This window comes from Streptomyces sp. NPDC057617 (genome assembly GCF_042800555.1).
Taxonomy (GTDB): Bacteria; Actinomycetota; Actinomycetes; order Streptomycetales; family Streptomycetaceae; genus Streptomyces.
Genome location: NZ_JBHVGV010000011.1, coordinates 148,400 through 199,637 on the forward strand (window position 1 = coordinate 148,400; position 51,238 = coordinate 199,637).

A 51,238-nucleotide genomic window follows, 5' to 3' on the forward strand; every position below is an offset into this window, starting at 1 on the left:
CGGCGGGGACGGGCAGCAGCGGCGCGTACCGCCAGATGTTGTCCGGTCCTTCGGCGATGCGCTTCTTCAGCTCTTCGGGGGTGCCGCTCGGCAGGTCGTACGCGACTTCGAGCGGCCCGAAACAGCTCGCACAGGCGAAGATCGGCCCGAGTTGGAAGCGCTCTCCGCACTCGCGGCACGAGAGGGCGGCGGCGGGTCCGAGATCGACAGAGGCGTCGGCGTGGCGGACGGTCTGCACAGCCATGATGGCGAGGCCCTTTCTCCTCATCTTCCTTACGACGCATTTCGCCGCAAGACGGAATTGGCACCTTCCCCACCGTGACCTCGCGGTCGGCGGGAGGGTTGCCGGGACTTCAACGGGCCGTTCCCTCAGTCCCTCTGGATGAGCGCTATGGCGTCGGACCCCTGGTCCGGCGCGTTTTTTCACGAAACGACCCCGGCATGCGGTGGCCACTCGTGTTGTTCAAGACTGTAACCGAAGGAGCGGACGGTTGAGATAGTGGTCCGCACCGCGAGATGGATCACGTCGGCACGCGTGACCATGCATGAGCACGCGTGAAACGTATGGGCACGCGTGAGCATGCATGGGCGGGCATCGCACGACACTCACGACACGCACGACACGTCAGGGAGAGTACCGACCGTGCTGGAAGAGGTGGAACGCTGGCTGACCAGGCGCTCCTGGTCGGCGGCCGACCGTACGCTCGACCGGCTCCTGCTGGCGAAGGCCGCGCGCGGCACCACGGTGAGCGTGGTGCTGCCGGCGCTCGACGAAGAGGCGACGGTCGGCGGGATCGTGTCGGTGATCCGGCGTGAGCTGATGGAGCGGGCGCCGCTGGTCGACGAGCTGGTGGTGATCGACTCCGGCTCCACGGACCGTACGGCCGAGGTCGCGGCGGCGGCGGGCGCGCGGGTGGTGCACCGGGACGCGATCCTGCCGCGGCTGACCGCGCTGCCCGGCAAGGGCGAGGTGCTGTGGCGGTCGCTGCTGGTGACGAGCGGCGATGTGGTGTGTTTCGTGGACGCGGATCTGCGCCGGTTCTCGGCGGAGTTCGTGTCCGGGACGGTGGGGCCGCTGCTGACGGACACGGATGTGCAGTTCGTGAAGGCGATGTACGACCGTCCGCTGGATGAGAGCGCTCTCACCGGCAGCCGGGGCGGCCCGGCCGGTCAGGGCGGGCGGGTGACCGAGCTGGTGGCGCGCCCGCTGCTCAATCTGCACTGGCCCCGGCTGGCCGGGTTCGTCCAGCCGCTGGGCGGGGAGTACGCGGCGCGGCGCTCGCTGCTGGAGCGGCTGCCGTTCCCGGTCGGGTACGGCGTGGAGCTGGGGCTGCTGGTCGACGCGCTGCACACGGTGGGCCTGGACGCGCTGGGCCAGGTCGATGTGGGCGTACGGCTGCACCGCCACCAGGACGACCGGGCGCTGGGGCGGATGGCCGCGGCGATCTACCGTACGGCCCAACTGCGGCTGTCCCGCGCGCATTTGGTACGTCCGGAGCTGACGCAGTTCGACCGGGGCGAGGACGGGTTCGTACCGCGCACCTACTCCGTGGACACGGAGGAGCGGCCGCCGATGCGGGAGATCGCGGAGTACACGGCCGGACGCGCGGCGTAACCGCGCATCATCACATCAGTTGCTTACATTGCACCCTTATGAGGGCAAAAGATGTGATTATCAGCCGGGCAATCGGGGTGCTGGCCGGGACACTGGTCGCGCTCACACCGCTTGCGTCCGGACAGGCGCTGGCCGCGGACCAGCCGCCGGCGGACCGGGCAGGGGTATACGGCCCGGCACGGGAGGCCGTGGAGGGCGCGGTGCACGAACCGCTGGAAGGCCATCTCGCGGACACCGGCGGCGTGGCGGAGCGGCTGTGGCTGCTCGGCGGGGTGGCACTGGCGCTGACGGGCGCGGGGGCGGTGGCACTGGCGGCGACCCGCGGCCGCCGCTGAGCTTCGACGGGGCGGGGCCGGGCGGACCGGGCTCGACGGCAGCAGGCGCCTGACCTGGCTGCCTCTCCGACGGGGCGCACGCCACACCGTCCGTACGTTTGAGCGTTTACGGGACGGGCTAGGTTCGGCACATGGTTACCGAGCCGCCCCCCCGGCCCCAGGTCCACCCCGCCCAGATCCTCGTCGCGTCCAACCGCGGCCCCGTCTCGTACACCCTGCGCGACGACGGCACGCTGGCGCCGAAGCGCGGCGGCGGCGGTCTGGTGTCCGGCCTCTCGGCCATCGGGTCCGACGACGGCGCGGTGTGGGTGTGCGCGGCGCTCGGCGACGGCGACCGCGAGGCGGTACGGCGTACGGACGGACGGCTCGACCCGGCCGACACCGGCGGCCAGCGGGTCCGGATGCTGGGGATCGCGCCCGAGGTGTACGCGGACGCGTACAACGGCGTCGCCAACTCCACGCTCTGGTTCCTGCACCACCTGCTCTACCAGACACCGCTGGAGCCGTCCTTCGGCCCGGAGTTCCGCGCGCAGTGGGCGTCGTACGAGACGTACAACCGCGCCTTCGCGGAGGCGCTCGCGGACGAGGCGGCGGAGGGCGCGGCGGTCCTGGTGCAGGACTACCACCTGGCGCTGGTGCCCGGGATGCTGCGCGCGCTCCGCCCCGACCTGCGGATCGGGCACTTCTCGCACACCCCGTGGGCGCCGGTCGACTACTTCCGGCTGCTGCCCGACGACATCGCCCGCCAGTTGCTGCGCGGCATCCTCGGCGCGGACCGCGCGGCCTTCCTGACCCACCGTTGGGCGGACGCCTTCCGCGCCTGCTGTACGGAACTGCTGGGCGGTACGGGCAACACCGGGATCGGTGTGCACGGCCTCGGCGCGGACGGCGACTTCCTGCGCGAGCGCGCGCACCGCCCGGACGTGGAGGACCGGATCGCGACCCTGCGCGAACAGATCGGCCGTACAGGAGACTCAGGTCCGGGCTCCGGCGAGCCGCGGAAGACGATCGTCCGGGTGGACCGTACGGAACTGTCCAAGAACATCGTCCGCGGTCTGCTCGCCTACCGGCAGCTCCTCGTCGACCACCCCGAATGGCGCGAACGCGTCGTCCATGTCGCCTTCGCCTACCCCTCCCGGCAGGATCTGGCGGTCTACCGCGACTACACCGCCGAGGTCCAGCGCGTGGCCGAGGCGATCAACGACGAGTTCGGCACGGACGGCTGGACCCCGGTCGTCCTCCACGTCCGCGACGACTTCGCCCGCTCCCTGGCCGCCTACCGCCTCGCGGACGTGGCCCTGGTCAACCCGATCCGGGACGGCATGAACCTGGTCGCGAAGGAGATCCCCGTCGTCTCCGAGCGCGGCTGCGCACTGGTGCTGTCACGGGAGGCGGGAGCGTACGAGGAGATGGGCGAGGCCGCGCTGACGGTGAACCCGTACGACATCACCGCCACCGCCAAGGCCCTCCACCAGGCCCTGACCCTCCCACCCGAAGACCGCGCGGAACGCGCCAAACGCCTCTCCGCAGCCGCCACGGCCCTCCCCCCACAACAATGGTTCCTGGACCAACTGACCGCCCTCCGAGCCTGACCCCCTGAGGGGGCCAGGCCCAGCCGGTCAGGCGGGGCCGGGTCGGTCCATGGCCCGGGCGAGGGAGGCGAGGTAGTCGGCGAGGGCGGCGGGGCCGGGGAGGTGGAGGTCGGCTCGGGCGGACAGTTCGGGGACTTCGGAGCCGCTGCAGATCAGCAGGCCGGGGTGGCCGTCGGAGCGGAGTTTCTCGACGGCCGCGTAGGCGGGGAGGTCGCCCAGGTCGTCGCCCGCGTAGAGGACGGTTCCGGCGCCCGTCTCGCGGACGTACTCCAGCAGCGCCACGCCCTTGTCCATGCCGGGCGGGCGCAGTTCGAGGACCAGGCGGCCCGGTTCGACGATCAGGCCGTGGCGGGCCGCCAGTTCGGCCAGGGGGTCGCGCAGGGCCTCGAAGGCGGCCTGGGGGTCGGTGGCGCGGCGGGTGTGGACCGCGACCGCCTGGCCCTTCTCCTCTATCCAGGTGCCGCGCCAGGCGCCGAACCGCTCCAGGAATCCGGGGAGTTCGGCGCGGACGGCGGCGACGCCCTCGTGCGGGGCGGGGGTACGGACGGTGCCGCTGACGGCGTCCCAGCGTTCGGCGCCGTAGTGGCCGAGGACGACGAGGTGTTCCAGGCCGGGCACTCCGGCGAAGCCGCCGTACCGTACCGCGACCCCGGCCGGACGGCCGGTGATCACCGCGACGGACGCGACATGCGGGGCGAGGGCGGCCAGCGCGGGGACGGCGCGCGGGTGGGCGCGGGCCTGTTCGGGGTCGGGGACGATGTCGGCGAGGGTGCCGTCGAAGTCGAGGGCGACGACCGCGTTGCCGGGGCGGTCGAGAAGCGCGGCGAGGCCGGCTGTGCCGGCGGGGGTGGTGGGTTGCGGCAGGTATGGGGTACCCATGCGTTTGATCGTATCGGCGGGGGTGGTGCGGGCGCGGCGGAACGGGGGGCCTGGCCCGGCCCGGGGGCCTTGTCCTCAATCGCCAGACAGGCTTGATTTGGCCGGGCTGGTCCGTACAGCCGGGCACGGACGGGCTGGATTGCGGCGGGCTCGGGCCGGAGGCCTGCTGGCGTCAGCCCTCTCGGCTTTCTCGTTTCTCCGCTCTGATTCTGCGCAGTCTGTTGACCGTCACCGGGTCGTGTTCCGCCGCCCTCGGGTCGTCCAGCAGCGCGCCGAGGAGCTGGTAGTAGCGGGTCGGGGAGATGCCCAGGTCCTCCCTGATCGCACGCTCCTTGGCGCCCGGGCCCGGCCAGCCGCGCCGTTCCACCGCGAGAACGGCGCGGTCCCGCGCGGACAGCCCAGAAGGATCAGGAACCGGATCAGGGGCGGGATCAGGCGTCGCGGTCGTCATATCCCCGGCACGCTACTCCGGCCGTCACTCCGACGTCTCCGCCGCCGTCGCGTCCCGCGCTATCCGCCCCAGGATCGCCGCCGGATTCCCGCCCGGCTCGACCGCCTGCCCGATGTTGTCCTTGATGTCCTGGCTGACGCCGCCCCAGGACCTCTTGCCGGACGGATACAGCTCCGAGGTCGGCAGCACCTTCTGGAACGTGGCCAGGTCCTTGTACTGCGTGTCCGCCGCCATCGCCTCGTTCGCGCTGTACGTGACCGGCAGCAGGTCGTACTGCCCGACGAAGTCGAGCACGTTCTTGTCCTCGAACACGAAGTCCAGGAAAGAACCGATCTCCTGGCCGTGCTTGTTCTGCTTGAAGGCCATCATCCAGTCGGCCACACCCATCGCCGGCTTGGGCTTGCCGTCAAAGCCCGGCAGCGGCAGGATCCCGACGTCGATGCCCTCCTTCTCCGCGTCGAGCAGCAGTGTCGGATGCCCGTTCAGCATCCCGACCTGACCGCTGGTGAACGCCTTGAACGCGGTGGTCCTGTCGAGTTTCGACGGGGCGACCGGGCCGGTCAGCTTCTCCTCGACGAGGTTCTTCTTGAGCCACTCGAACGTCTTGACGTTCTGGTCCGAGTCGATGTCGTACGAGTCGTCGACATTGTTCGTGTAGCCGCCCCCGCCGCTCAGCAGCCAGATCATCGTCTCGCCCTGCGCCTCCTCCGAGCCGAGGGGAAGCGCGATGGGGGTCGTCACACCGTTCGCCTTGAGCGCCTCGGCGTCGGTCTTGATGTCGTCCCAGTTCTTGGGCGCCTCGATCCCGGCCGACTCGAACAGCTTCTTGTTGTAGAAGAGCAGCCGGGCGGAGGCTATGAAGGGCAGCCCGTACTGGATGCGGTTGACCTTTCCGGCGTCCGAGAGCTGGGTGAGGAAGTTCGCCTGCGTGGGTACGGAGAGCACCTCGTCGGCGGTGTAGAGCAGATCGTCCTTGGCGTAGTCGGCGTACGAGCCGATCTGTGCGATGTCGGGAGCGCGGCCCTGCTTCACCATCTCGGCGACATCCCGGTCGACGGTCTTCCACGAGCGGACATCGACGTCGATCTTGATACCCGGGTGCGTGGACTCGAATTCCCTGGCCACGGTGGCCCAGTATTTGTCGGACCTGTCCGACGGACCGTTGCCGTAGTCGGCGGCCACGAGCTTCAGAGTGACGTCCCCCGAGCCTCCCGTGCTGCCACAGCCGGCCAGCGCCATTGTCAAACCAAGTGCGGCCATGGCCGCCGTCGCTCCCCGAAAGCGCTGCTGCACAGCTCTGTTCCGCCTCTGTTCTTCGATGGTCCCTCATGAAGTCCTGCTATGGATCAGTGATTTTCCCCTATCCGGAGGTTTACGGTCCACGCAGTGCCGGTTTCGCTTCGGCAACGTCTGTGCCAAGAGCGGACGAGCATCCGGGTCAAGAGCGGACGGGCATCCGAGAGGCAACCGCGTTTGTACGGGCGTTTGTATGCGCGTTTGTATGGGCGGGCAACAATCCAGGACAGTGGACTAGACCTTTCATGGGTCCACACGCGAGACTGTCCACGTGAGACACGTCATCGCCCTGGATGTGGGCGGCACCGGAATGAAAGCCGCCCTGGTCGGGGCGGACGGCGCGCTGCTGTACGAGGTGCGGCGCGCGACCGGCAGGGAGCGCGGCCCCGACGCCGTCGTCGAGACCATCCTCGGTTTCGCGGCCGAGCTGCGCGCGTACGGCGCCGAGCACTTCGGCGAGAGCGCTCTCGCGGCGGGCGTCGCGGTCCCCGGGATCGTGGACGCGGAGCGCGGTGTCGCGGTGTACGCGGCGAACCTCGGCTGGCGCGACGTACCGATGCGCGATCTGCTCGCCGCCCGGCTCGGGGGCGTACCGGTCGCGCTCGGGCACGACGTACGGACCGGAGGTCTCGCGGAAGGGCGGCTCGGCGCGGGCCGGGGCGCCGACCGGTTCATGTTCGTACCGCTGGGCACCGGGATCGCCGGGGCCATCGGCATCGGCGGCGCGATAGAGGCCGGGGCGCACGGGTACGCGGGCGAGATCGGGCATGTCGTGGTGCGCCCGGACGGGCCGCTGTGCGGCTGCGGGCAGCGGGGCTGTCTGGAGACGCTCGCCTCGGCGGCGGCGGTGAGCCGTGCCTGGGCGGCGGCGAGCGGCGATCCGGCGGCGGACGCGGCCGACTGCGCGAAGGCGGTGGAGTCGGGCGACCCCGAGGCGGTACGGGTCTGGCTCGACGCGGTCGACGCGCTGGCGGCGGGGCTGGTCACCGCGCTCACCCTGCTCGACCCGCGCACGCTGATCATCGGTGGCGGTCTGGCCGAGGCAGGAGAAACATTGTTCACACCGCTGCGGGCGGCGGTCGAGGAGCGGGTGACGTTCCAGAAACTGCCCGAAATCGTCCCCGCGGCCCTGGGCGATACGGCGGGCTGCCTGGGCGCGGGCCTGCTGGCCTGGGACCTGCTGGGACCGCAGGATCAGGCTCCGGCAGATCAGGCCCCGACGAACGAGGCCGAGGCCCGGGCGGACCGGGCTCCGATGGACGAGATCCGGGCGGACCGGGCCGGCGCGGCCGGGTCGCCTGCGGCGGAGGCCCTGTCCGTAGTGGACGGCCGGCCCGTAACGGACAGCCGGTCCACGGCCGGGACCGGGCCTGCGGCGGACAGCCAGTCCGCAGCGGGCAGTCGACCCGCGGCCACCGACCGGTCCGCGGCCAACGCGGCTCCGGCTGACGCGGCCCGCGCCGCCGGAGCATCCGCGGCCGAGGCCCGGCCCGTAGCCGACGACCTGGCCGCGGCCGGACCACCCCGCGCCGACGGCGGTCCTTCCGCCGCCAGCGCATCCACCCCCCATCCCCCCACCGATCCACTCGTCCCGGAGGTGAGCGCCTGATGGCCGCTCGTGCCGAAAGCACCGTTCTCGCCGGCGCCCGGGTGGTGCTGCCCACCGGGATCGTGGAGGGCGGGCGGGTGATCGTCGAGGGGCGCCGGATCGCGGGTGCCGCGCCGGACGGCGCCGCCACCCTGGACCTGTCGGGCCACTGGCTGGTCCCCGGCTTCGTCGACATGCACAACCACGGCGGCGGCGGCGCCTCCTTCACCTCCGGCTCCGTGGACGACGTCCTCACCGGCATCCGTACGCACCGCGAGCACGGCACCACCACGCTCGTCGCGTCCACCGTCACCGGCGAGACGGCCTTCCTCGCCCAGCGCGCGGGCATCCTCTCCGAGCTGGTCGAGCAGGGCGATCTCGCGGGCATCCACTTCGAAGGCCCCTTCATCTCCCCCTGCCGCAAGGGCGCCCACAGCGAGGCGCTGCTGCGCGACCCCGACCCGGCCGAGGTGCGCAAACTGCTCGACGCGGCGCGCGGTACGGCGCGGATGGTGACCCTCGCCACCGAACTCCCCGGCGGCATCGACTCCGTACGCCTGCTCGCCGAACACGGCGTGATCGCCGCGATCGGGCACACGGACGCGACGTACGAGCAGACCGTCGAGGCCATCGACGCCGGGGCGACCGTCGCGACGCACCTCTTCAACGCCATGCCGCCGCTCGGACACCGCGCGCCCGGGCCGATCGCCGCGCTGCTGGAGGACGAGCGGGTGACCGTCGAGCTGATCAACGACGGTACGCATCTGCACCCCGCGGCCCTGGAACTGGCCTTCCACCGCGCGGGCGGCAGCCGGGTCGCCTTCATCACGGACGCGATGGACGCGGCCGGTTTCGGCGACGGGCTCTACCAGCTCGGGCCGCTGGCCGTGGAGGTCAAGGACGGGGTGGCGCGGCTCGTGGAGGGCGGCTCGATCGCGGGCTCCACACTGACGCTGGACACGGCGTTCAAGCGGGCCGCGACGGTCGACCGGCTGCCGGTCGAGGACATCGTCCAGGCGATCTCCGCCAACCCGGCGAAGCTGCTGGGCGTGGACGACCGGGTCGGCTCGCTGGAGCCGGGCAAGGACGCGGATCTGGTGGTGCTGGACGCGGACTTCTCGGTCAAGGGCGTGCTGTACAAGGGCGATTGGATCGTCGAACCCCGGCTGGGCTGATTCCGGCCGCCCGCCGTCCCCGGACCGGCTTCCGACCGGGGACGGCGGCTGCCCGGGGTCTGGGCCAACCGCTTTCTTTTTGACATGATCGCTCCGGTAACTCCGGTAATAGGCAATCGGCAACAGGCCGAGCAAGTCGAGCAAGCGCATTCCCCGGGGGTGTGACGGTGATCCTGACGGTGACGCTCAACACCGCGCTGGACATCACGTACCGCACCGCCGTGCTCGTCCCGCACACCACCCACCGCGTCAGCGAGGTCGTCGAACGCCCCGGCGGCAAGGGCCTGAACGTCGCGCGGGTGCTGGCGGCACTGGGCCACGAGACCGTGGTGACGGGGTTCGCGGGCGGCCGTACGGGCGATGTCCTGCGGGAACTGCTGGCGGGCGCGCACCACGGCGCGGGCTCCGGTTACAGCGCGGGGCGCGGACCGGCGTACGGCTCCGGATACGGCTCGGCGCACGGCCCTGGCGTGGACGGACGGCGCGGCGGCGCGGGCTACGGTCCCCGCCGCGCAGACGCCCGCCACGCCCCCGGAACCGGCACCGGCACGGGCACCGGCTCCCGGCACGGTACGGGCCCCCGCACGCGACGCGGCCCGGCGGCAGGTCCGAGCACGGGTCCGCTCGCCGGTACAGGCACCGGTACGGGCGCCGACGGCCGGCACGGCCCGAGCACGGACCCGGACCACATCGGCAGTACGGAAAGCCCGGGCCCGGCCACCACGGGCACAAACACCGGCCACGAGGGCACCGGCCTGGAGGGCACCACCCCGCCGCCGCCCGCCGAAAGCCCGACCGCCGAGCCCGGCAACCCCGGCCGCACCCCCAACCCCCGCACCGCCCGCGCCTCCAGCGCCGGCACCGGCCACCCCCGCCGCCCCGGCACCGCGCCCGCCCGCGCCACCACTCGCCCCGTGGACGCCCTCGTACCCATCGCCGGATCCACTCGCCGCACCATCGCCGTCGTCGACGAGACCAGCGGCGACACCACCCAGCTCAACGAGCCCGGGCCGACCGTCTCCGCCGCCGAGTGGAACGCCTTCCTCAGCGGTTACGAACGGCTGCTCGCCGGCGCGGAAGCCGTCGCCCTCTGCGGCAGCCTGCCACCCGGCATCCATGTCGGCGCGTACGCAGAGCTGATCCGCCGGGCCCGGGGAGCGGGCGTGCCCGTACTGCTCGACACCAGCGGCGAACCCCTGCGCCGCGGTGTCGCCGCCCGCCCCGATCTGGTCAAGCCGAACGCCGACGAACTCGCCGGGCTCACCGGCTCCCGCGAACCCCTGCGCGCCGCCCGGGACGCCCGCCGCCGCGGCGCCCACGCGGTCATCGCCTCCCTCGGCCCGGACGGCATACTCGCGGCCACCCCGGACGGCGTCTGGCAGGCGGCCCCGCCCGCCCCGGCCAAGGGCAATCCGACGGGCGCGGGCGACTCGGCCGTGGCCGGACTGCTGTCGGGCCTGGTCGAACAACTCCCCTGGCCCGCCCGGCTCAGCCGCGCGGTCGCCCTCGCCACGGCGACGGTCCTGGCCCCGGTGGCGGGCGAGTTCGACCCCGAGGCGTACGAGGAACTCCTCCCGCGCGTCACCGTCACCGAACACCCGCCGCTCTGAAACCCAGCCCCCGCAGCGGGCCCGTACCGCAGTACAACCGCACACAAGCACAACGGAACTGGCACAACGGAACTGAGGGCCCATGCCACTTGCCGGCACCGGAGAACTCGTCACGGCCGCCGCTGCCGCCGGCCATGGCATCGCCGCGTTCAATGTCATCACCCTGGAGCACGCCGAGGCCATCGCGACCGGCGCCGAGCGGGCCGGCCGCCCCGCGATCCTCCAACTCTCCGAGAACGCGGTGAGGTTCCACGGCGGCGAGCCGCGCGCCATCGCCGCCGCCGCGGTGGCGATCGCCCGCGCCTCCGCCGTACCGCTCGCACTCCACCTCGACCATGTCGAGTCGGTGGACCTGCTGCGGGCCGCACCCGGCGCGGGCTTCAGCTCGGTGATGTTCGACGCCTCGAAACTGCCGTACGCGGAGAACGTCAAGGCCACCGCCGACGCGGTGCGCTGGGGCCACGACCAGGGCATCTGGGTCGAGGCCGAACTCGGCGCGGTCGGCGGCAAGGACGGTAGTGCCCATACCCCCGGTGTCCGTACGGATCCGGCGGAGGCCGCCGCCTACACCGCCGCGACCGGGGTGGACGCGCTGGCGGTCGCGGTGGGCTCCTCGCACGCGATGACCCGCCGCACCGCCACCCTCGACCACTCGCTGATCGCCGCCCTGCGCGAGGCCGTCCCCGTACCGCTCGTCCTGCACGGCTCCTCCGGCGTCCCCGACGAGGAGATCCACCGGGCGGTCGCCGCCGGCATGGTCAAGATCAATGTCGGTACGGCCCTGAACACGGCCTTCACCGGTGCCGTACGGGAGTACCTCGCGGCCCGTCCCTCGGTCGTCGACCCCCGGAAATACCTCGTCCCGGCTCGCGAGGCGATGGCCGGGACGGTGGCGGGTTTCCTACGGGTGGTCGGCTCGCGGGTTCCCCAGGGTCGGGCGGTCAGTTCTTCGGAGGCGTGACTTCCAGCCAGTCAAGGATGGCGTCGCACTGGTTGCCCGCCTCGCAGGAGATCTTGATGGTGTTCTTGCCCGCCTGGAGGTCGACCGGCGCCCAGGTGGTCTGCCAGTTCTTCTCCCAGTTCGGGTCATTCGAATGGATGAAGTTCTTCAGCCCGATGGGGTTGGAATTAGCCTTGCCATTGACGGTCAGCGTCGCGTTCGCGTCCTTGGCCGGGATGGCGTAGCGCACGGACAGGGCGTACGAACCGGCCTTCTCGATGTCCGCGGTCCAGGTCACCGACGCGCCGACGGCGTTGAAGCCCGTCACATACGAGCCGTTCGTGCCCTCGGCGCCCTTGATGTCCGTCGCGAGGGCGGCCGGCGGTCCCAGCTTCAGGGTCGCCGCGTCCTGCTTGGGAAGCTGGATGCCCTCGTCGGCCTTGTCGGACGCGCCGTCGCTCGGCTTGTTGTTGCCGTCGGCCGGCTGGGACACGGGGGCCGAGGGGCCGTCGGTCGGGGCCGCGTCGTTGTTCTCCTTGTCACTGCCGCTGGAGAGCACCGCGGCCGTGATACCGATCACGACCACCACGACGACCGCGATCGCGCCGATCAGCAGGCCCCTGGTGTTGGGACCGCCACGGCCACCGCCGCGCTGGGCCGGCACCTGGCGGGTGGTGGCACCGCCGGGGTGGGTCTCGGGGGCCGCGTAGTGCGCGTTCGGCTGCTGGCCGTACGGCGCCTGGCCCTGACCGTACGGGGCCTGCTGCCCGTACGGAGCCGTCGGCTGCCCGTACTGCGCCTGCTGCGGCGGGACCTGCTGCTGTCCGTACTGGCGCTCGCCGACCGTCCTGACCTGGTTGTACGACGTCCTGGGCACGCCGGGCTGCGCGGTCGGCCCGGGGTAGCCGTAGCCGCCCTGGCGCCGCTGACTGCCGCCCTGCGCCTGACCGTCCTCGTACAGATAGCCGAACGGGTCTTCGTCCTCGGGCGTGCTCGCGCCGTTGTTCCCGGCCGTCATCCCTGGGTCACTCCTTACCATCTCGCCAGCGTCGCCGACCGGCCGAGCCTACCTCGAATGAGTAAGCCCATGGACGGGCGTTGACTGAGGGCAGCCACTGTGCCGCCCCTGGGTGAACAACGCGTCGCGGGCATGTCGCAGCCCTGTCCCGGATACGTACCGGACGGCCCGCGAACGCCGGAAAAGGACGCCTGAAAATGACGTCCGGAAAGACCGTGCCCCGGCTGGGAGTCCGTGCCCCGGCCCGGGTTCCTGCCCGTACTTCCTGCCCCGCGCTTCCTGTCCTGCCCTGCATTTCCTGCCTTGCGCTTCGTACCCTGCACGGACTATCCGGCCCTCCGGTGGACCGTCTTGCGCGACCGCTTCTCCACGTACATCCGCTGGTCGGCCGACTGCAGGACCTCCTCCACGGACATCCCGCACGCCGCCCAACTGATGCCGAAGCTCGCGCCGACCCTGACCGCGCGCCCGTCGACCCTGATCGGCGGGATGATCGCGTTCCGCAGCCGTACGGCGAGATCCGCCGCGTCCGCCGCGCCCAGGCCGTCCGCGAGGACGACGAATTCGTCACCGCCGAGCCGGGCCACCGTATCGCCGTCCCGTACCCCGGTGGTCAGCCTGCGCGCGACCTCGATCAGGACCGCGTCGCCGGTGTTGTGGCCGAACCGGTCGTTGATGGACTTGAAACCGTCGAGGTCGCAGAAGAGGACCGCGAGGCCCTTCGTGCCGTCGTCGGTCTCGCCGTCGCCGGTGGGCGCGACCATGTGCACATGGTGGTCGAAGCCTCCGCCGCCGGCCGCGCCGCCGGTGCCCGGGCCGAGGGCCGCCCGTGCCCCGCCACGCAGACCGGCCTGTTCCTCGTACCCGTCGTATCCGTCATAGCCGTCGTACGCGTCGTACCCCGGCTCGTACAGGACCGTGCCGTCGTACCCGCCGTACGCCGCGTCCAGGGCCTCAACCGCGGTCTCGCGCAGGGCGTGGGGGCGTGAACAGAGCCGGGAGCTGAGGCGGGAGCGCAGCTCGGCGCTGTTCGGCAGGCCGGTGAGGGAGTCGTGGGAGGCGCGGTGGGCGAGCTGGAGCTCGCGGCTCTTGCGCTCCTCGATGTCCTCGACATGGGTGAGCAGGAAGCGCGGGCCGTCGGTGGTGTCCGCGACCACGGAGTTACGGAGCGAGACCCAGATGTACGTGCCGTCGCGGCGGGCGAGGCGCAGCTCGGCCCGGCCGCCCTCGGCGGAGGTACGGAGCAGGGTGCCGATGTCCTCGGGATGGACCAGGTCGGAGAACGAGTAGCGGCGCATCGCGGAGGCCGGGCGGCCCAGCAGCCGGCACAGCGCGTCATTGGTCCGCAGCAGCCGCCCGTGCTGGTCCCCGCCCATCTCGGCGACGGCCATCCCGCTCGGCGCGTACTCGAACGCCTGACGGAAGGATTCCTCACTGGCCCGCAACGCCTGCTGTTCGCGTTCGAGCCGGACGAGAGCACGCTGCATATTTGCTCGGAGGCGAGCGTTACTGATCGCAATCGCTGCCTGGGACGCGTACATCTGGAGGGCCTCCTGCCCCCAGGGTCCGGGGCGGCGGCCACCGCGCGGGCGGTCGACGGATATGACCCCCAGCAACTCCTCCTCGCCGTTCGAGGCCGCCGCACGCCCGTACTTCGAGGCCGCCGCACGCGCGTACATCGGGGCGTAGAGGCGGTCCTGCGGGTGCCACTCGTCCTCGAAGCGGGGATCGGGACCCTCGGTGTACCACTGCGGGACGTCGTCCTCCAGCAGCACCCAGCCCTCGGTGTGGGGTATGAAGCGCAGCTCGCCCCAGCACTCACCCATGGAGAGGCGACGCTCCCAGGAGCCGCGGGAGCCGACCCGGCCGGTGATCAGCGCCTCGGCGGCTTCACTGCCGGAGAAGGCGGCGACGACCAGGTCACCGTCGGCCTGTACGACATTGACGCAGGCCAGTTCGTAGCCGAGGCCGTCCACGACGCCGTCGGCGACGGCCTGGAGAGTGTCCGCCAGGCTGCGGGCGACGTTCAGTTCGGCGACGGCCCGGTGCAACTGCCGCAGGGTCGCAAGACGGACATACGGCTCCGACTCGGTCTCCATTGTTCGCTCTCCCCGAGACCTCGACAGCAACTCCAGGATTCTCATCGGCTCTCGCGTTGCATTCTCATCGCCACTGAATCACAGCGAGCTGTTCGCCCGGTACACAGGGTCAACAAATACCCCACACTGTGACTCAAGTCACATGATCGGATGACCGGGAAGAGTGCATGTTGAGAGCGCTCCCCAGGTTTTCGGAAAGCAAATTCCGTGGGCGTGTCGCGCGTGCCGTGCGCGGGTGTCGTGCGTGTCGCCCGTGGGTGCCGTCCGGGGTGCGGTCCGGAGTTGCGGTTCCGGGTGCCGTCCGGGGTGCGGTTTCGGGTGTGGGGTCGGCGCCATTGCCGATGGGTGCGCCGGTGCCCGCGGACGCGTCCTGGGGAACCGGGCCGGTCCCGCTGGTCCTAGGACCGGTCCTGGTCCGGTGGGCCGATGCGGGGCGACGGCGGACAAGGTTAGCGTTCGGCCGTGTCCCAGTTCCGGGCGACCCCCGCTTCCCGTACCGAGGCCCCCGCTCCCAGCGCCGGGGCCGTCCCCCATGCTGAGGGGGTGAGCAACGACGAGTTCCGCGCCGCCCTGTCCCGGCTCGCCGCGGGCGTGGTGCTGGTGACCGCGTACGAACCGCCCCTGAGCGCGGAAGGACCGCGCGGCGAGAACGCCGGGATGACGGCGACGGCTTTCATGTCCGTGTCCCTGGACCCGCCGCTGGTGCTGGTGAGCGTACGGAACGGCTCCCGCATGGACGACCTGCTCGCCGAACAGCCCCTGTGGGCCGCCTCCCTGCTGACGGAGAGCCAGCGCCACATCGCGGGCCGGTTCGCGATGAAGGGCAGGATCAGCGACCGCCTGCTGTTCGAGGACATCCCGTACCGGCGCGGCGAGGCGAGCGGCGCCCCGCTGATCGGCGGCGCGCTGGCGACCCTGGAGTGCCGTACGGAACAACGGGTGGAGGCGGGCGACCACACCCTGGTCATCGGCCGCGTCCTGACGGCGGAACTCCCGAGCACGGAGGGCGGCCCGCTGATGTACTTCAAGGGCCGCTACCGGCAACTGGGCCAGGGATAGGCGAGCCCCCGCGCAGGGGCAGGAGAGCCCCCGCGCCGTTACGACCAGTCGCGGCCCGTGCGGCCGCGCTTCGTCTCCGCCCGCTGCTTCTTCTCGCGCAGCCGGCGCTCGTTGATACCGCGTGGGATCTTCGTCTTCCGGCGGGCCCGCGGCGGCGGGGCCGTCGCCTCGGCCAGCAGGGATGCCAGCCGTACCGCCGCCATCTCGCGGTTGCGCCACTGTGAGCGGTGCTCCGAAGCGCGTACGGCGATCACACCGCCCACCAGCCGGTTCGCGAGCCGCTCCAGCGCGCGGTCCTTCCAGACCTGCGGCAGCGCCTCCGTCTTCGCGAGGTCGAAGCGCAACTCGACCTGTGAGTCGCTGGTGTTGACGTGCTGTCCGCCCGGCCCCGACGAGCGCGAGAAACGCCACATCAGCTCGGCCTCCGGCAGGGAGACCGAACCGCGGATGACATACGGAGGCCCGGACATGCCCCCATGGTCGCGTGCCCGCGCCATTCCCGTCACCCCCTTTTCGCCGCGCCCCCGCTCCGTATCGACCCGCGCCTGCCGGTGCGTACGCGCGCTCTGTCCTCCCTCCGGGTAAAGAAAGTAAAGGGGCGCGGAACCTCCCGGTCCTCTGCCCGCGTTATGTCGGGTGACGGTAACTTCGGGACGACCCGAAGCCCGCACACGACAACGAAAGGGACATCCCCATGGCTGTAAGCCTGTCCAAGGGCGGCAACGTCTCCCTCACCAAGGAGGCACCGGGCCTGACCGCCGTCACGGTCGGCCTCGGCTGGGACGTCCGTACGACCACCGGCACCGACTTCGACCTCGACGCCTCGGCCATCGCGGTGAACGGAGGCGGGAAGGTCGTCTCCGACGGCCACTTCGTCTTCTTCAACAACAAGTCGACGCCCGACCAGACCATCGTCCACACCGGTGACAACCGCACGGGCGCGGGCGAGGGCGACGACGAGGCGATCAACGTCAATCTGGCGGGTCTGCCGGCCGATGTCGACAAGATCGTCTTCCCGGTCTCCATCTACGACGCCGAGACCCGCAGCCAGAACTTCGGCCAGGTGCGGAATGCGTACATCCGCATCGTGAACCAGGCCGGCGGCAGCGAGATCGCCCGTTACGACCTGAGCGAGGACGCCGCGACCGAGACCGCGATGGTCTTCGGTGAGCTGTACCGCAATGGAGCGGAGTGGAAGTTCCGCGCGGTCGGCCAGGGCTATGCCTCGGGCCTGGTGGGCATCGCGACGGACTTCGGCGTCAACCTCTGACGAGGGCTTCTGACGAGGGCTTCCGACGTCGGCTCTTGACGGCGTGACGAAGCTCTGAGCGCAGCTCGGCCGGCCGTCCGCAGGGGCGGTCGGCCGGGCTGCCGGGCTGCCGGCTGAATAGCCTCGCGGGCGGTCAGTCGAGCGGAGGCCTGTCGTCGCCGTCGCCGTACAGCCACGCGTCCCAGATCCCGCCCAGATCGCGGCCCGACTCCCGCTCCACATAGGCCGTGAAGTCATCGGTGTCGGCATTGCGGTGACGGTATGTCTCCAGCCAGCCCCGCACGATACGGAAGAAGGCCGCGTCGCCCACGGCCTCCCGTACCTGATGGACGACCATCGCGCCGCGCCCGTACACCGGAGCGTTGGAGATATGCGCGGCGGACGGCGGCTCGGCGGGCGGAAACGCCCAATTCTCGTCGTCGTCGTAGGCCTCTTCGAAACTCTGCCGCACCGGCACCTGTTCGGTGTGCTCGGCCCAGAGCCACTCGGTGTACTCCGCGAACCCCTCATTGAGCCACATGTCGCGCCAGGACTTCGGGGTCACCGAATTCCCGAACCACTGGTGGGCCATCTCATGTACGAGCGTCGCGACGCTGGTGGGACCGGGGAGGAAGGGCCGGTTCTGGGTCTCCAGGGCGTATTGGGAATCGCCCTTGCGCCCGATGATCACGCCGGTTGAGGAGAAGGGATACGGCCCGAAGGTCTTCTCCTCCCAGGTGACGATGGCGGGAAGCTCGGCGAGGAGCCGCGCGCTGTCGGCGGCGACGGAGGGATCGACGGCGTTGTAGATGGGCAGGGGGGTTGTGTCCTGGTCCGCGGTCCTGGCCGCCTTGCCGGTCTTCCCGGCGTCCGTCCCGCCTGTGTTCCCGGCCTTCTCGGCTTTCCCAGTCTTCCCGGCCTTCTCGGGCTTCTCGGTCCGTACCGAGGTCTCGGTCTTGTACGGACCGATCGCGACGGTCGCCAGATAGCTGGCCATCGGCTGCGCGGAGTGCCAGACGAAGGTGGTGCGCCCGTCCGTCGTACTCTCGCTCCTCAACTCACCGTTGGAGACGGCCTTCTGCCCCTCGGGCACGGTGATCCGGATGTCGTACGCCGCCTTGTCGCTGGGGTGGTGATTGCCCGGATACCAGGCCATCGAACCGGTCGGCTCCCCCAGCCCCACCGCCCGCTGCCCCGCCACCAGCCACCCCTCCTCCGACTTGTCGGGATCGACGATCCGCCGCGGCACGCCGGAGTAGCGGACGACCGTACGAAAGATGTCGCCCCGCGCCACATCGTCACGGGGCCGCAGAGTGAGCTCCGAACCGGCGCGGTGGAGCGCGGCACTTTCGCCATCCACGGTCACGGAATCGACCCGCATCCCCGCGAAGTCGAGATTGAAGGCGCTCAGAGCCTGGGTGGCGCGGGCGGTGATCTCGGCGGTGCCTTTGAGCCGACCGGTGGCGGGCACATAGTCGAGGGTCAGCCCATAGTGCTGAACGTCATAACCGCCATTGCCCAGCCGAGGAAAATAAGGATCCCGCACCCCCGCACTCCCCGGCCGCCCCCGCACAGCCCCCTCACCGGCACAGCCGCTGAGTACAAGAAGGGTGAGGGGAAGAAGAAATGTCAGAGGCACACCCAGCCGCTTGTCCACCCCCCGATCCTAGGCGCCCCCGATCCCAGCCGCCCGGCTCAGAACTCGCCGGTGTCCAGCTCGAACCCCAGCGGCTCAGGAAGCGGAACCGGCTCGGAGAGCTTGTACGGAACCTTGCGCTTGTAGTCCTCGCCGAAAGGAACTGTGCACAGCACAGCCTGATCGGCTTCCCGGTCGATGAGGAGGTAGACGGGAATACCGGCGCGGGCATACCCACGGATCTTCTTGACCCGGTCGTTGTCACCGGTCGAGCGCGATGTCACCTCGGCGATCAGAAGCACGGGAGCGGGATCGTGATACTCCAATGTGTCCGCGAAGCTCCCCTTCGGCGCGATCACCAGGTCGGGCACGATCTTTCCGGTGACCGACGCGCCTGGAACGTACAGCCCGATGCACGTGTAACGCCCCAGGTCTTTGCGGTGATCGCGGACCTGTCCGCTCAACTCCGAAACAATTTCTTCGTGTTCGCCATTGGCGGGAGGCGCCACGTGGATCTCCCCTTCGATCAATTCCACGCGCCACCCCGCTGGGGCAGCCGCACTGAACACGTCGAAGGCCGCTTCCACTGTCATGGCCGGGATCTTTCCCTTCATCTGTCGCAGCATCCGCATGTAATCGACTTCGCCGCCCTCGGTTTCGTACGGCTCATCCGGCTCGTACGAGTCCGAGTCATACGGCTCGTATTCGGAAACAGGCAGTGCCACGGCGGACCTCCTTCGTGCAAGCGACACTGCCAGCCTAGGCCGCACGGCAGGAAAGGAAACTGTAATCCTTCACTCGAACGTGCGAACGGTGACGTTTCTGCAGGCCAGAGACTTACGAGCCGATCCACACCGCGCGGCCGGGGGTAGTGAGCGGGCGCGCGGGGGTGGCAGGTGGGTGCGTGGGGTGGTGGGGGGTGGGCGTGGGAGCATTGGGGGGTGCTTGACATTGGGTATTCCCTCTCCCGGCGTTTTCCCGATCCGCCACAGACCGACTACCGGCTCGCGGATGTTCAGGCACTGCGGCACGACCTGTTCTGCGGGGATGTCTATCTCGCGGACACCAAGGCGGACCGTGAGGTGTCCACAGCCTGGGGATGGGTGCCGGTGCTCGACTTCGCGTGGGCGCTGTGCGACATCGTCGAGCGGCTCGACCGCGACCCGCGGGGCAGCCGCGCGGCCACGCCGCAGTACGCCGAGCTGGACTTCACCGAGTCGGCCGACCGGATGTTGTTCCAGCGGCGGTTCGGCTGGGTCGATGTGGAGGCCGACTGGATGGCGGGCGACGAGCCCCCGCTCACCTTCAGCCACCGGCTGCTCCGCCGCGAGGCGCGCGACTTCCTGCACGATCTGATCGCGGACCTGGCCGACATGCACGAAGGCCTGGCCGACAACCCGATCGTCTGGGACCTCCAGGCCCGCTTCCCCCGCGTCTGACCTGCGCTTGTACGGGCTGGTGGTACGAGGGTGGCGCGCCGCTCGTCACCCTCCCCCTACAGGCCCTCCACCGCGGGCACGCGACCGGCACACACCCCTTGCATCGTTTTCCGGATCGTCAGGCGTACATCCCCGGCCTCCGGGCAGACGAGGAGTGCCGGGGCAGCGCCGGGAGCGGGCAATCGCTCCTCCCCCCACACCAGGCGCGCCCCCGGAGCACCACGAAGGCCCCGGCCCATCCCCCCAGGCCGGGGCCTTCGGTCCGCCCGGCCCGGGCCCTGCGTACGAAGTACGAACCGCGGCACCGCCCGGCCGAGCGCAGCGACCCGCCCGGCCTCACTCCCGTACCCACTCCCCTCAGTCCTCCACCCGCACCCCGATCTGCGCCGCGAACGCCGGTGCCAGGTGCAGGAGTTGGGCTGAGCTGATCACCGCGCCCGCCAGCCGGTCCAGGCCCCGGGCGATGTCCAGCTCGGCGACCGTCCGCAGGTCGACGTCCTTCATCCGCACCCCCGTGAGATCGGCCCGCCTGAGCACACAGTCGCGGAACTCCACCCGCTCCAGCTCCCCGTCCCCGAAGTCCGGCTCCGAGAGCACACAGCTCTCGAACACCACATCCTTCAGCCGGGCCTTCCGCATATTCAGATAGTCGATCTTCCCGCCCCGGATCAGCACCCGCTCCAGCACCGCGCCATGGAGCTGCACTCCGCCCAGGCGCGCGTCCACCACCTCCACGTCCCGCAGCGACGCGCCCGCCAGATCCGTGCCCACACCCCGGACACCGCTCAGCACGGAATCGATGAACCGCGCCCGCCCCAGCGCTGTTTCGTCGAGAACGCACTCCCGCAGCGCGCAGTCGATGAACCGCGCGCCGACCCCCTCCTGCCCGGTCAGGTCGAGGTCCTTGAACTCCAGCCCGTCATAATCCCCGTCCGGCTCCAGCCCGCCGCCGTACGGACTCAGCGGTGGCAGCCGCACCTCCGCCCGACGCGCCTCGACCCGCCTCGCCGCGCCTCCGCCGCCCCCGCCCGCACCGCTCTTCGTCGTCGTCTTCCTCGCCATGTCCCCATGGTGACGTACACCACTGACAACGCGCCGATGTCACATCGAGCTGTCCGGTATCCGTCACACCGCCGGGAGCCCACGCACTGGGAGTGAGCGAAAGCAACAGCCAGCAGGCGAAAGCAACAGTCGGCAGGGGAGAGACGCACACCATGGACCGCAGCAATCGCAGTCACAGCAGCGACGGCAGTCGTCGCAGCGACAGCAGCCACCGCCGTAGTAGCAGCCACCGCACCACCCACACCACCCGCATCACCGTCATCGGCGGCGGCCTCGCCGGACTCACCGCCGCCATCACCGCCGCCGAGTCGGGCGCCGCGGTCACCCTCTACGAGGCCCATCACACCCTCGGTGGCCGCGCCCGTACCGCCGAAGGCCCGTACCTCACCAACGAAGGGCCGCACGCCCTCTACAGCCGCGGCCCCCACTGGGCCTGGCTGCGCCGCCGCGGGCTGCTCGGCCCCATGACGAGCCCGCCCGCGCGCGAGGCCGCCCGTTTCCGCTTCCACCGCGGCGGCGCGCTGCGCAGGACCCCGCCCCTCGGCGTGTTCCGGCTCGCCCGCCGTCCGGCCCAACAGGCCCCGGTGGACACCGACTTCATGACCTGGGCCACCGCGCTCGCCGGGCCGGACACCGCCCGCGCCGCCGCGCACTTCGCCGCCGTGGCCCTCTTCCACGACGACCCCGGCGCGCTCTCCGCCGCCTTCGTCCAGGAACGGCTCCGGCGCGCCGCCGCACTGCCTCCGGAGGCCCGCTACCCGGTCGGCGGCTGGGGTCAGCTCACCGACCGTATGGCCGGGCACGCCTGGAATCTGGGCGTACGGATCGAGACGGCGGTACGGATCGACTCACTCGACGCGCTCGACTCGCTCGCCGAGGACGGCCCCGTGATCGTCGCGACCTCCCTGAGCGCGGCCCGCCGGCTCCTCAAGGACGACGGTCTGCGCTGGACCGGCGGCCGTACGGCGCTGCTCGATCTGGCGGTACGGGCGCGCAGGGGCGACCCGTTCATCGTCTCGGACCTCGACGCGCCAGGCTGGCTGGAACGGTTCACCGCGCAGGATCCGTCCCTCGCCCCGGCCGGCCACGAACTGCTCCAGGGCCACTTCCCGGTCGGTCCTGGACAGTCCGCCGCCGACGGCATCGCCCGCGCCGAGCACCTGCTCGACCTGGGGTTTCCCGGCTGGCGCGAGCGTACGGTGTGGCGGCGCGAGTCCCTCGCGACCGGCCGGACCGGGGCCGTCGACCTGCCGGGCACCACCTGGCGGGACCGGCCACGGATCGACCGCGGCGACGGCGTGTACCTGGCGGGGGACGAGGTCGCCGCGCCCGGTGTGCTGTCGGAGGTGTCGTTCAACAGCGGGATCGCGGCGGCGTCGCTGGCGCTCCAGCGGGTGCAGTTCTTGCGGGATGCGGCCCGCCCGGCGGGGGTTGACCTCAAGCACGCTTGAGGTCGGAGGCTTGCTCCCAGAGCCCACATGGCCAGTCGGACAGGTCGCGTCCGGACACGCCGTATTCACCGGATACGCCGGATTCGCCGTACGAACCGTATTCGGACGCGACACGCCGTACGGACCGTACGGACGACCCACCGGACGACCCACCGGACGACCCACCGGACAGCCCTCGCGACCGGCCGCACAGACCGCCGCGCAGACCGGCCGCACAGACCGCTGCGCAGACCGCCGTACGGACCGGCCGCACAGACCTGGCCGCACAGACCTGGCCGCACAAGACAGCCGTACAAACAGGTCGCACAGACCGCCGCACAACCCCAGGGAGCCCGCCATGCACGCCATCCGCCTCCACGCCTTCGGCCCCGCCGAGAACCTCACGTACGAGCAGGTCGAGGACCCGCTTCCCGGCCCCGGCCAGGTCCGGATCACCGTCGCCGCGGCCGGGGTTCATCTCCTCGACACCGCGCTGCGCGAGGGCATGCGCGGCCCGTACCCCGCCGCCACCGAACTGCCGACCGTCCCGGGCCGCGAGGTCGCCGGTACGGTCGAGTCACTCGGCGCGGGCGCGGACCCCGGCTGGCTCGGCAAGCGCGTCGTCGCGCACCTGGGCATGGTGCCGGGCGGGTACGCGGAACTCGCCGTCACCGACACCGCCCGCCTGCACGAGATCCCGGCCGGGCTCGACGAGGCCGAGGCGGTCGCCATGATCGGGACGGGCCGTACGACCATGGGCATCCTGCTGTTCACCGACGGCCTCGGCCAGGGCGACATCGTCCTCGTACCGGCCGCCGCGGGCGGGATCGGCACCCTGCTCGTGCAGTACGCGAAGAACGCGGGCGCCGTGGTCATCGGCCTCGCGGGCGGACCCGCCAAGACCGCGCGGGTCGCCGCGAACGGCGCCGATCTGGCCGTCGACTACACCCTGCCCGACTGGCCCGTACAGGTACGCGACCACCTCCGCGAACACCACGGCGGCCGGGGCGCGACCATCGTCTTCGACTCGGTCGGCGGGGAGGCGGGCCGCGCGGCCGTGGACCTGCTCGCCAAGGGCGGCAAGCACCTCGTCTTCGGCTGGTCGGGCAGGGGCCTGCTCGACGGAGCGCCGCTGACCTTCACGGACGAGGAACTGGCGGAGCGCGGGATCACCTCTGAGAGCGTTCTCGGGCCGGTGATGCTCCAGAAGGCGGGCGGCGACATGCGCGTCCTGGAGGAGCGTTCCCTCACCGAAGCCGCAACCGGCCGCCTGCGCCCGGCCGTCCAGCGCTTCCCACTGGCGCAGGCGGCACGCGCCCACCAGGCACTGGAGACGCGCGGAACGGTGGGGAAGGTGGTCCTGGAGCCGTAAGGGCCGGGGGTGGAGGGGATGGGGTGGGGCCCCGGGCCGGGGGAGGTCGCTCGTACCGGCGCCTGGACGGGGGTCTGGCGCGGGTACGAGCGAGCCGCGGGCGGTACGGCGGGCGCGGAGCGGGTACGGGTGGGCCACTGCCCGTACGGGCAGTGGCGCGCCGGTACGGATCAGCCGCCACCAGTACGAGGGGTCCGCGCCGACACGGCATCCCGCTCCCGGACGCGTGGCACGCGGCGTACGCGCCACTCGGGGAGGCGAGGCCCGCAGGCGCCCGTACGGCACGGCCCGCCCCAGTTCGTATCACGACGCCCCACCCCACCCGGGCTCGCGCCCCGCACTCCCCGCAAGAAGCGAAATCACCCGATTCGTGGTCTTCTATCCAGGTGTTTCTTCGGCACACCCCACCACCGGCCCACACCCACACAAGGGAAGACCCCGGATGAGCGACCCGGCGAACTCGGGCGGCCGGCCCGGCCCGTACCCCGGCCAGGACCCAGGTCAACGCGGCTCCCGGGGCCCGTACCCCAGTCGGCACCCCCGCCCCGAGACCGGCGCCGAGACCGACACCCACCGCTGGTGGGCGCTCGCCGTCATCGCGACCGCCCAGCTCATGGTCGTTCTCGACGCCACCATCGTGAATATCGCCCTGCCCTCCGCCCAGCGCGAACTCGGCCTCACCAACGGCAACCGCCAGTGGGTCATCACCGCCTACACCCTCGCCTTCGGCGGTCTCCTGCTCCTCGGCGGCCGGATCGCCGACCTCGCCGGCCGCAAACGCACCTTCGTCATCGGCCTCATCGGCTTCGCCGCGGCCTCCGCGATCGGCGGCGCGTCCACCGGCCCGGAAATGCTGTTCCTCGCCCGTGCGCTCCAGGGCGCCTTCGCCGCGCTCCTCGCCCCGTCCGCGCTCTCGCTGCTCACCACCACCTTCACCAGAGGCGACGAACGCGCCAAGGCCTTCGGCGTGTTCAGCGCGCTCGCCGGCGCGGGATCAGCGATCGGGCTGCTCGTCGGCGGGGTCCTCACCGAGTTCCTGAGCTGGCGGTGGTGCCTCTACGTCAACGTGCCGATCGCCGCCATCGCCGTCGTCGGCGCGTACACCCTGCTCAGCGACCGGGCCGGCACCCGCGGCACCCACGGCGCGCACCTCGACATCCCCGGCGTGGTCCTCGGCTGCGGCGGGCTCGTCGCCCTGGTGTACGGGCTGAGCGAGGCCGAGATCCAGGGCTGGGGCGCCCCGCTCGTCCTGGGCCTGCTCGCCGGCGGCGCCGCGCTGCTGAGCGGATTCGCGTGGTGGCAGACCCGTACGCCGGGGCCGCTGCTGCCCCCGCACATCGTCCGCGACCGCAACCGCGGCGGCTCGATGCTCATCATGTGCCTGACGACCATCGGGCTGTTCGGGGCGTTCCTCTTCATGACGTACTTCCTGCAGACCGTCCTCGGCTACTCGCCCCTCAGAACCGGACTGGCCTTCCTGCCGCTGACCGCCTCGATCGTCATCGGATCCACCCAGATCTCCGCCCGGCTGCTGCCGCACGTACCGCCGCGCTACCTGCTCGGGCCCGGGCTGCTGCTCGGCGCGGCCGGGCTGTACTCGCTGACCTTCATCGACACCCACTCCAGCTACCCGGCGCACATCCTGCCCGGCACCGTACTGCTCGGCCTCGGACTCGGCCTCACCTTCATGCCCGCCATCGCCACCGGCACCTCGGGCGTGGCCGCCAGGGACTCCGGCGTCACCTCGGCAACCGTCAACACCGCACAACAGGTCGGCGGCTCCATCGGTACGGCCCTGCTCAACACCATCGCGATCACCACGACGAGTACGTATCTGGCGGCGGCGAAGACAACCGGCCTCACCCCGCCCGAGCGAACGGCTCTGGTGAACACGGCGACGGTCCACGGCTTCACGGTCGCCCTGGCCTGGGCGGCCGCCATCCTGATCGCCGCGGCGGTCGTAGCCGTACTCGTCATCACGGGCGCGTCCCCCCGCACCCGCGAATCAGCAACGGACGCCAGCCCTTGACGGGCCGGGCTACGCCCCCGCCGACGCCCCGCCCCATGGACGGCTACGCCTCCGCCACAGACCCGGCCACGCCCCGCCACCAGGCCCGGCTACGCCCCCGCACGTGCTCCCAGCGTGTGCAGTGGCTCGTCCGTCAGGCGGAAGACCGTCCATTCGTCCTGTGCCACCGCACCCAGTGATCGGTAGAAGCCGATCGACGGCTCGTTCCAGTCCAGGACGGACCACTCCAGCCGTTCGTAGCCGCGCGCTACGCAGATCCGGGCCAGCTCCGTCAGGAGTGCCTTGCCGTGGCCGCCGCCGCGGCTGGCGGGCCGTACGTACAGGTCCTCCAGGTAGATGCCGTGCACCCCGCGCCAGGTTGAGAAGTTCAGGAACCAGAGCGCGAAGCCGACCGGCTCGCCGTCCTCGTCCGACTCCGCGATGTGCGCGAAGGCCGCCGGGTGCTCGCCGAAGAGCGCGTCGTGGAGCTGCGCCTCGGTCGCCTTCGCCTCGTCCAGGCACTTCTCGTATTCCGCCAGCTCACGGATCATCGCGTGGATCACCGGAACATCGGCGGCAGTGGCAGTACGAATCATGACCGCAGCCTGCCCTCTCCCCCGCTCACCGTGCCAGCAGTGACCGAGCGATGGACACCTGGACCGGATCCAGCTCCTGGTCGCCCTCCCTCAGCCGCCACAGGGAGTTCTGCAGCACGCGGCCCAGGGTCCAGGCGCGCGCCCGGGACCGGTCCAGGGCCAGGACCTCCGTCATCAGGTCGAAGCGCCACAGGGTCTCCGAGCCGGCCGGCTCGGAGACAGCCGTCGTCCCGTCGTACGCGTCGGCAGCGCCGAACCGGTTCGCCAACGCCGGCAGCAGCTCGAACCCCGGATCCCCCGCCAGCGGCTTCGGGTCGATCGCCAGCCACGGTTCGCGCTCCGCGGCCAGCACGTTCTCGTAATGCAGATCCCAGTGCAGCAGCCGGTCCCCCGGCTCGTCCGCCACCTCGCGCACCGCCGCCGCACAGTCGCGTACGAGCCGCCGCTCACCCTCGTCCACCAACTCCCCCGCCAGCGACGGGGCCTCGTCCAGCATCCGCGCGACTGCATCCCCGAGCGTCCGCAGGCCCGCCGGAGCCGGCACCGATGTCAGCCGCGCCAGCAGCTCCGCCAGGATCCGGACCGCCTCCCGGACCGGCAATCCGCTCAGATCACGCGGGGGCAGATCACGCGGAAGCAGATCACGCGCGTTCGGATCGCCCGCAACCGGACTGCCCAGACCGCCCGGCCCACCGGCACCAGCCAGCTCGCCGGAACCGCCCGAACCAGCCAGCCCGTCAGGCCCGCCGGGACCGCCCAAACCAGCCACCCCGTCCGGTCCGCCTGGACCGTCCAGCCCACGCGGAACCAGCCGTTCCAGCAGCAGCGTCCCCGTCCCCTCGTCGTACCGCAGCAGCCGCACCGCGCCGTCCCCGCCCCACGCCCGCAGCGCCACCGGCTCCCCCGCCGACTCGTCGTCGAGCTGCTGGAGCTTCAGCACCGCCGCCGTACCGTCCGCGCACCCCACCGGCAGCACCAGCGCGCACTTGCCGTACATCGCGGGACCCGTACGGCGCAGCTCCCACCGCTCCAGAAAATCCGCCGCCCGGCCCGGCAGCGCCGCGATGAACGCCCGGCCCGCCTCCCCCGAAAACCTCGACTGTGTTTCCGCCAGCTCCACCGGAATGTCGATCACGCCCACGATCCTACGACCGTGCGTGAATCGCCCCATGCGCCGCATTCCTCACACGGTCCGCCCATGGACCAAGGGGGTCCGCCCATGGGCCAACGCGGTCCGCCCGTGGACCAGCAAAGTCCGCACCTGGATCACGAGCGCCCCCGGCACCCACCTCTGGCTGGCCGCCCTCTTCGTCACCACCGTCGCACTCCACCGCATGTCACCCGAGTTCGAAGAGGAATTCCTGCTCCAGCGCTCCACCAATATCCACGAACTGTCCACCGACCCCCTCCGCGTCCTGATCTCCAGCGCCTTCTGGACCGACGGCGGCACGTGGCTCCCGTACGCCGTCCTCTACACCCTCTTCCACGCCCCCGCCGAACACTGGCTCGGCACCTCGCGCTGGCTAGCCGTCGCCGTACTCGCGCACATCGGCGCCACACTCATCAGCGAAGGCGTCCTCGGTTGGGCCATCCTGCACGGCCACGCCCCACAGTCCGCCGCGCACACCCTCGACATCGGCGTCAGCTACGCGCTGGCCGGGATCGCCGGGATCCTCACCTACCGGGTGCCACTGCCCTGGCACCTGCCGTACCTCGCCGTCGTCCTCATCTACTACGGACTCCCGCTCATCGCCGCCCCCACCTTCACCGACCTCGGCCATGTCGCCGCGGTCCTCATCGGCCTGGCCTGCTACCCGCTGGCGCGCGCCCGCGGACCCCGCCGATACCTGGACAAACGTACGAGCAGCGGTGTACGAACACCCACATGACCAGCGCGAACAACGACGAGCCGGGCAGACCGGACGGCGACAGCGACGGACCGGACGGCGGTAGCGGTACGAGCAGGGGTACCGGTACGGGGAGTGGCGCGCCCGGCGACGTTACGGATACGGGGCCGGCCTCAGGCGACCGTACGGGAACGGGCCCACACAGCGACGGTACGAGCAGCCCTACGGGAAGCAACCCGGCCGGCGACCGTACGGAAAGCAGCCCGGCCGGCAGCCGTACCGGAAGCGCCCCCCGTACCACCACCGCCCCCGGCGACATCTCCTTCTGGTACGCCCAGGACGGTCTCCCCGCCCCGCGCCCGCCCCTCCCCGGCGACACCACCGCCGACATCTGCATCGTCGGCGGCGGCTACACCGGGCTCTGGACCGCGTACTACCTCAAGAAAGCCGCCCCCTACCTCAACATCACCATCCTGGAAGGCAAGTTCTGCGGCTACGGAGCCTCCGGCCGCAACGGCGGCTGGCTCTACAACGGCATCGCCGGCCGCGACCGCTACGCCGCCCTGCACGGCCATGACGCCGCCGTACGCCTCCAGCGCGCCATGAACGACACCGTCGCCGAAGTCATCAGCGTCACCGCCGAAGAGAACATCGACGCCGACATCCACCAGGGCGGCGTCCTCGAAATCGCCCGTACCCCGGCTCAGCTCACCCGCCTCAAGGAGTTCCACGCCGCCGAGGCCGCCTTCGGCGAAACCGACCGCACCCTCCACGACGCCGCCGAAACCGCCGGCCGCATCCGCGTCGCCGGAGCCCTCGGCTCCACCTGGACCCCGCACGGCGCCCGGCTCCACCCCGTCAAACTGGTCAAGGGCCTCGCCGCCGCCGTCGAAGGGCTCGGTGTCACCATTCACGAGTCGACACCGGTCACCGAGATCAGGCCGAAACACGCCGTCACCCCCCACGGCACCGTCCGCGCGCCCTACATCCTCCGCTGCACCGAAGGGTTCACCGCGAGTATCAAAGGCGCCCGCCGCGCCTGGCTCCCCATGAACTCCTCGATGATCGCCACCGAACCCCTCCCCGCCGACGTCTGGGACACCATCGGCTGGGACGGCCGCGAAACCCTGGGCGACATGGCCCACGCCTACATGTACGCGCAGCGCACCGCCGACAACCGCATAGCCCTCGGCGGCCGCGGCTACCCGTACCGCTACGGCTCCCGCGCCGCCCGCCTCGCCGACACCGCCCCCACCCCGCCCGCCACCGTCGAGGCGCTCCGCGAGATCCTCGTCCGCTTCTTCCCCGCCACCGCCGGCGCCCGTATCGACCACGCCTGGTCCGGCGTCCTCGGCGTCCCCCGCGACTGGTGCGCCACCGTCACCCTGGACCGCACCACCGGCCTCGGCTGGGCGGGCGGTTACGTGGGCTCAGGCGTGGCCACCACCAACCTCGCCGCCCGCACCCTCCGCGACCTGATCCAGCACGACTCGGGCCAGGCGGGCCCCACGGACCTGACCACCCTCCCCTGGGTCCACCACAAGGTCCGCAACTGGGAACCGGAACCCTTCCGCTGGCTCGGCGTCCACGCCTTGTACGCCGCCTACCGCACGGCGGACACCAAGGAATCCACCACCAACACCCCCACCACCCACCCCATAGCCCGCACCGCCAACCGCATATCGGGCCGCTGACCACCCGCCCCTTTCGCACCGTCCGAGCAGTGCGGATGTGGCAGGCGAAGGTGAAAACTTCGCGAGAATTGCAGCAGCAGGGCCTCCTGAAGCTCTCGACTTCGCCAAGTCGGAGCTGGTCAGGCGGCCCTGCTTTCACGCGCTCTGTCTGTCACAGACCATCCACCCGGTCACCCTGCTCGATGAGACGACTCTTCACCGATGGAAGTGCCGGCTTCCGGAGGTCAGCCCCATTGATGCTCCCTCAGGCACTCGGCGTGTGCGTAGGTGCCCGGCGTGAGGTGGTCGCAGGGGCCGGCGGAAGACGGAAGGGTTACGACAGAGAAAATCCCTGCGACGGAGAAAGCGAAAGTGACGATGATTCGACGCACGGCGTTCCAATCGTTTGTGAGCCCAAGGGAATCAGATGCACCATTTGTTCAGCTCACCCAGGATATACTGGGCTCGCCGAAGCTCAGCACCGAGGTAATTCCCATCACGAATCCTCACCTCGATGTAATTCGCCAATATGACGGGATCGCGAGTGCCGAGCCTGAGGAACGCATCCGCCTCGGCGATCGCCGCGGGACAGCCGGCCGCAGCCTCGGCAGGGGCCACGGCCCATGCGGATGAGGGGCCGCCTACGGAGACAGCGCCCAATGCCAGCGCGGCCACGAATCCCGCAGCGACTATTCTGATCGGTTTCACAGAAATTCCTCCGATGCGTGCCGACGGGTCGGCCCTCGGTCATGGAGAACTTCACCCATTGAACTGTTGTCGCGGTGGTTCGCTTGCCGACCGACCCATATCCAAAAGATTAAGGATCATTCCGTGTGCCGGTCAACGGCATCCCACCGAAAGGCTGGTTCGAGTGCGGCACCCCGCTGCGCGGACAGGAATCCCCACTACACATCCCGGCCACATCCGGAGAATGATCAACCCGCAGACCTGCGGTCATTGACCTGCCAGTAGTTCGATCGGCGAGAAATCATCCCGATTGCAATTCCGTACTCCACCCCGTTTAAACTCTTATGGAATTCAACGAGTTCCATGTCCGCATATGCCCTCTCTTCCGGTAATCTCGACCCGCCCGGAATCGGCCACCAGTGCATATGCGTCGGAGTTCTTTCTACGCATTGTAGTTTCTGAACCACCGAATAGGGAGTTCTACGCGTTGTAAGAATTCTACGTGTTGTAGTTTTTCGAGATCAGCCGTTCGACCGATGCGCTCCGGCGGCGGGACTCGGTGGATCGGCCAGCGCCTGACGCAGGGCCGCGGCTTCCCGCGGGTCGAGACGCGCGGCGAAACGCCGGAGGGCGCGCTCCCGGTCGGTCGAGGCGTCCAGGACCTGGCGCATGAGTTCCGCGGTGTAGAAGTCGGCGCTCCGCGCCGCGCTGTACTGATAGGACCGGCCGTTCTTCACTCGGGTCAGCCAGCCCTTCTCCCGCAACCGTTCGGTGACGGTCATCACCGTCGTATACGCCAGCGTGCGAGGGCCGTTGAGCGCGCTGGTGAGTGCGTGGATGGTGACGGGGGCCTCCTGCCGCCACACGATCCGCATGATCTTCGACTCCAACTCACCGAACGGCCTTATCGCCATGGAGCCCTCCCAGGGTTCATCGGCTTGCCCGGAGGTGGCCAGGTGCTGGAGCAGCGTGCGGATGAGGGACAGCCGGCCGCAGGGCGTCGTGTCCACGGGATCCATGGTGCGTTCGTGAGATACGGGAGCGCTTCGGCCGAACGGCCGGAGCGCATCGGCCGAACGGCTGATACGGGCCTCGGCTGCGCCGTTCGGATCCCGTACCGCGCGAGCGGGCAGGGTCAGGTCGAGAGACGGGAGCCCTGTGAGACGGTGCCGGTGGCCCACGCCCAGGAGGCGATCTCCACACGGTTGCGTACGCCCAGTTTGGACTGGATGTTCGCCAGATGGGTCTTGATGGTTCCGAGCGACAGAGAGAGCTCGGAGCCGATCTCCTGGTTGGTGCGCCCGATCGCCACCCGGCGTACGACATCCAGTTCACGCCCCGTCAGGCTTGTCCGCGATGCCGGCCTGCCCGCCGCGAGCCCGCCCGGGGACGACGGCGGGCGCCCCTCCTTCAGCCGACGCAGCAGCGGCACGGTGACGGCCGGCGAGATCAGCGCGTCTCCGCGCCGTGCCGCTCGGACCGCCTCGAACAGCAGGGCCGGGCCGGCGTCCTTCAGCAGAAACCCGCAAGCACCGTTGTCCAGCGCCCGGTGTACGTAACCGTCCTCGCCGAAGGCGGTCATCACGACGACACGCAGCGGATCGGACACCTCGGGCCCGGCCAGCAGGCGGGTGACCTCCAGGCCGTCGAGTCCCGGCATCTGGATGTCGACGAGGCAGACATCGGGACGCAGCCTCCGGGCCGTTTCCACGCACTCGATGCCGTCAGCGGCCTCGGCCACCACCTCGACACCCGGCTGCGCGTCCAGCAACAGCCGTAATCCACTGCGCATCAGGTGCTGGTCATCGGCGATGAGTACCCTCGTCGCCACAGCCGTCGAGGAACTCGTCGTCGCACAGGTCACATCGGTCACCTGGACGACCCCGCCTCGGCCTGCACGGGGAAAGCCACGGCCACCAACCAGCTACTGCCACGCGCCGGACCCACCCCGAGCGCACCGCCGACGGTCGAGATCAGTTCCTTGCCCTCGCTCCCGCTCTTCCGCTGGAACATGTCCGCCGCCCTCTCCGCCGAGACGCTCCCTGCGCCATGCTCATGACGCTACGGACAGCGAGGGCGCCGCACACTGGGCGTAAGGCCCGGCCGTGGGGTGGTGCTGGGTGCACCGCCGCCGTTCTACTCGGAGTGTTTGGCCGCGGAGAAGTACGTGTTCGCCGTCGGCAGGAACATCAGCACAACAGCACCGGCGATCAGGACGACCGGACTGACACTGATGAAAAGATCGTATATGACGTCAGCCATGGTCTCTTTATGGAATTCGCTCGTGGTCATGCTGTTGACCAGGAAGAACATGACGAGAGCACCGGCCGCGGCGAGTGCGCTCCGCGCCCATTTTCGGCCCTGGCGCATCCTGAAGACGAAGAACAAGAAAAAGGAGCTGGTGAAAACCAGAAATCCGGCAGACATGGCGACTTGCTGGATCGCTTCGCTCTCGCCCATTTCGTCGCGCATTTCGTCGAGCCCCGAGGGAGAGATGACGAATGTGTCCAGCACCCAGACGACGGCGTCCACGACAATCGCCACGAGGAGCAGCAGGAAGGCTGTTTCCACCTCCCTGGGGCGCGTCCTCGTCTGGCCTGTTTCCGGCTTCATCGTCACTGTTGTCTCCTCAAGTAGCCCGTATCCCCCGAGGAGACGGCCAACTCCGCTGAGCGGTTGCCGTGGCAGGGCGGCGAACTCGCATTGTGCACGAACTTGTCAGCCCCTGGACCGGACGCCGACGAGTTCTTCGGAGAGTTCCCAGATGCGCCGGGCGTCGTCGGTGCCGCGCAGCCGGCTGTACAGCTTCTGCTCCCCAGGAGGCCCGCCCATGTGACCGAGCCCGCTGGGACCGTAGAAGCCTCCCCGCTTGGCTTCGAGGGACGTGGCGGCGTAGAGGGCGGGCAGCTGCGCGCTCCGGACCGTTCCGACGAGGATGCCGCGCGCGGACAGGGCCCGGATGAGTCGTACGCTCCCGGTGTCCTTGTCGCGTCCGATCTCGGGGCGGGCAGCGAGCAGACTCGTCGGGGCGATCCCTGGATGGCACAGGTTGCTCGTGATGCCCCAGCCGCCCGCTTCACTGCGCCGGTCGAGTTCCAGACCGAAGAGCCCGAACGCGATCTTCGACTGGCTGTAGGCGCGCATGGCGCCGTAGGACCGCTCCCAGTTCGGATCGTCCCAGTTGATGGCGTTGCTGTTCGCCGCGACGCTGATCTGCGAGGTCACACGTGCCCGGCCGGCTCGCAGGAGGGGCAGCAGACGGGTGACGAGGGCGAAGTGGCCGAGATGGTTGCTGCCGAACTGGAGCTCGAACCCGTCGACGGTCGTCTGCCGGTCGGGCGGAGTCATGACGCCCGCGTTGTTGATGAGCAGGTGAACGGGCCTGTCCTCGCTCAGCAGGGTCTCGCCCAGCGCCGCGACGGAGGCGAGCGAACTCAGGTCGAGTGCGCGCAGCGACACGTCCGCGGCGGGTACCTGCCGGAGGATCTCTTCACGCGCGGACTCGCCCTTGCGGGGATTGCGGACGGGCATGATGACCTCCGCGCCGGCGGCGGCGAGCCGCGTCGCGATGCCGAGCCCTATGCCGTCGCTCGCTCCGGTGACGACAGCGCGTTTCCCGGACAGGTCGGGGACGGTGATGCCGACGGTTTCGCGTGACATGTGTTCACTCCCTGGTGGTGTCGTTGATTCCACAGTGGTGGAGCCGGCCGGACTTATTCAGGGACTCTCGATCCGCTGTTCGGAAGGCCGACCGTTCGGAAGGCCGACTGTTCGGCAGGACGACGCTCCGGTCGACATGTGCAGGAGAGAGGCGAGCCGCAGGCCGGAAGGGCGGACCGACGAGCCGTGGTTACGCGCGTGTGCGGGCGATAGAAAGGAAGCAGCGCCAGAAGCAGCACCAAGGGAAGGGAGGGAGACGCATGGAGATCGATCGGACCGGGCTCGCGGCATTTCTCCGGCACCGCCGGGAGCTGCTGCAACCCGAGGACGTCGGCCTCCCTCGCGGACAACGCCGCAGGACCAGCGGGCTGCGCCGTGAGGAGGTCGCCGCGCTCTGCCATATGTCGACCGACTACTACGCCCGGCTTGAGCGGGAGCGCGGCCCCCAGCCGTCCGAGCAGATGATCGCCTCGATCGCCCAGGGTCTGCATCTCTCACTCACCGAGCGCGACCATCTGTTCCGTCTGGCCGGACACCGCCCGCCCGACCGGGGTGCGGCCGGCGAGCACATCAGCCCCGGCCTGCTGCGCATCTTCGACCGCCTGGACGACACCCCGGCGGAGATTGTCAGCGAACTCGGGGAAACGCTGCGCCAGACCCCGCTCGGCATCGCACTCACCGGCGACACGACCCGGTACACCGGCCCGGCGCGCAGCATCGGCTATCGCTGGTTCACCGACCCCACCTACCGCGAGCTGTACGCTCCCGCGGATCACTCACAGCTCTCGCGGATGTTCGCATCCGGCCTGCGGGAGACAGCGACGCTACGAGGCCCCGATTCCCGGGCGGCCCACTACGCCGGCCTTCTCCTCACGCGAAGCGAAGAGTTCCGGAGCCTGTGGGACAAGCACGAAGTCGGTATCCGTCCCCAGCACGTCAAACGCTTCGTCCACCCCGAGGTCGGCATGATGGAGCTGAACTGCCAGTCGCTGCTCGATCCGGACCAGTCGCACCGCCTGCTCGTCTACACCGCCCCGCCGGGCACCGAGAGCTACGACAAGCTGGGGCTCCTGGCCGCCATCGGCACGCAGACGTTCCACTGAACCCGCCGACCGGTCCTCGGGCGGCGCATCCTCGCTGTGCTGACCGTGCTTGCTGTGGCGTCGGGTGTCCTGGCGGTGCGCCGGGTCAGGTCAGACGTGCCCACCGGGAGCGTGGAGGGAGTCGAGCCAGCGCAGGAGGCGGGCTCCTTCACGGGTCATGATGTCCGGGTCGCGCAGGGCGTTGGCCAGGAGTGACATGCCCTGGTAGGCGGAGACGAGGGTGAGGGCCAGGTCGTCCGGGTCGGACAGGCCCAGCTCGCGGAACTGGCCCCCAGCCCAGTCCAGCAGCCGCCGGATGACCGCGCCGGCCTCCGCGTCGAGGGTCCCGTCCGCGCGCTTGTCGAGTTCGACGGCCAGGGTGCCGGTGGGACAGCCGTACCGGGCGGCGATGTCGCGCCGGCCGACCCAGGCTTCGATCAGCGCCTTGAGACGGTCGCGGGGATCGGCCAACTGCTCCAGCCGGGCGGTGAGTTCGTCCAGGTGCGCGCTGTGTTCGGACAGCGCGGCCCGGACCAGCTCGTCCTTGGTCTTGAAGTAGTAGTAGACGTTTCCGACGGGGACGTCGGCCTCGCGCGCGATGTCGGCGAGGGTGGTGCGTTCGACCCCCTGCTCGTGCAGGACCCGGGCCGCCGCCGCCGTGAGCCGTTGGCGCTTCAGCGACGCCCGTACCCGCCGATTCACTGAGTTGGTCACCCAACTGACTATAGACAGCCTCCGGTGGGCGCATGCTAGGTTCAATCAAGTCAGTCAACTAACTCACATGGGGGAATCACCATGATCACAGTGACGGGTGCTACCGGCAACATCGGGCGGACGCTGGTGGAGCTGCTGGCCGAGGCGGGCGAGGAGGTCGTGGCCTTGTCGCGGCGGCCCCAGCCCGCACACCACGCGGCCAGGGTCAGGTGGGCCCAGGCCGACATCGGGGACGCCAAGAACGTGCGCCCCGCCCTCACAGGAGCCCGCGCCCTGTTCATCCTGCTGGCCGGCGAGCTCAACAGCCGGGGTGAGAGCCCGAACGTTCTGCTGGACACGGCCATAGACGCCGGGATCGAGCGGGTCGTTCTGGTCTCCTCACAGGTCAGCGCCACCCGGCCGGAGGCGCTCTCACACGCCCGGCTGCGGGAGTTCGAGGCGGCGGTGCGCGCGTCCGGACAGAGCTTCACCATCCTGCGCCCCGGCGGTTTCGCCTCCAACGCCTTCGCCTGGGCCGAGACGGTCCGCACCGAGCGCACGGTCTTCGCCCCGTTCGGTGACGTGGCGCTGCCCGTCATCGACCCGGCGGACATCGCCGCGGTCGCCGCAGCCGTGCTGCGCGAGGACGGGCACGCGGGTCGGGCGTACGAGCTGACCGGCCCCGAGCTGATCAGTCCACGTCAGCAGGCCGCGGCCATCTCCGAGGCTCTGGGCGAGAAGGTGACTTTCGTGGAACTGTCCCGCGAGGAGGCTCATGCCCGCATGGCGCAGTTCATGCCGGAGCAGATCGTCACCAGCACTCTGGACGTCCTCGGTGTCCCGCTCCCGGCCGAGCAGAAGATCAGCCCCGACGTGGCGACCGTCCTGCACCGCCCGGCCCGCCCCTTCGCCGAGTGGGCCGCCCGCAACCTGCCGGCATTCCGGTAGATGTCCAGGTCAGCCCCTGTCCGCCCTGGACATCGCAAGAGCCCCCTGTCGGATTCGAACCGACGACCTACGCATTACAAGTGCGTTGCTCTGGCCAACTGAGCTAAGGAGGCGTGTGGCAGCAGTGTAGCGGCCCCCGATCGGCGGTCGGCCGGGAATTTGGTGTTCGCCGGAGTGCTGACAGATCGGGAAACGCCAGGTAGCGTCACCCGCAGTTCACCCAGGTGGACTAGACCCATCTTCCGCCGGCCGGCGGGGGAACCATTCCTTTACTCGGATCGTCCGGCACGTTCCTGCCGGTGGAGGGACACAGCGTCATGGCAACTGTCTCGTTCGACAAGGCAACCCGCGTCTACCCGGGTTCCACGAAGCCCGCCGTCGATCAGCTTGAGATCGAGATCGCGGACGGCGAGTTCCTCGTACTCGTCGGTCCTTCCGGCTGCGGCAAGTCGACCTCCCTGCGGATGCTCGCGGGTCTGGAGGACGTCAACGCCGGGGCCATCCGTATCGGTGAGCGCGATGTCACGCACCTGCCGCCGAAGGACCGGGACATCGCCATGGTGTTCCAGAACTACGCGCTGTACCCGCACATGTCCGTCGCCGACAACATGGGCTTCGCGCTCAAGATCGCCGGTGTGAACAAGGCGGAGATCCGGAAGAAGGTCGAGGAGGCCGCGAAGATCCTCGACCTCACGGAGTACCTGGACCGCAAGCCGAAGGCGCTCTCCGGTGGTCAGCGGCAGCGTGTCGCGATGGGGCGCGCCATTGTGCGTGAGCCGCAGGTGTTCCTCATGGACGAGCCGCTGTCGAACCTCGACGCCAAGCTCCGTGTCTCGACCCGTACGCAGATCGCGTCGCTCCAGCGCCGCCTCGGCATCACCACGGTGTACGTGACCCACGACCAGGTCGAGGCCATGACCATGGGTGACCGGGTGGCGGTCCTCAAGGACGGGCTGCTCCAGCAGGTGGACTCGCCGCGCAACATGTACGACCGGCCGAAGAACCTGTTCGTCGCCGGCTTCATCGGCTCCCCGGCCATGAACCTGGTCGAGGTGCCGATCACCGACGGCGGTGTGAAGTTCGGCAACAGCGTGGTGCCGGTGTCGCGCGAGGCGCTCGCCGCCGCCTCGGCGAAGGGCGACAAGACCGTGACGGTCGGTGTCCGCCCCGAGCACTTCGATCTCGCGGAGGACAGCGGCGCCGCGGCGACGCTGTCCAAGGACGCGCCGGCCGGTCTGGCCGTGACCGTCAATGTCGTCGAGGAGCTGGGCGCCGACGGTTATGTGTACGGCACGGCCGACCTCGGCAGTGAGAAGAAGGACATCGTGGTCCGCGTCAACGGGCGCGCGGTGCCGGAGAAGGGCGCCAAGCTGCATGTCGTACCGCGCGCGGGCGAGACGCACGTCTTCTCGACCTCGACGGGCGAGCGTCTGACCGACTGAGTCGGCCGCTGTCCGGACCGGACTGGCAGAGTCGGCCGCGCCGGCTCTGCCGCCCGAGCCCCCGGCCTCGTCCGAATTCCTTTGTACGGCCCCGCACTTCGGTGCGGGGCCGTTTACGTGTGTCGACAAATACCCCGGCACACTGGCCTTTTCGGACAGCACCGTCAACACCCGATTCGAAAAGAACGCTCGAACCATCCCTCGGGAGAGTGACTAAATGTCGCCAAATCATCACTGGCCGCTACGCTCGCCTGCGTGACCCACTCAGCCCGCCGTATCGGCCGAACTCTCGCTCTCGTACTGCCCGTCGTCCTGGTGCTCTCCGGGACCCTCGCGGTCGCCCGCGTCCCGTGGGCGTCCAGCACCGCCGAGTCGCAGGTCCTGACCGCGTCCTCGGACACCGCTTCGGTACGGGCCAAGTCCCGTACGCCCCAGGATATTCTGCGCGAACAGCTCCTTGTGGAACTTCAGGAGAAGGACCCGGGCATCGCCCTGACGCACCTTCAGCGGCAGGTCGAGGAGCGTCCGTCGCTCGCCAGGCACTGCATGTCGATCGCGCGGGCCCTGGGCCGTGCGGCCGTGGCGGTGTACGGGCCCACCCGCGCGCAGTCGTTCTCGCGCCCCGTGTGCGACACCTCCTTCGCGTACGGCGTCTCACAGCAGGCCGCGGGAAGCTGACCGGGCCCGCAGGCCGACCGACCCACGGAAACCGACCGGGCCGCGGGAAACCGACCGGCCCACGCAGGCCGACCGGCCCGCGGAAACCGACCGGGGGCTCGCGCGCCGTGCCGCCCCGCCTATCGTTCACGGCATGCATACGTTTCCGACGCAGGCCGTGGTCCTCGCGGGCGGCCAGGGGTCGCGGCTGCGCCCGTACACCGATGACCGTCCCAAGCCGATGGTCGAGATCCCCGGCACGGGGACCCCGATCATCGGCCATCAGCTTGCCTGGCTCGCCGCCGAGGGCGTGACCGATGCCGTCGTCTCGTGCGGGCATCTCGCCGAAGTCCTCCAGGACTGGCTGGAGTCGGCGGATCTGCCGCTGCGCGTCACGACCGTGGTGGAACCCGAGCCCCTGGGGCGCGGTGGGGGGCTCAAGTACGCCGCTGCCAGGCTTCCTGCCCCGCAGCAGCCGTGGTACGCCACGAATGGCGACATCTGGACACGTTTTTCGCTGCGCGAAATGGCCGCGTTCCACGCGGAGCGCGACGCGACGGCGACGCTCGCCCTCGCCCGCCCCCGGATTCCATGGGGGGCCGTCGAGACGGACGAGTTCGGCCATGTCCTGGACTTCATCGAGGCGCCGCCGTCGCCTTATCTGATCAACGCCGGTGTGTACGTGTTCTCTTCACACTTCGCGGAACTGCTGCCGGAGCGCGGTGACCACGAGCGGACGACGTTCCCGCGGCTGGCGCGCGAGCGCAGCCTGGCGGGCTTTCCGCTGCCGCAGGGGGCGTACTGGCGGGCCATCGACACGGCGAAGGACCTGACGGAAGCGGCGAAGGAACTGGCGTCGGGCCCCCGCTGAGAGGGCACGGACCGACCGGCCAAGGGCTCGGCGTCCACGCGGACGCCGACCCGCGCGGACACCGACTCCGCGCGGACACCGGACCGAGCGCCCTGGGCTCAGCCCCGGCCCTGGGCTCAGCCCACGCTCTGTACGGTGCCCGTCGCGGAGGCGCGTTCTATGGTGTCGATGAGACGGTGCCGGGACAGGGCGTGGGCGAAGTCCGGCACGGTGTGGGTGCCTTCGGCCAGATCGCGGGCGAGCCGGGCGTACAGGCGGGCGACGTTTCCGCCCATGGACCGCAGCAGTTCGGCGGGGCCGTCGCCGCTGTAGGAATCCGGGACGTCCAGCGGGGCGACCGCGGTGTCCGCTCCCCGGCCGCCGGCCAGGGTCAGGTTCGCCACCTGCATGTTGCCCCAGTCCGCGGTGATGACCAGGTCGCCTTCCGTGCCGTTGATCTCCCAGCGGAAATTGTCGCCGCGGGAGGTGCCGCCGCGGTAGAACACCGACGCCGCCGCACCGCCGTCGAGCGTACCGATCACGGCGACCTGGTCCGGCGCGGTGACCGGAGCGGTGCCGTCGTCCTCGGTGATCCGTGTCTCCTTACGGCCTGCCACCAGGTTCGCGGTCAGCGTCTGGAACTCGCCCAGCACGTGGTTCAGCGGGTCGGCCGCGTGTGAGAACGCCGAGGTGAGCGGGGTCACGCCGTTGGCGTTGTCGAAGATGTACGCCCCGGCGCGGGTGGGCACCTCCGGCCCCCAGACCATTCCGGAACCGACCATGGTGGTCCCGATGACCCGCCCGAGGTATCCGTCGCGGATCAGGTCGCGTGCGTACCGGACCTCGGGGGCGTACCGCCCCTGGAGCCCGGCGATGGTGCGGACTCCGGCCTTCTCCGCCAGTTCTGTGAGGCGCTCGGCCTCGGCCAGGCCGTTGCCCAGCGGCCATTCGCTGTAGACGGCCTTGCCGGCCTCGATGGCGGCGGATATCAGTTCGAAGTGCTCGGGGACCTTGACCGACACCACGACCAGGTCAACGCCGGGGTGCGCCAGGAGCTCCCGGTGGTTGTCGTAGCCGGGAACGCCGTACCGCGCCGCCGCGGCCTCGGCCGAACTGCGCCGGGTGGTGCTGACGGCACGCAGCTCGAAGTCGGGGGACGCCGCTATCGCGGGGACGTGCGCGATCGACGCCCAGCCGCTGGTGTTCGCGCCGATGATGCCAACGCCAAGAGGACTCATGATCTTCTTCTCTCTAGTTCTTTTACGATCGTTACATAACGCGGGTACGCCAAGGCGCGCGGGGAATCACGCGCGGGGAATCACAAGAAATACGGACCCCGACGACCGGTTCGCCTACCCCGCCCGGGCAGGTCAGTCCAGGCAGGTCAGAGCCACCTCCGCCGCCCGCGTCAGCGCGGCCCGGTCCGGATTGATGGCGCCCATGACCCGTAGCCCCTGAAGGTTCACCGTCAGGAATCCGGCGAGGTCGGCGGCGCTGCGGTCATCCCGTATCTCGCCACGGTCCTGCGCCTGCGTGAGCACGTCGTACAGGGCGAACTCCAGCGACTGCGTCGTCGAACGCAGCCGCTCGGACACCTGGGCGTCACAGTGCGCACGCTCCATGGCCGCGCCGACGATCAGGCACGAGGCGGCGCCCTCGCAGGTGATCTCGTCGATCAGGCCGGTGAAGATCTCGCGGATCGCCCCACGGGCATCGCTCTTCGCCGCACGGGCATCGCTCCCCGAGGAAACACCGCCCTCCGGGGGGCGCAGCAGATCGATGAACGGCAACGCGTAACGCCGGCGGTACAGGTCGAGCGCGGCCCGGTAGAGACGTTCCTTGCTGCCGAAGGCCGCGTAGATGGACCCGCTGCCGATCCCCATCGCCTCGGCCAGGTCCCGCATCGACGTGCCGCCGTAACCGTTGCGCCGGAACGCCTCCATCGCCGCGGCGACGGCGGCTTCGGTGTCGAATTCACGAGGTCGGGCCATGCGGACGACCGTACGCGGTTATGGAACGATCGGCAAATAAAAGTGAGCGGAACCACGAGGCGTGCGGGTCCACGCGGCCCGCTCCCCCGACCTCAGCCCAGCAGCCCCCCGATCGGGTTGTGGTTGCCGCCGCCCGATGTCGAGCCGCCCGTGCCCGAGCCGCCGCCGTCGCCGCTGCTCGCTCCCGTGCTGCCGTCGCCCGCGCCGCCGCCCGTGGTGGACGGGCCGCCGCCCTGGCTGCTGGACGGGGGCGGGGCCTGCTGGGCCGTCTGCGGGGCCTGGCGGCCGGTGGTGCCCTGGGTCTGGCTGGGCTGTTGCTGCTGGCTCTGGCCGGTGCTGGTCGCACCGCCCGCCTCCGGTACGGGTCCGCCGCCCGGCGCCGGGCGCTCGGCCTCGGGGGTGCCCGACCGGGTCGCGGACGGTTCGGACGGCCGGCCTTCCGTCGTACCGCCGCTGCTGGGCGTACCGGAGGCGCTGCGGCCGCCCTCGCCCGGCTTCTTGGGCAGCGGTTCGCCGGGAAGCTGGTTGACCGGGTCGGCGTTCGGGCCCGGTACGGTCACCATGTCCGAGGACCGTACGGCTCCGCCCAGCACCGAACCGACCAGCAGCGTCAGCCCGATCACGACCGTCGCGACGAGCCCGCCCCGCCGCAGGACCCGGCGCCGCAGGTCCCAGATCTCGGAGCGCGGCCCGAGCGTACGCCAGGCCTCGCCGGCGAGCCGCCCGTCCACGGAGTAGACCGGCGCGCCCGCGATGATCAGCGGGGACCAGGCGGCGAGGTAGATGATGTCGGGCGCGTCGTACGCCGGAACGGTCCGCCAGCTCACGGTCAGCAGCAGCGCCGCCGACAGCAGCGCGCCGACGCAGGCGGCGACCCGCTGCCAGAGGCCGAGGACGGTCAGTACGCCGACCACGATCTGGAGGAAGGCGACGCTGAGCCCCGCGCCGACCGGATGCGAGAGCGCGAAGTCCCGCAGGGGTTCGGCGAGGGCCCAGGGGTGCAGCGAGGAGAGCCAGGTGACCATGGAGCCGCGCTCGCCGCCGTCGAAGTAGACGGGGTCGCAGAGCTTGCCCATGCCGGCGTAGATGGAGATGAAGCCGAGGAAGACGCGGAGCGGGAGCAGCACCACGCCGAGGTTCATGCGGCGGCCCGGGTAGTACGCGTGCCGGACGCCTGCCGCGTCGCCGGCCCGGGTGCCGGCGGCGCCGTACCGCTGGGCGCGCGAGCGGTGGTCGTGGTGGTCGTGCCTGTCGTCGTACAGGTCGTGCAGTTCGTACGCGTCGGTGTCGGTATCCGTGCCGGTGCCCGTGTCGGCGTACGGCTCGCGGTACGGGTCCAGATACGGTTCCGGCTCCGCCTCCGGGCCGGGCGTGTCGTACGCGCCGACCGCCTGCCGCATGGGCGGCAGCAGCGGCCCCACACCGGTACGGGCGGCGGGACCGGAGCCGGAGCCACGGCCGCGCCCATGGCCCTGGCTTCCGACCACCGGAGTCGCCACCGTGGCCTCGCCGTCGACGTCGAGCCGCGGGATGACCTGCGTGGCGCCGGCGTCGTACGCCCGTCCCTGCGCCCCGGACATCCCCGCCGCACCTGACACGCCCGCAGGACCCGACATGCCCGGCCGCCCGGGTCCGCCGGGCCGGCCACCCGGTACGGCCCGTGCGTCGCGCGTGTCGCGGTAACCCGCGGGCGGCGTGGCGGAGTTCCGTACGGCCTGGAGAAGCCCGCTGGCGCCGGGATCGCCCGGTGCCGACTTGCCGCTCCAGACGACGGGCGCCCTGCGGCGGCCCGCGCTCCCACCCGTACCGCCTCCACCGGCCCCGCCGCCGGCTCCGGAGCCCCGGCCGCCACCGCCTCTGCCTGCCGTGCCTCCCCCGGGGGCGCCCGGGGGCGTGGGGGGGAAGCGCGCGGTGTCCGCCAGGGCGCGCGCGGAGCTTGGGCGCTGGGTAGATGCGAGCTTCACCCGGAAGCTGGCGTGGTTCACGATGACCTGCGCGGGATCGCAATCCACCTTGAGCATGCTCAGCGGGGGCTGATCGTCGAACCCGGGCCGGGGCGTTCTGGTGTCCACACTCATCTAACCGAGTGACTTGTGTTTAGGACACTGCCTTGACGCGCGGGAAATGTCCGAGACCCGTCAAGATCAACAACCCTGCCGACGCGAGCCTCGGACCGGACGCCCCCGGGGCCGCCCCCGGCCCGCCCCGCCTCACGCCCGCCGGCGCGCCGCCTCGTACAGCACCACTCCCGCCGCGACCCCCGCGTTCAGCGACTCGGCGCCGCCCGGCATCGGGATCCGTACCAGGAAGTCGCAGGTCTCCCCGACCAGTCGCGACAGGCCGCGGCCCTCGCTGCCGACCACGATCACTACCGGCCCGCCGAGCGCCTCCAGATCGCCGACCTCCGTCTCGCCGTCCGCCGCGAGCCCGACGACCACGAGCCCGGCCTTCCGGTACGACTCCAGGGCGCGGGTGAGGTTGGTGGCGCGGGCGACGGGCGTACGGGCCGCCGTACCGGCCGAGGACTTCCACGCGCCCGCGGACATCCCGGCCGCGCGCCGCTCCGGTACGACGACGCCGTGCCCGCCGAAGGCGGAGACCGAGCGGACGACGGCTCCCAGGTTGCGCGGGTCGGTGACCCCGTCGAGCGCGACGATCAGCGGGTCCTCGCCGTCGTCCAGGGCCGCCGTCGCGAGGTCCTCGGGGTGGGCGTATTCGTACGGCGGGACCTGGAGGACGAGGCCCTGGTGGTTCAGCCCGTTCGTCATCCGGTCCAGCTCGGGCTTGGGCGCCTCCATCAGATGGATACCGCCGCGGTCGGCCGCGAGCTGGAGCGCCTCGCGGACCCGCTCGTCGTTGTCGATGAACTGCTGGACGTACAGCATGGTCGCCGGTACGCCGTCCCGCAGCGCCTCGAAGACCGGGTTGCGGCCGACGACCATCTCGCTGGTGCCCTTGCCGCCGCGCCGGGCGACCTGGCGCCGGGCGGTCTGCCGGGCCTTGGCGTTGGCGGCGCGGTTCTGGGCGTGGCCCTTGCGGGCGGACGCGGGCGGGGTGGGGCCCTTGCCCTCAAGCCCGCGGCGTCGCTTGCCACCGCTGCCGACCTGCGCGCCCTTCTTGTTGGACGTGCGGCGGTTCCTGCGCTGGCTGTTCCCGGCCATGACCTACCTGTTTCGTTTGCCTCAGTGGTGCTTCAGAAAGTGCTTCGGGACGCTTCCGGGTAACCCTTCGGAGCGTGCTTCGGAGTGTACGTACGCCGACGCGCCGCCGGTACGCCAGTGTGCCGCCCGGGACCTCCGGGCGGCACATCGGCGCAGGTCAGCGCGGTCCCAGCGTCCAGCGCGGGCCCGTGGGACTGTCCTCGATGACCAGTCCGGTCTGCTGGAGCTGATCCCGGATGGCGTCCGCCGTACCCCAGTCCTTGCGCGCCCGCGCGGCCTCGCGCTGCTCCAGGACGAGCCGTACGAGCGTGTCGACGACGCCGTGCAGGTCCTCGCCGCGGTCGGTCTCGCCGGCCCAGTGCGGGTCGAGCGGGTCGAGGCCGAGGACGCCGAGCATGGCCCGTACCTCCGCGAGCCGGGCGACGGCCGCTTCCTTGTCGTCGGCCGCGAGCGCGGAATTGCCCTGCCGGACGGTGGTGTGCACGACCGCGAGCGCCTGCGGTACGCCGAGATCGTCGTCCATGGCCTCGGCGAAGGCGGGCGGCACCTCACCGGCGGGAGCGACGGCCTTCCCAGCTTTTTCGGTGACCCGTTGTACGAATCCCTCGATCCGCGCGAACGCCGACTCGGCCTCGCGCAGCGCCTCCTCGCTGTACTCGATCATCGAGCGGTAGTGCGGGGTGCCGAGGTAGTAGCGCAGCACGATGGGGCGCCAGTGCTTGACCATCTCGGAGACGAGCACCGAGTTGCCGAGCGACTTGGACATCTTCTCGCCGCTCATGGTGACCCAGGCGTTGTGCACCCAGTACCGCGCGAACTCGTCCCCGTACCCCTTGGCCTGCGCGATCTCGTTCTCGTGGTGCGGGAAGATCAGGTCGATCCCGCCGCCGTGGATGTCGAAGGCGCTGCCCAGGTACTTGTGGGCCATCGCCGAGCACTCCAGATGCCAGCCGGGCCGGCCGCGTCCCCAGGGGGTCTCCCAGCTCGGCTCGCCGGGCTTGGCGGCCTTCCACATCGCGAAGTCGCGCTGGTCGCGCTTGCCGGTCTCGCCTTCACCGGAGGGCTGGCGCAGATCGTCCAGGTCCTGGTTGGACAGTTCCAGGTACTGCGGGAAGGACCGGACGTCGAAGTAGACATTGCCGTCCGCCTCATAGGCGTGACCGCGCTCGATCAGGCCGCGCATCATCTCGACCATCTCGGTGATGTGGCCGGTGGCGCGCGGCTCGTAGCTGGGGGGCAGGCAGCCGAGGACGTCGTAGCCGGCGTTGAAGGCGCGCTCGTTCTCGTACCCGATGGACCACCAAGGGCGCCCCTGGACGGCCGACTTGGCGATGATCTTGTCGTCGATGTCCGTGACGTTCCTGATGAACGTCACGTCGTAGCCGCGGTAGTCGAACCAGCGGCGCATGATGTCGAAGTTCAGTCCCGACCTGATGTGCCCGATGTGCGGGGCGGCCTGCACGGTGGCGCCACACAGGTAGATCGAGACACAGCCCGGCGTGAGCGGGATGAAATCACGGATCTGCCGGGCGCCGGTGTCGTACAGCCGAATAGTCACGCGACAAGGGTAGTGCGCCTGGGGTAGTGCCCCGCGACCCTTTGGGCCACGGGGACACAGAAGCGTGACGTTCATACCCGCCCGGCAAAGTCACCGGCGGAATTTCGCGGTGTTTGGGGCGTTTGGCCCGATCGGGTCGAGTGGCCGGTCCGTATCCGGTTCAGATACTCCGGTTCAGAAGCGCCCGACGATCTTGCGCGGGGTGATACGGACGACCACCCGCTCGGCGTCCTCCTTGGACGCCGGGTTGAACTCCGCGTACGGCTTGCCGGTGTACTTGAGCGACAGCTCGTTGATCAGCTCCTGGCCGCCCTCGGTGGTCAGGGTCGCGGAGCCGCGGATCTCCGCGTAGAGGTACGGCGCGTCCTCGGGCCGTGCGACGACCGACACCCGGGGGTCGCGGCGCAGGTTCTGCTCCTTGCGGCGGCCGATGGTGGTCGAGACGAGCAGATCGTCCCCGTCGCGCTTCACCCAGACCGGCGAGACCTGGGGGCTGCCGTCGGGCTGGATGGTCGCGATGTCGACGAAGACGGGTCCGTCGAGGAGTTCCTTGAGCTTCTCGGAGAGTGCGGCTGCCATGACTGCCTTCCTGCTTCCTGAGGTTCCTGATGCTGGTGCCGGTGCCGTGCCGGTGCCCGGGATACGGGCCGGGCAGGGGTCCGGGAACTGCTGAGACTACGGCTGTACGAATAACCGCTGACGCTCTCTCAACCCGTGTCCCGCGCCCGGTATTTCGATCAGCCGGTCCCACCGGTCCCGGCCCGCCGGTTTCAGCCGGTACGGACCACAAGCGCCGTCGCGATCGCGGCCAGCCCCTCCCCGCGGCCGGTGAAGCCGAGCCCGTCGGAGGTGGCGGCGGAGACCGCGACCGGGGCGCCGACGGCCTCGGTGAGCACCTTCTGCGCCTCGTCCCTCCGCTTCCCGATCTTCGGCCGCAGACCGACGACCTGCACGGCGACATTGCCGATCGTGAAGCCCGCCTCGCGCACGATTCTGGCCGCCTCCGTAAGGAGGGTGAGTCCTGAGGCACCGGACCACTCCGGGCGCCCGGTGCCGAAGTGCGCGCCGAGGTCGCCGAGACCGGCGGCCGAGAACAGCGCGTTGCAGGCGGCATGGGCGACGACATCCGCGTCGGAGTGGCCGGCCAGACCGGGCCCCTCGCCCTCCCAGAGCAGCCCCGCGCACCACAGCGGGCGGCCCTCCTCGAAGGCGTGGATGTCGGTCCCGATGCCCACGAGAGGCAGGGGCAGAGGCAGGTGTGCGGCCGCGGGAGACGTCTCAGCGGGCGCGGGAGCCGTCTCGGCCGGCGCAGGAGGCGTCTCAGCGGACGCGGAAGCCTTCTCAGCGGGCCCGGAAGCCTTCTCAGAAGCCATCGTTCGCCCTCCTCCGCGCGAGAACCGCCTCTGCCAGCACCAGATCCAGCGGCCGGGTCACCTTGAACGCCTCCTCGTGTCCTGGCACGACCACCACCGGCGCGCCGAGCCGCTCGACCATACCGGCGCAGTCCGTCGCGCCCTCGCCGACCGCCGCCACCGTCTCGTGCGCGCGCTGGAGGGTGGCGCGGTCGAAGCCCTGCGGGGTCTGTACAGCGCGCAGCAGCGCCCGCTCGGGCGTGGCGACGACCGGTTCCGGCTCGCCCTTCTCGCGCGGCTCGACCTGTTTGACGGTGTCCGAGAGCGGCAGCGCGGGCACGACGGCCGGCGCTCCGTCCCGTACCGCCTCGACGACGGCGTCCACGGTGTCGACGGGTACGAGCGGGCGCGCCGCGTCATGGACCAGTACGGCGGTGATCGACTCGGGCAGGGCCTCGATCCCGAGCCGTACGGACTCCTGGCGGGTCTCACCGCCGGGCACGACGAGATAGTCGGTGCGCTGGGGCAGGGCGTGCTCGTCGAGGAGGTGTTTCACCTCGGCGGCGCCGTCGGGCGGGGCCACCACCACAACGAGCGAGACGGCGCGCGACGCGGCCATCGCGCGGACGGCGTGGATGAGCATCGGTGTGCCGCCCAGCGCGCGGAGCGCCTTGGGGGCTCCGGGGCCGAGCCGTACGCCCCGGCCTGCCGCGGGGATGACGGCTGCGGTGCGGTGGGGGCGGGCTTCGTCTGACATCGGTTGCACTCCGGCAGGTTTGTTTCCTCGGCCGACATGGGTATGGCCACAGCGTGCCGGGCGCGACGCCTTGACCGGACCCTTCCGTGACACACGGTCGAGACGGATCGCGCCGGCTGCCCCGGGCCCGGCCTCCCCGGGTCCGCCCGGGCATGGCGCGTTCCCCGGGCGGCGGCCCGGCGAAGTCCCCGGCGCGGCGCGAGAAGCCCCCGCAGGTGTGCGTGTGCGTGGGATCAGGCGGCCAGGTGCCTGTGTGGACCTGATGTCGTACGAGGTGCGGGTGTACGGACATTGCGGGTATGGGGAAACTGCGGGTGTACGGACATGCCGCAGCGCCCGGCGACACAGCTTTTCCCTCAAGGCTGGTCAGCGGGCACCACGGCATTCACTGCGACTGCGTGGGACGGCATGCGCGACGGCACGGCATGCGTGCGGCGCTGCGGGCACAGCAGCGTCACACATCCTGGGTTCAGGACGTCCTGCGGTTCAGGACGCGAGGACCTCGTCGAGCAGAGCCTCGGCCTTGTCTTCGTTCGTGTTCTCCGCGAGAGCCAGCTCGCTGACAAGAATCTGTCGCGCCTTGGCGAGCATGCGCTTCTCACCTGCGGAGAGTCCACGCTCACGCTCGCGGCGCCAGAGGTCGCGCACCACTTCAGCGACCTTGATGACATCGCCGGAGGCGAGCTTCTCGAGATTTGCCTTGTAGCGACGGGACCAGTTCGTCGGCTCTTCTGCGTACGGTGCGCGGAGCACCTCGAAGACCCGGTCCAGCCCGTCCTGACCAACCACATCGCGCACGCCGACGAACTCCGCATTGTCCGCCGGTACACGCACTGTCAAGTCGCCCTGGGCGACCTTGAGCACCAAGTAGGTCTTGTCCACGCCTTTGATCTGGCGAGTTTCGATGGCCTCGATCAGCGCGGCCCCGTGATGGGGATAGACCACGGTGTCGCCAACCTTGAACGTCATGTGACAGGTACCCCTTCCGTGGCTATCCAGGGTAACACGAGAATGGCATCTTCTGAATGGCGTTTTCGCAGGTCAGGACGGTTCTCGGGGCTTGACAAGCGCACCGGGAACGTGCTGCGGGCGGCTTCCGGAAGAGGGTATTCGCAGGTCGGAGCGGCTGCGCGGGCGCACAGAAACGCGCCCGTTACGCCCCGCACAACACCCCTGAACGAGGATGAACGTCCCGATTTGCCGGATTTAAGGCGTCGAACTTCCCGTAGTCCGTTCGGATGTCGATCACTCGTGCGGATCGAAGGCGGATCGAAGTGCGAGAGATTCTGAATTTGATCACGCCGGGCCTGTGGCCCGGTATTCGCGGGGAATGTACGGCGCGCGGAGGAATTGATCACCGGCATTATGTGAACGGCGTGCTAAACGGCGGGATCGGGAGGGATATGGGATACGGAATCCGGGCCACCACGACGGCCGCCGGGGGCCGCACCGTACCGGGCGGGGCGGCTGGAGGCGGGTCGGGTGCGGGGCGTCCGCGACGGCTCGGTAGCCTAGGCGCGCTGAACGCCCGCCTGCCCTTTCCGTCCGTACGTCCTAGGAGTTGCCGCCGCCGTGAGCCGCAGCCTTCGACGCGGCGTCCTCGCCGCCTCCGCCCTCGTGTTCTCGCTTGCCCCGCTCACCGCGTGCGGCGCCGGCAACAACGCGCAGACGCTCGGCGTCAAGCCGGACAACGCCGCCACCTCCGTCGGTGACATCTCCATCCAGAACGCGACGGTGATCACCCAGCCCGAGGCCGACGCGGAGGGTCCCGCGGTCGTCACCGGCACGGTCTTCAACAACGGCAGGAGCGCGCAGACCCTCGACGCGATCAAGCTGCCCGGCACCAGCGCAAGTGTGACGCTCTCGCCCGCCGGGGGGTCGGGACCGGTGACCGTACCGGCCGGCGGCTCGGTCCAGCTCGGCGGCAAGGGCAACGCCTCCGCCGTGATCGAGAACGGGCGCGAGGCCGCGAAGAACGGCGATGCCCAGCGGGTCGTCTTCACCTTCAGCGAGACCGGCGACATCGGTCTGCGCGCGTTCGTCTTCCCGTCCGACACCTACTTCAAGGACGTCGGCCCGAGCGCGCTGCCGTCGCCCTCGGTGTCGCCGTCCGGCGGTCCTTCGGGCTCTCCGGCCGGTTCGCCGTCCGGGTCCCCCTCGGACTCGCCGTCGGGGAGCCAGTCCGGCGAGGCCGGCGAGGCGGGAACGCCGTCGGTGTCGGAGTCCGCGTCGGGCTCCGCCGAGCACTGAGCGGCGCTCGGCAGGCAGCACGTACCACCACGTACAGCACAGCCCATACAGCACTGCCACGTACAACAGCGCTGTGGGGGGGGGGGGGGGCAGGGGGGAGAAGGGAAGGAAGAGGAGGAGGGTCGGTGTCGAGGCTAGGCGCGAAGGCTGCGTACCGAGTCATCCCTACAAGGGGGAATGT

The 51,238-nt window shown here is 70.5% G+C and carries 47 protein-coding genes, 1 tRNA gene, 3 pseudogenes and 1 riboswitch (1 of these 52 only partly in view); of the genes and pseudogenes, 22 read left to right on the plus strand and 29 right to left on the minus strand.

Annotation, left to right across the window (positions count from 1 at the left end):
* On the minus strand, window positions 1-244 hold the 5' portion of the coding sequence (gene thrC / locus ACFU9P_RS26060; protein ID WP_376381601.1) for a threonine synthase. It extends 1,043 nt beyond the left edge of the window; the window shows 244 of its 1,287 coding nt (coding positions 1-244); it begins with the start codon at window positions 242-244; its stop codon lies off the left edge, out of view.
* Window positions 245-261: 17 nt separating this feature from the next.
* Window positions 262-389: riboswitch (SAM riboswitch) on the minus strand.
* A 254-nt stretch (window positions 390-643) separates the two neighbouring features.
* Here thrC and ACFU9P_RS26065 point away from each other — a divergent pair.
* The 3 genes from ACFU9P_RS26065 to ACFU9P_RS26075 all read left to right on the plus strand — a co-directional run bounded on the left by ACFU9P_RS26065 (window position 644) and on the right by ACFU9P_RS26075 (window position 3,542).
* Window positions 644-1,615, plus strand: coding sequence for a glucosyl-3-phosphoglycerate synthase (locus ACFU9P_RS26065; RefSeq protein WP_384085090.1), 972 nt, complete (start codon window positions 644-646; stop codon window positions 1,613-1,615).
* Window positions 1,616-1,653: 38 nt separating this feature from the next.
* Window positions 1,654-1,950: a hypothetical protein gene (locus ACFU9P_RS26070; protein ID WP_376381605.1), complete on the plus strand. Its 297-nt coding sequence runs from the start codon at window positions 1,654-1,656 to the stop codon at window positions 1,948-1,950.
* A gap of 131 nt (window positions 1,951-2,081) precedes the next feature.
* Entirely contained in the window at window positions 2,082-3,542 is a 1,461-nt protein-coding gene (locus tag ACFU9P_RS26075) for a trehalose-6-phosphate synthase (RefSeq protein WP_384085093.1), read from the plus strand.
* A 27-nt stretch (window positions 3,543-3,569) separates the two neighbouring features.
* Here the strand turns inward: ACFU9P_RS26075 and otsB are convergent, their stop codons facing one another.
* The 3 genes from otsB to ACFU9P_RS26090 form a co-directional block, all read right to left on the minus strand.
* Window positions 3,570-4,421 carry a trehalose-phosphatase gene (gene otsB / locus ACFU9P_RS26080; protein WP_384085096.1) on the minus strand — a complete coding sequence of 284 codons (852 nt, stop codon included), beginning with the start codon at window positions 4,419-4,421 and terminating at the stop codon, window positions 3,570-3,572.
* 172 nt (window positions 4,422-4,593) lie between these two features.
* Complete coding sequence (locus tag ACFU9P_RS26085; RefSeq protein ID WP_384085099.1) at window positions 4,594-4,872, minus strand: DUF3263 domain-containing protein; 279 nt, start codon at window positions 4,870-4,872, stop codon at window positions 4,594-4,596.
* Window positions 4,873-4,896: 24 nt separating this feature from the next.
* Window positions 4,897-6,132, minus strand: a complete 1,236-nt coding sequence (locus ACFU9P_RS26090) for an ABC transporter substrate-binding protein (RefSeq protein ID WP_376381613.1) — start codon at window positions 6,130-6,132, stop codon at window positions 4,897-4,899.
* 307 nt (window positions 6,133-6,439) lie between these two features.
* On the opposite strand from ACFU9P_RS26090, the pseudogene ACFU9P_RS26095 reads away from it, so the two are divergent.
* From ACFU9P_RS26095 to ACFU9P_RS26115, 5 genes and pseudogenes are all read left to right on the plus strand, one after another.
* Window positions 6,440-7,369: pseudogene (locus ACFU9P_RS26095) on the plus strand (ROK family protein); the annotation flags it as partial.
* 407 nt (window positions 7,370-7,776) lie between these two features.
* Window positions 7,777-8,931 (plus strand): N-acetylglucosamine-6-phosphate deacetylase, encoded by a 1,155-nt coding sequence (nagA, locus tag ACFU9P_RS26100; protein ID WP_376381615.1) that lies wholly within the window; start codon window positions 7,777-7,779, stop codon window positions 8,929-8,931.
* Window positions 8,932-9,098: 167 nt separating this feature from the next.
* Window positions 9,099-9,314 (plus strand): annotated as a pseudogene (locus tag ACFU9P_RS26105) (PfkB family carbohydrate kinase); the annotation flags it as partial.
* Between the two features lie 528 nt (window positions 9,315-9,842).
* A pseudogene (locus tag ACFU9P_RS26110) lies at window positions 9,843-10,541 on the plus strand (1-phosphofructokinase family hexose kinase); the annotation flags it as partial.
* An 82-nt stretch (window positions 10,542-10,623) separates the two neighbouring features.
* On the plus strand, window positions 10,624-11,502 hold the full coding sequence (locus ACFU9P_RS26115) for a ketose-bisphosphate aldolase (RefSeq protein ID WP_384085103.1): 879 nt from the start codon (window positions 10,624-10,626) through the stop codon (window positions 11,500-11,502).
* Here ACFU9P_RS26115 and ACFU9P_RS26120 read toward each other — a convergent pair.
* Window positions 11,483-12,499 carry a CBM35 domain-containing protein gene (locus ACFU9P_RS26120; RefSeq protein ID WP_384085106.1) on the minus strand — a complete coding sequence of 339 codons (1,017 nt, stop codon included), beginning with the start codon at window positions 12,497-12,499 and terminating at the stop codon, window positions 11,483-11,485. The genes ACFU9P_RS26115 and ACFU9P_RS26120 overlap by 20 nt on opposite strands.
* A gap of 326 nt (window positions 12,500-12,825) precedes the next feature.
* Entirely contained in the window at window positions 12,826-14,598 is a 1,773-nt protein-coding gene (gene cdgB / locus ACFU9P_RS26125; RefSeq protein WP_376381621.1) for a diguanylate cyclase CdgB, read from the minus strand.
* Window positions 14,599-15,141: 543 nt separating this feature from the next.
* On the opposite strand from cdgB, the gene ACFU9P_RS26130 reads away from it, so the two are divergent.
* A complete protein-coding gene (locus ACFU9P_RS26130; RefSeq protein WP_384085110.1) occupies window positions 15,142-15,657 on the plus strand; it encodes a flavin reductase family protein in 516 nt (171 codons plus the stop codon).
* 38 nt (window positions 15,658-15,695) lie between these two features.
* On the opposite strand, the gene arfB is transcribed toward ACFU9P_RS26130, so the two are convergent.
* Window positions 15,696-16,127, minus strand: coding sequence for an alternative ribosome rescue aminoacyl-tRNA hydrolase ArfB (gene arfB, locus ACFU9P_RS26135; protein WP_046506243.1), 432 nt, complete (start codon window positions 16,125-16,127; stop codon window positions 15,696-15,698).
* Window positions 16,128-16,351: 224 nt separating this feature from the next.
* Between arfB and ACFU9P_RS26140 the strand changes: the two genes are divergently transcribed.
* Window positions 16,352-16,927 (plus strand): TerD family protein, encoded by a 576-nt coding sequence (locus tag ACFU9P_RS26140; RefSeq protein ID WP_046506246.1) that lies wholly within the window; start codon window positions 16,352-16,354, stop codon window positions 16,925-16,927.
* Between the two features lie 133 nt (window positions 16,928-17,060).
* Here the strand turns inward: ACFU9P_RS26140 and ACFU9P_RS26145 are convergent, their stop codons facing one another.
* Entirely contained in the window at window positions 17,061-18,563 is a 1,503-nt protein-coding gene (locus ACFU9P_RS26145) for a M1 family metallopeptidase (RefSeq protein ID WP_384085115.1), read from the minus strand.
* Window positions 18,564-18,601: 38 nt separating this feature from the next.
* Window positions 18,602-19,168: a Uma2 family endonuclease gene (locus ACFU9P_RS26150; protein WP_384085424.1), complete on the minus strand. Its 567-nt coding sequence runs from the start codon at window positions 19,166-19,168 to the stop codon at window positions 18,602-18,604.
* A gap of 315 nt (window positions 19,169-19,483) precedes the next feature.
* Here ACFU9P_RS26150 and ACFU9P_RS26155 point away from each other — a divergent pair, with 315 nt between their 5' ends.
* On the plus strand, window positions 19,484-19,981 hold the full coding sequence (locus tag ACFU9P_RS26155) for a hypothetical protein (protein WP_376381635.1): 498 nt from the start codon (window positions 19,484-19,486) through the stop codon (window positions 19,979-19,981).
* Between the two features lie 357 nt (window positions 19,982-20,338).
* Here the strand turns inward: ACFU9P_RS26155 and ACFU9P_RS26160 are convergent, their stop codons facing one another.
* Entirely contained in the window at window positions 20,339-21,043 is a 705-nt protein-coding gene (locus ACFU9P_RS26160) for a pentapeptide repeat-containing protein (protein WP_384085118.1), read from the minus strand.
* A gap of 152 nt (window positions 21,044-21,195) precedes the next feature.
* Between ACFU9P_RS26160 and ACFU9P_RS26165 the strand changes: the two genes are divergently transcribed.
* The 3 genes from ACFU9P_RS26165 to ACFU9P_RS26175 all read left to right on the plus strand — a co-directional run bounded on the left by ACFU9P_RS26165 (window position 21,196) and on the right by ACFU9P_RS26175 (window position 25,874).
* Window positions 21,196-22,494, plus strand: coding sequence for an NAD(P)-binding protein (locus tag ACFU9P_RS26165; RefSeq protein WP_384085121.1), 1,299 nt, complete (start codon window positions 21,196-21,198; stop codon window positions 22,492-22,494).
* Window positions 22,495-22,831: 337 nt separating this feature from the next.
* Entirely contained in the window at window positions 22,832-23,845 is a 1,014-nt protein-coding gene (locus ACFU9P_RS26170; RefSeq protein ID WP_384085124.1) for a zinc-binding dehydrogenase, read from the plus strand.
* Window positions 23,846-24,287: 442 nt separating this feature from the next.
* Complete coding sequence (locus tag ACFU9P_RS26175) at window positions 24,288-25,874, plus strand: MFS transporter (protein WP_384085127.1); 1,587 nt, start codon at window positions 24,288-24,290, stop codon at window positions 25,872-25,874.
* Window positions 25,875-25,963: 89 nt separating this feature from the next.
* On the opposite strand, the gene ACFU9P_RS26180 is transcribed toward ACFU9P_RS26175, so the two are convergent.
* Both ACFU9P_RS26180 and ACFU9P_RS26185 read right to left on the minus strand, forming a co-directional pair.
* On the minus strand, window positions 25,964-26,449 hold the full coding sequence (locus tag ACFU9P_RS26180) for a GNAT family N-acetyltransferase (protein WP_376381645.1): 486 nt from the start codon (window positions 26,447-26,449) through the stop codon (window positions 25,964-25,966).
* A gap of 25 nt (window positions 26,450-26,474) precedes the next feature.
* On the minus strand, window positions 26,475-27,584 hold the full coding sequence (locus tag ACFU9P_RS26185; RefSeq protein WP_376381647.1) for an aminoglycoside phosphotransferase family protein: 1,110 nt from the start codon (window positions 27,582-27,584) through the stop codon (window positions 26,475-26,477).
* A 34-nt stretch (window positions 27,585-27,618) separates the two neighbouring features.
* Between ACFU9P_RS26185 and ACFU9P_RS26190 the strand changes: the two genes are divergently transcribed.
* Together ACFU9P_RS26190 and ACFU9P_RS26195 are read left to right on the plus strand one after the other, a co-directional pair.
* Complete coding sequence (locus tag ACFU9P_RS26190; RefSeq protein ID WP_376381649.1) at window positions 27,619-28,338, plus strand: rhomboid-like protein; 720 nt, start codon at window positions 27,619-27,621, stop codon at window positions 28,336-28,338.
* The gene (locus tag ACFU9P_RS26195) at window positions 28,335-29,990 is read left to right on the plus strand and encodes an NAD(P)/FAD-dependent oxidoreductase (protein ID WP_384085132.1); all 1,656 of its coding nucleotides are present in this window, start codon (window positions 28,335-28,337) and stop codon (window positions 29,988-29,990) included. Before ACFU9P_RS26190 ends, ACFU9P_RS26195 begins: the two co-directional genes overlap by 4 nt.
* A gap of 402 nt (window positions 29,991-30,392) precedes the next feature.
* On the opposite strand, the gene ACFU9P_RS26200 is transcribed toward ACFU9P_RS26195, so the two are convergent.
* From ACFU9P_RS26200 to ACFU9P_RS26225, 6 genes are all read right to left on the minus strand, one after another.
* Window positions 30,393-30,677 (minus strand): hypothetical protein, encoded by a 285-nt coding sequence (locus ACFU9P_RS26200; protein ID WP_376381653.1) that lies wholly within the window; start codon window positions 30,675-30,677, stop codon window positions 30,393-30,395.
* A 500-nt stretch (window positions 30,678-31,177) separates the two neighbouring features.
* Window positions 31,178-31,666, minus strand: coding sequence for a BlaI/MecI/CopY family transcriptional regulator (locus ACFU9P_RS26205; RefSeq protein WP_384085137.1), 489 nt, complete (start codon window positions 31,664-31,666; stop codon window positions 31,178-31,180).
* A gap of 125 nt (window positions 31,667-31,791) precedes the next feature.
* Complete coding sequence (locus tag ACFU9P_RS26210; RefSeq protein WP_384085427.1) at window positions 31,792-32,448, minus strand: response regulator; 657 nt, start codon at window positions 32,446-32,448, stop codon at window positions 31,792-31,794.
* 77 nt (window positions 32,449-32,525) lie between these two features.
* The gene (locus ACFU9P_RS26215; protein ID WP_376381657.1) at window positions 32,526-32,669 is read right to left on the minus strand and encodes a hypothetical protein; all 144 of its coding nucleotides are present in this window, start codon (window positions 32,667-32,669) and stop codon (window positions 32,526-32,528) included.
* Between the two features lie 123 nt (window positions 32,670-32,792).
* The gene (locus tag ACFU9P_RS26220) at window positions 32,793-33,275 is read right to left on the minus strand and encodes a hypothetical protein (RefSeq protein WP_384085141.1); all 483 of its coding nucleotides are present in this window, start codon (window positions 33,273-33,275) and stop codon (window positions 32,793-32,795) included.
* A 99-nt stretch (window positions 33,276-33,374) separates the two neighbouring features.
* Window positions 33,375-34,316, minus strand: a complete 942-nt coding sequence (locus ACFU9P_RS26225; RefSeq protein ID WP_384085144.1) for an SDR family oxidoreductase — start codon at window positions 34,314-34,316, stop codon at window positions 33,375-33,377.
* A gap of 260 nt (window positions 34,317-34,576) precedes the next feature.
* Between ACFU9P_RS26225 and ACFU9P_RS26230 the strand changes: the two genes are divergently transcribed.
* Complete coding sequence (locus ACFU9P_RS26230) at window positions 34,577-35,419, plus strand: helix-turn-helix transcriptional regulator (RefSeq protein ID WP_384085147.1); 843 nt, start codon at window positions 34,577-34,579, stop codon at window positions 35,417-35,419.
* A 90-nt stretch (window positions 35,420-35,509) separates the two neighbouring features.
* On the opposite strand, the gene ACFU9P_RS26235 is transcribed toward ACFU9P_RS26230, so the two are convergent.
* Window positions 35,510-36,100: a TetR/AcrR family transcriptional regulator gene (locus tag ACFU9P_RS26235; protein ID WP_376381709.1), complete on the minus strand. Its 591-nt coding sequence runs from the start codon at window positions 36,098-36,100 to the stop codon at window positions 35,510-35,512.
* 93 nt (window positions 36,101-36,193) lie between these two features.
* Here ACFU9P_RS26235 and ACFU9P_RS26240 point away from each other — a divergent pair, with 93 nt between their 5' ends.
* Entirely contained in the window at window positions 36,194-37,039 is an 846-nt protein-coding gene (locus ACFU9P_RS26240; RefSeq protein WP_384085150.1) for an SDR family oxidoreductase, read from the plus strand.
* A 39-nt stretch (window positions 37,040-37,078) separates the two neighbouring features.
* Here the strand turns inward: ACFU9P_RS26240 and ACFU9P_RS26245 are convergent.
* Window positions 37,079-37,152 (minus strand) — tRNA-Thr (locus tag ACFU9P_RS26245).
* A gap of 204 nt (window positions 37,153-37,356) precedes the next feature.
* On the opposite strand from ACFU9P_RS26245, the gene ACFU9P_RS26250 reads away from it, so the two are divergent.
* The 3 genes from ACFU9P_RS26250 (at window position 37,357) to ACFU9P_RS26260 (ending at window position 40,009) form a co-directional block, all read left to right on the plus strand.
* On the plus strand, window positions 37,357-38,481 hold the full coding sequence (locus ACFU9P_RS26250; protein WP_376381667.1) for an ABC transporter ATP-binding protein: 1,125 nt from the start codon (window positions 37,357-37,359) through the stop codon (window positions 38,479-38,481).
* A gap of 255 nt (window positions 38,482-38,736) precedes the next feature.
* Window positions 38,737-39,159, plus strand: a complete 423-nt coding sequence (locus tag ACFU9P_RS26255; protein WP_376381669.1) for a hypothetical protein — start codon at window positions 38,737-38,739, stop codon at window positions 39,157-39,159.
* A gap of 133 nt (window positions 39,160-39,292) precedes the next feature.
* A complete protein-coding gene (locus ACFU9P_RS26260) occupies window positions 39,293-40,009 on the plus strand; it encodes an NDP-sugar synthase (RefSeq protein WP_376381671.1) in 717 nt (238 codons plus the stop codon).
* A 116-nt stretch (window positions 40,010-40,125) separates the two neighbouring features.
* Here the strand turns inward: ACFU9P_RS26260 and ACFU9P_RS26265 are convergent, their stop codons facing one another.
* The 9 genes from ACFU9P_RS26265 to ACFU9P_RS26305 form a co-directional block, all read right to left on the minus strand.
* Window positions 40,126-41,226 carry a Gfo/Idh/MocA family protein gene (locus ACFU9P_RS26265; protein ID WP_376381673.1) on the minus strand — a complete coding sequence of 367 codons (1,101 nt, stop codon included), beginning with the start codon at window positions 41,224-41,226 and terminating at the stop codon, window positions 40,126-40,128.
* Between the two features lie 132 nt (window positions 41,227-41,358).
* Window positions 41,359-41,979 (minus strand): TetR/AcrR family transcriptional regulator, encoded by a 621-nt coding sequence (locus ACFU9P_RS26270; RefSeq protein ID WP_384085156.1) that lies wholly within the window; start codon window positions 41,977-41,979, stop codon window positions 41,359-41,361.
* 92 nt (window positions 41,980-42,071) lie between these two features.
* Window positions 42,072-44,057: a DoxX family protein gene (locus ACFU9P_RS26275; protein WP_384085159.1), complete on the minus strand. Its 1,986-nt coding sequence runs from the start codon at window positions 44,055-44,057 to the stop codon at window positions 42,072-42,074.
* A 132-nt stretch (window positions 44,058-44,189) separates the two neighbouring features.
* Window positions 44,190-45,140 (minus strand): 23S rRNA (guanosine(2251)-2'-O)-methyltransferase RlmB, encoded by a 951-nt coding sequence (gene rlmB / locus ACFU9P_RS26280; RefSeq protein ID WP_376381679.1) that lies wholly within the window; start codon window positions 45,138-45,140, stop codon window positions 44,190-44,192.
* Window positions 45,141-45,297: 157 nt separating this feature from the next.
* On the minus strand, window positions 45,298-46,698 hold the full coding sequence (gene cysS, locus ACFU9P_RS26285; RefSeq protein WP_384085162.1) for a cysteine--tRNA ligase: 1,401 nt from the start codon (window positions 46,696-46,698) through the stop codon (window positions 45,298-45,300).
* A 174-nt stretch (window positions 46,699-46,872) separates the two neighbouring features.
* Entirely contained in the window at window positions 46,873-47,277 is a 405-nt protein-coding gene (locus ACFU9P_RS26290) for a PPOX class F420-dependent oxidoreductase (RefSeq protein WP_376381682.1), read from the minus strand.
* Between the two features lie 191 nt (window positions 47,278-47,468).
* The gene (ispF, locus tag ACFU9P_RS26295) at window positions 47,469-48,071 is read right to left on the minus strand and encodes a 2-C-methyl-D-erythritol 2,4-cyclodiphosphate synthase (protein ID WP_384085166.1); all 603 of its coding nucleotides are present in this window, start codon (window positions 48,069-48,071) and stop codon (window positions 47,469-47,471) included.
* Complete coding sequence (gene ispD / locus ACFU9P_RS26300) at window positions 48,061-48,807, minus strand: 2-C-methyl-D-erythritol 4-phosphate cytidylyltransferase (protein WP_384085169.1); 747 nt, start codon at window positions 48,805-48,807, stop codon at window positions 48,061-48,063. The genes ispF and ispD overlap by 11 nt, the downstream gene beginning before the upstream one ends.
* A gap of 486 nt (window positions 48,808-49,293) precedes the next feature.
* Window positions 49,294-49,776, minus strand: coding sequence for a CarD family transcriptional regulator (locus tag ACFU9P_RS26305; RefSeq protein ID WP_003953493.1), 483 nt, complete (start codon window positions 49,774-49,776; stop codon window positions 49,294-49,296).
* A 603-nt stretch (window positions 49,777-50,379) separates the two neighbouring features.
* On the opposite strand from ACFU9P_RS26305, the gene ACFU9P_RS26310 reads away from it, so the two are divergent.
* The gene (locus ACFU9P_RS26310) at window positions 50,380-51,057 is read left to right on the plus strand and encodes a DUF461 domain-containing protein (protein ID WP_384085172.1); all 678 of its coding nucleotides are present in this window, start codon (window positions 50,380-50,382) and stop codon (window positions 51,055-51,057) included.
* Window positions 51,058-51,238: the final 181 nt, after the last annotated feature.

Excerpts from the sequence above, each read along its gene's own strand:
- ACFU9P_RS26070 (WP_376381605.1), top strand. The coding sequence starts at position 1,654 with ATGAGGGCAAAAGATGTGATTATCAGCCGGGCAATCGGGGTGCTGGCC.
- ACFU9P_RS26075 (WP_384085093.1), top strand. The coding sequence starts at position 2,082 with ATGGTTACCGAGCCGCCCCCCCGGCCCCAGGTCCACCCCGCCCAGATC.
- otsB (WP_384085096.1), bottom strand. The coding sequence starts at position 4,421 with ATGGGTACCCCATACCTGCCGCAACCCACCACCCCCGCCGGCACAGCC.
- ACFU9P_RS26085 (WP_384085099.1), bottom strand. The coding sequence starts at position 4,872 with ATGACGACCGCGACGCCTGATCCCGCCCCTGATCCGGTTCCTGATCCT.
- ACFU9P_RS26090 (WP_376381613.1), bottom strand. The coding sequence starts at position 6,132 with ATGGCCGCACTTGGTTTGACAATGGCGCTGGCCGGCTGTGGCAGCACG.
- nagA (WP_376381615.1), top strand. The coding sequence starts at position 7,777 with ATGGCCGCTCGTGCCGAAAGCACCGTTCTCGCCGGCGCCCGGGTGGTG.
- ACFU9P_RS26115 (WP_384085103.1), top strand. The coding sequence starts at position 10,624 with ATGCCACTTGCCGGCACCGGAGAACTCGTCACGGCCGCCGCTGCCGCC.
- ACFU9P_RS26120 (WP_384085106.1), bottom strand. The coding sequence starts at position 12,499 with ATGACGGCCGGGAACAACGGCGCGAGCACGCCCGAGGACGAAGACCCG.
- cdgB (WP_376381621.1), bottom strand. The coding sequence starts at position 14,598 with ATGGAGACCGAGTCGGAGCCGTATGTCCGTCTTGCGACCCTGCGGCAG.
- arfB (WP_046506243.1), bottom strand. The coding sequence starts at position 16,127 with ATGTCCGGGCCTCCGTATGTCATCCGCGGTTCGGTCTCCCTGCCGGAG.
- ACFU9P_RS26140 (WP_046506246.1), top strand. The coding sequence starts at position 16,352 with ATGGCTGTAAGCCTGTCCAAGGGCGGCAACGTCTCCCTCACCAAGGAG.
- ACFU9P_RS26150 (WP_384085424.1), bottom strand. The coding sequence starts at position 19,168 with ATGCTGCGACAGATGAAGGGAAAGATCCCGGCCATGACAGTGGAAGCG.
- ACFU9P_RS26160 (WP_384085118.1), bottom strand. The coding sequence starts at position 21,043 with ATGGCGAGGAAGACGACGACGAAGAGCGGTGCGGGCGGGGGCGGCGGA.
- ACFU9P_RS26165 (WP_384085121.1), top strand. The coding sequence starts at position 21,196 with ATGGACCGCAGCAATCGCAGTCACAGCAGCGACGGCAGTCGTCGCAGC.
- ACFU9P_RS26170 (WP_384085124.1), top strand. The coding sequence starts at position 22,832 with ATGCACGCCATCCGCCTCCACGCCTTCGGCCCCGCCGAGAACCTCACG.
- ACFU9P_RS26175 (WP_384085127.1), top strand. The coding sequence starts at position 24,288 with ATGAGCGACCCGGCGAACTCGGGCGGCCGGCCCGGCCCGTACCCCGGC.
- ACFU9P_RS26180 (WP_376381645.1), bottom strand. The coding sequence starts at position 26,449 with ATGATTCGTACTGCCACTGCCGCCGATGTTCCGGTGATCCACGCGATG.
- ACFU9P_RS26190 (WP_376381649.1), top strand. The coding sequence starts at position 27,619 with ATGCGCCGCATTCCTCACACGGTCCGCCCATGGACCAAGGGGGTCCGC.
- ACFU9P_RS26195 (WP_384085132.1), top strand. The coding sequence starts at position 28,335 with ATGACCAGCGCGAACAACGACGAGCCGGGCAGACCGGACGGCGACAGC.
- ACFU9P_RS26210 (WP_384085427.1), bottom strand. The coding sequence starts at position 32,448 with ATGCGCAGTGGATTACGGCTGTTGCTGGACGCGCAGCCGGGTGTCGAG.
- ACFU9P_RS26215 (WP_376381657.1), bottom strand. The coding sequence starts at position 32,669 with ATGTTCCAGCGGAAGAGCGGGAGCGAGGGCAAGGAACTGATCTCGACC.
- ACFU9P_RS26225 (WP_384085144.1), bottom strand. The coding sequence starts at position 34,316 with ATGTCACGCGAAACCGTCGGCATCACCGTCCCCGACCTGTCCGGGAAA.
- ACFU9P_RS26230 (WP_384085147.1), top strand. The coding sequence starts at position 34,577 with ATGGAGATCGATCGGACCGGGCTCGCGGCATTTCTCCGGCACCGCCGG.
- ACFU9P_RS26240 (WP_384085150.1), top strand. The coding sequence starts at position 36,194 with ATGATCACAGTGACGGGTGCTACCGGCAACATCGGGCGGACGCTGGTG.
- ACFU9P_RS26250 (WP_376381667.1), top strand. The coding sequence starts at position 37,357 with ATGGCAACTGTCTCGTTCGACAAGGCAACCCGCGTCTACCCGGGTTCC.
- ACFU9P_RS26260 (WP_376381671.1), top strand. The coding sequence starts at position 39,293 with ATGCATACGTTTCCGACGCAGGCCGTGGTCCTCGCGGGCGGCCAGGGG.
- ACFU9P_RS26265 (WP_376381673.1), bottom strand. The coding sequence starts at position 41,226 with ATGAGTCCTCTTGGCGTTGGCATCATCGGCGCGAACACCAGCGGCTGG.
- ACFU9P_RS26270 (WP_384085156.1), bottom strand. The coding sequence starts at position 41,979 with ATGGCCCGACCTCGTGAATTCGACACCGAAGCCGCCGTCGCCGCGGCG.
- ACFU9P_RS26275 (WP_384085159.1), bottom strand. The coding sequence starts at position 44,057 with ATGAGTGTGGACACCAGAACGCCCCGGCCCGGGTTCGACGATCAGCCC.
- rlmB (WP_376381679.1), bottom strand. The coding sequence starts at position 45,140 with ATGGCCGGGAACAGCCAGCGCAGGAACCGCCGCACGTCCAACAAGAAG.
- ACFU9P_RS26290 (WP_376381682.1), bottom strand. The coding sequence starts at position 47,277 with ATGGCAGCCGCACTCTCCGAGAAGCTCAAGGAACTCCTCGACGGACCC.
- ispF (WP_384085166.1), bottom strand. The coding sequence starts at position 48,071 with ATGGCTTCTGAGAAGGCTTCCGGGCCCGCTGAGAAGGCTTCCGCGTCC.
- ispD (WP_384085169.1), bottom strand. The coding sequence starts at position 48,807 with ATGTCAGACGAAGCCCGCCCCCACCGCACCGCAGCCGTCATCCCCGCG.
- ACFU9P_RS26305 (WP_003953493.1), bottom strand. The coding sequence starts at position 49,776 with ATGACGTTCAAGGTTGGCGACACCGTGGTCTATCCCCATCACGGGGCC.